Below are 55441 nucleotides of genomic sequence, written 5' to 3' on the forward strand. Positions count from 1 at the left end.
CCTTCGGTCGCGGCGGCGCGCACCTCGGTCGCCTGGTCGCTGTTTTTCATCGCCTTGCTGTACCTGAGCACGCCCGCGCTCGCGGCTTTGGTGAAGTTCGAGGTGATGCAAAACCTCGTGGGCAGTCACTTCGACGCCTTGCCGCACTGGATGGCGCAGTGGGCGCATGTCGATCCTGCCTTGCTCTCGGTCGAGGACATGAACGGCGACGGCATCGTGCAGTTCGGCGAGATCCATCTGGGCGCAGACCTGATCATGCTCGCCACGCCGGAAATCGGTGGCTTGCCGTATGTGGTCTCTGGGCTTGTCGCCGCGGGCGGTCTGGCGGCGGCCTTGTCCACGGCGGATGGCTTGCTGCTGACCATCAGCAATGCGCTGGTGCACGACTTGTATTTTCATGGCGACAAGGGGGCGCGGGCCTCGCCCGAGCAGCGCGTGATCCTGAGCAAATTCACCTTGCTGGCCGTGGCACTGGCGGCGGCCATGGTGGCCTCGTTCAAGCCCGCGGAAATTTTGCCCATGGTGTCTGCCTCGTTTTCGCTCGCAGCGTCGGCCTTCGTGCCGACCATGGTCTTGGGCCTGTTCTGGCGCGGCATGACGCGGCAAGGGGCTGTGGCCGGCATGCTCGCGGGGTTTGGCGTCACGACGTACTACATGCTTGCGCAAATGCCCGCACTGCGCGCAGGGGGCGTGTTGCCGCGCTGGCTGTTTACCGATGGCCTGTGGTGGGGGATAGAGCCGGTGGCGGCAGGGGTGTTCGGCGTGCCGGTCGGCTTCGTCGTGGCCGTGGGGGGGAGCGGGTGGCACCGGGTTGCCGGACGGTAGCCGGGGCCGTCCTTCCCGTCGCATGGTGCACGGGTCATGGAAAGCCCCGATTTACGGGGGGCGGCGCTAGGAGCCTGTCGGACTTTGGAATCGTCGGCTGCGAATGCGCCGCAGCGACCCATTTTTTACCGTCTTCTTGCCCCATAGGCCCGCTATGGGGCGGCGAATCCGGCAAAAACTGGTCACGCTGGGGCACCTTCTCGCTTTCGACGCCCAAAGTCCGACAGGCTCCTGGCACCCAAAATTCGTGACGCCGTGGGCGATGCCAAATACGCTGCATTGGCGCGCGCCTTGTTCGATTGAGGTAGCGGCACTTGCCGCTCGGCGCTGCGCGGCACGTGAGGGGTGGCTGCGGAGTGGCTCTTGGCGCCTTTCTCGAGGGCGCTGCCCTTATTTTTTCGCCCGTGCCGCCACCCAGCGCGTGGCGAAGGCTTGCACATCGCTCAGGCGCTTGACCAGGTCTGCGCCCGAAGCGGTGAGGAAGTAGCCGCCGCTGCCGTGGTCCAGCAAGCCGGCTTCGCGCAGGTCTTTGATGCGGGTGTTGAGCGTATTCGGGGTGATGCCGCCCACGCTGTCCTGCAAAAGGCGGAAGGTCTGCGGATGGCCATCACGCAAGGCCCAGAGTACGCGCAAAGCGTAGCGGGATTCGAGCAGGTCAAACAACTGGCTGATGGCGGGTTTTTCTTTGGCGCTCATGGATGCATCTCCTCGCAGGTATCGGGCGGAATGGACTCGAGTGCAAGAACTATAGCGCGAATTCCATTTCGCTACACGTTTGGTAGCTCAGAAAGGGGTTGCACTGCGCTCTTATGGGGCGGTGAAGGAACAAGTTGCGTGATGGAACTACCTTCTGCCTCCACGGTCGTGGGCGCTGAGCCGGGCGTGCCCGGCTGTGTGCCGGTAGCCGAGCGCGCAGCTTTTCTTGCCAAGCTGCGCGCTCGGGCAAGATGTGGTGCGGGCGTCAGAACCGGTGCACCATTCCCAGCACGAACGCATTGACCGAATGGTTCGGCACGCTGACGTTGGTTTGCGGATTGCCATAGATCGGCAGAATCGGCGCATTCCCGTTGCTCGTGTGGGTCATGGTGAAGTACGCATTGGTGCGCTTGGAGAATGCGTAGTGCGCGCTCAGCACCGTTTGCTTGCTCTTGGTGTCGGTCCAGGTTTCCTTGACCTCGCCGTACTGGGCGCCGAGTCGGAATTGCGGCGTGATGGCGTAGTTGCCGCCCACGGTCCACATCTTGGAGTCGATCCAGACGTTGTTGGCGGCGCCCCCTTTGAGGGTGGCGGTGCGGCCATCGTCGTTCTTGACTTGGTCGTAGGCGGCGCTCAGGCGGAATTGGCCCACGTCGTACGAGCCCGAAACCATCCACCAGTCAATGCTTTTGCCCACGTCGGCGCGTGGGTTGGCGCTGTTGGCGGCGTTGGCCGCGCCCTTGTCCTTGTTGTAGGTGCCCACGACCTTGAATGGCCCGCTGGTGTAGCTCAGAAGTCCACCGTAGCCGGAGCCGGCGCTGTTGTTTTGCGGGTCTTCGCCAAACACGTACTGCAGCGCAAAGTTGAAACCGCTGAACACGGGGCTGTCGTAGCGCACCATGTTGCTGTTCCAGTAGTCGTTGTTGATGCCCTGCGCGGCGGTCAGCGTCACGAGGCCGGTGTTGACGGCATTGTTGGGCAGGCCGTTGGCATTCACCAGTTGGGGCATGGCGGTGGCGGTGTAGTTGCGGCCCAACATCACGCTGCCATAGCTTTCGCTCTTCATACCCACATAGGCCGCGCGGCGAAACGTCACGTTCGAGACGGCCGGATTGCCGGACACGGTGGCGCCCGAGCTGTTGGGGGTCGAGCTGTCGCCGGTTTTCAGGCTGACCATGGACTCGAGGCCAAAGAGGGCTGCCATGCCGCCCCAAGGTCTTCGCTACCGCGCAGGCCCCACACCGAGGAGTTGCTGGCATCGCTGTTGACTTTGGTCAGGCGGCTGTCCACGTTGGCGCTGCGTGAAAAGCTGGCGATGCCAGCGTCCATGACGCCGTAAAAAGTGACGCCAGGGGCTGTCTGGGCCTGTGCGGACAGGGTGCCAGCAGCAAGTATTCCTGCAAGCTTGGCGCCCTGGGAGATGAAGCGGGTGTATTTCATTGTTGCTATTGCGATCGAGCCATAAAAAAGCCGCACATTGCGGCGCGGACGTGCGGGCTCGTGGCTGGTAGCGTTTCATGGCAGATCCGCTTTCCATGTGCTGACGCAGACCGGTATTGGTAAATACCCTTATAAACCACGCACGGGGCGCAATTATCGTTCAAGTAAAAGCGGGTTTTCTTCCGGTAAAAGACGCAGGCGAAAAAAGCCACTAATGCAAGCGTGGCCTGCGCTTGGTGCTCGCAAAATGGGGGCTGCGAGTGGCCATGCCGGCCGTTTGCCGCGCGCGGCTAGCCTGCCTGCGACCACTCTTGCGCAAGCTCCTCGACCAGCTCCTGCACCGACTGCACCGCGTGCACGCCCGAGACGCTGTGCCCGGCGCTCCAGATGTCGCGCCAGCGGCGCGGGCCGGCGCTGTGGTTGCCGTGGGCGCTGCCGCCGAACATCTGGTCTGCGGTGCTGGGCGTCACGGTTTCGTCGAGCCGGGCCGGGTCCAGCCCCATGCGCACGATGGAGTCGATCAGCATGTTCGTGGGCAGGCCGCTGAAGGCGCGCGTGAGCAGCACTTCGTCCAGGGTGGAAGTGACGAGCATCTGCCGGTAGGCTTCGTCGGCCATGCTCTCGTGCGTGGCGATGAAGCGTGTGCCCATCGAGGCCAGGTCGCAGCCCAGCACCTGCGCCGCGCGCAGCGCCACGCCGTCGCTGATGCCGCCGGCGAGCACCAGCGGGCCGTCGTATTCGGCACGCAGTGCGCGCACGAAGGCAAAGGGGTTGAGCCAGCCGGTCTGCCCGCCCGCGCCCGCCGTGAGCAGCACCAGCCCGTCGGCGCCGGCCGCGATGGCTTTGCGCGCGTGCGCGAGCGTGGCCACGTCGGCCAGTACCAGGCAGCCGATGCCGTGCAGCGCATCGACCACGGGTGCGGGCGAGCCCACGCTGGTGATGACGACTTCCACGCCATGTCGCAGCACGCAGGCGAGGTCTTGGGCGAGCCGCGGCGAGCGCATGATCAGGTTCGGGCAGGGCGGCGCGGCGTCTGGGTGTGCGGCGAGGCGCGCGCGGATTTCAGCCAGCCAGGCGTCGAGCTCTGCGGGGCTGCGCGCGTTCACCGTCGGAAAGGCGCCGATCACGCCGCTGCGGCACGCCGCGACGACGAGCTCTATGCCCGACACCTGCAGCATGGGCGCGGCAATCACGGGCAGGCGCAGACGGCGCGCGATGTGTGCGGGCAGGCGGGAAGAGGACATGCGGGCGTTCCTTTTTTGGCGCGTGTGGTCGGGGCTGGTGGCGATGGTGGATACGGGATGGCGAGAAGCTATCAAAAATGATAGCTAACGGCGGTCACCCAATAAGCACAAAAGCCAGTTTTTGCTGCAAATCATGGGGCGCGTGTGCAGCCCCGGGCTGCGTGCATTGTGCAATGCCCAGGATGCGCACTCGGATAGGCGATAACCCGCACACGCTTGCAAATGTTTGCACCTATCATGGCCCCGCGCTCCCCCCAAAAGGGAGCGTGTCTTTTTTCCTTTCCCCTCGTTCCTGCCATCCCATGGTTTCGATCGCCCTGCGCCGGCCCTACACCTTCATCGTCATGGCGATGCTGATCGTGCTGGCCACCCCCTTCGTGCTGCTGAAGATGGCGACCGACATCTTCCCGGAAATCAATATTCCGGTGATCAGCATCATCTGGAACTACACCGGCCTCGCCCCCGACGAAATGGGCCAGCGCATCACGGCCCAGAGCGAGCGCTCGCTCACGACCTTGGTCAGCGACATCGAGCACATCGATTCGACTTCGCTCTCGGGCGTGTCGGTGATCAAGATGTTTTTCCAGCCCACGGCGAACATCCAGGCCGGCCTCGCGCAGACCACGGCCGCCGTGCAGACGCTGCTCAAGCAGTTGCCGCCGGGCATCACGCCGCCGCTCGTGATCAAGTATTCGGCTTCGAGCATTCCGGTCATCCAGCTTGCGCTCTCCAGCCCCACGATGCCCGAGAACCGCCTGTTCGACGCCACCGTGAACCAGCTGCGCCCACAGCTCGTGACGATTCCGGGCACGGCGATTCCTTTTCCCTATGGCGGCAAGACGCGGCTGATTTCGGTCGATCTGGACATCCCGGCGCTGCAGGCGCGCGGCCTGGCGCCCAGCGACGTGGTCAACGCCGTGAATTCGCAGAACCTGATCCTGCCCTCGGGCACGGCCAAGATCGGTGCAACCGAATACAACGTGGCGATGAACAGTTCGCCCAGCGTGATCGAGGGGCTCAACGACCTGCCCGTGCGCACCATCAACGGCGCCACGACGTATTTGCGCGACGTGGCGCAGGTGCGCGACGGCTTCTCGCCGCAGACCAACATCGTGCGCCAGGACGGCGTGCGCGGCGTGCTGCTATCCATCCTCAAAAACGGTGGCGCCTCGACCATAGACATCGTGAACAACCTGCGCGCCATGCTGCCCCTGGCCGTGCAGAGCATGCCGACCGACATCAAGGTGACGCCGCTGTTCGACCAGTCGGTGTTCGTCAAGGCCGCCGTCAAGGGCGTGGTGTTCGAGGCGCTGCTCGCGGTGGCGCTCACCGCGGCCATGGTGCTGGTGTTTCTGGGCAACTGGCGCAGCACGCTGATCATTGCGCTCACGATTCCGCTGTCCATCCTCGCGTCGATTTTGCTGCTCTACGTGCTCGGTGAGACGCTCAACCTCATGACGCTGGGCGGGCTCGCGCTCTCGGTGGGGATTTTGGTGGACCAGGCCATCGTCACCATCGAAAACATCGAGCGCCACGTGGGCCTGGGCAAATCCCTGCACGACGCGATCATGGACGGCGCAGGCGAGATCGGCTCGGCCGCGCTCGTGTCCACGCTGTGCATCTGCATCGTGTTCGTGCCGCTGTTTTTCCTCTCGGGCGTGGCGCGCTACCTGTTCACGCCCATGGCCGAGGCCGTGGTGTTTGCCATGCTGGCTTCGTACCTGCTCTCGCGCACGCTGGTGCCCACGCTCGTCATGCTGATGATGCAGGGGCATGCCGGTCACGCGCCGCACGGTGACGAGGCGGCCGGCGCAGGCCAGCACGCGAGCCTGCTGCAGCGCGTGTACCGCGCGTTCGACAGCCGCTTCGAGCACGTGCGCCGCGCGTATGCGCTCGTGCTCTCGTCGCTGCTCGCGCACCGCGGGCGCTTCATCGTGCTGTTTCTGGGCTTTTGCGTGCTTTCGTGCGCGCTGTTTCCGTTTTTGGGGCGCGACTTTTTCCCTTCCGTGGATGCGGGGCAGATCCGCCTGCACATGCGTGCGCCCACGGGCACGCGCATCGAAGAAACCGCGCGCCTGGCCGACGCGGTCGAGGCCGAAATCCGCCGCATGATTCCGCCCGCCGAGCTCGAAACCATCCTCGACAACCTCGGCGTGCCCAACAGCGGCATCAACCTCTCGTACAGCAATTCGGGCGTGATCGGCACCATCGATGCCGAGCTGCTCATGGCGCTGAAGGAAGGCCACCGGCCCACGCAGGAATACGTCACGCGGCTGCGTGCCGAGCTGCCCAAGCGCTTTCCGGGCGTGGAGTTCTTTTTCCAGCCCGCGGACATCGTCACGCAGATTTTGAATTTCGGCCTGCCCGCAGCGATAGACATCCAGTTCAGCGGCAACGACATGGCAGGCAATGCGCAGCTGGCGGCCGGCCTGGTCAAGGAGATTCGCAAAATCCCCGGCGCGGTCGATGCCCACGTGCACCAGCGCCTGGATGCGCCCGCGCTCAGGCTGCAGATGGACCGCTCGCGCTTGCAGCAAGTGGGCTTCACGGCGGCGAACGTGGGGCAGAACGTGCTGATCGCGCTCTCGGGCAGCTCGCAGACCGCGCCCGCGTTCTGGCTCAACCCCAAAAACGGCGTGGTCTATAACCTCGCGGTGCAGGCGCCGCAGTACCAGATCGGCTCGCTCGACGCGCTGCTCAACGTGCCCGTGAACACCGGCGGCAACACGCCGCAGCTGCTCGGCAACCTCGTCGACGTGCGGCCCGCGCGCCAGCCCGCGGTGGTGTCGCACTACAACATCGCGCCCGTGATCGACGTGTTCGTGAGTGTGCAGGGCACCGACCTGGCCAGCGTGGCCGTGCAGGTGCAAAAACTCGTCGATGCCGCGCGGCCCAAGCTTGCGCGCGGCAACCAGGTGCAAACGCGCGGTCAGGTGCAGACCATGCAGTCCTCGTTCCTCGGCCTGGGCGTGGGGCTGGCAATGGCGATCGTGCTCGTGTATCTGCTCATCGTCGTGACCTTCCAGGCCTGGCTCGACGCGGCGATCATCATCACCGCGCTGCCCGCGGCGCTTGCGGGCATCGCCTGGATGCTGTTCATTACCGGCACCACGCTCAGCGTGCCGGCGCTCACGGGCGCCATCATGACCATGGGCGTGGCCACGGCCAACAGCATCTTGCTGGTGTCGTTCGCGCGCGACCGGCTGCTTGCGGGCATACCGCCGCTGTCGGCCGCCCTCGAAGCGGGCGCCACGCGCATCCGGCCGGTGCTCATGACGGCGCTGGCCATGATCATCGGCATGATCCCCATGGCGCTGGGCCTGGGCGAAGGCGCCGAGCAGAACGCGCCGCTCGGGCGCGCCGTGATCGGCGGCCTGCTGCTGGCCACCGTGTCCACCCTGTTTTTCGTGCCCGCGGTGTTCGCCGCCGTGCACGGCTGGCGCGCCAAGCGCGCCGGGCATGGCCAAGACCACGGCACGGGCCCCGCAGCGCCGCCGCCCACCACCGCACAAGAAAGCTGAAACATGACCGAACAACGCCACGCGGCAATGGCCATCCACCCGCTCGAAACCGATGGCACAGGCCACCACGATTTGCTCCAGCGCCAGCAGATGGTGCGGCGCACGCGCTCGATCATGGTGGTCGTCGCCGTGCTGCTGCTGATCGGCGCGGCGCGCACGCTGTACCAGCGCCACGCCAACGGCAGCGCGCTCGAAAAAGTCGCGGCCGAGCAGTCCACGCAGTACGTGCTGACCACCACGCCCACTTTGCCGCAAAAGGGCCAGACGCTGACGCTGCCGGGCACCTTGCAAGGCTACGTGCAGGCCTCGATCGCCGCGCGCGTGAGCGGCTACCTCAAGCGCTGGACGCACGACATCGGCAGCCGCGTCAAGCAGGGCGAGCTGCTCGCCGAAATCGAGACCCCTGAAATCGACCAGCAGCTCGCACAGGCCATCGCCGCGCGCGAGCAGGCCGCCGCGAGCCTCGCGCTTGCGCGCAGCACCGCGCAGCGCTGGGAGGCCCTGCGCCAGAAAGACGTGGTCGCGCAGCAAGACCTCGAGGAGCGTCGCAACGCCGTCGCCACGGCCACGGCCAACCTCGCAGCCGCCGAGGCCAACGTGCAGCGCCTGCGCCAGACCGAGGGCTTCAAGCGCGTGCTGGCGCCATTTGCGGGTGTGGTCACGCGGCGCAATGTCGATGTGGGCGACTTGATCGACGCCGGTGCCGGCCGCGTGCTCTTCACCATGGCGCAGACCGACCCGCTGCGCATCTACGTCAACGTGCCGCAGTCCTACGCCAACCGCATCCAGCCGGGCCAGCCCGTCAGCGTCACGCAGGCCGAGCTGCAGGGCAAAAAGTTCGAGGGCAAGGTCGCGCGCACCGCGGGCGCGATCGACACGGCCACGCGCCAGATGCAGGTTGAAATCGCCTTGCCCAATCCTGACGGCAGTCTGCTGCCGGGCGCCTACGTGCAGGTCGAAGTGCCGCTGCCGCCGAGCAAAATGCTCAGCGTGCCCGAAAACGCGTTGTTGTTTCGCGCCGAAGGCACGCGCGTAGCCAGCGTCGATGCGCACGGCAAGGTGCACCTGCAGCCCGTCACGCTGGGGCGCAACTATGGCGGCAGCATCGAGGTGCTGAGCGGCTTGCAAGGCAACGAGCAGCTTGTGCTCAACCCCTCGGACGCGCTCGCCGAGGGCGACACCGTGACCATCGCGCCACCCAAGGCGGATGCCTCGCAAGGCGCCAAACCGAGCCAAAAGGAGCCGGCATGAGGGGCGCGCAAACGCTGCCCGGGACGCGCTCGGGGCGTCTGCGCAGCCTGCGCCTGGGCGTGCTCGCTTGCACCTGCGCCGCACTCGCGGCCTGCGCCGTGGGGCCCGACTACCGCAAACCCGACGTCACCGTGCCCGTGCGCTGGAAAGTCGAGGCGCCCTGGCGCGAGGCGCAGCCCGGCGACGCGCTCGACAAAGGCCCGTGGTGGAAACATTTTGGCGACGCGGAGCTCGACGCGCTCGAAGACCAGGCGCTCGCGAGCAACCCCACGCTCGCGCTGGCCGCAGCGCGGCTCGCGCAGGCGCGCGCGCTCGTGGGGGTGAATTCGGCCGCGCTGTATCCGCAGGTGGGCCTGACGGCACGCGACGCGCGCCAGCGCATCTCGGCCAACCGGCCTTTGACCAATTACAACAGCCCCAACTACGCGACCACACAAAACGACTACCTGCTGCAGTTCAACGCGAGCTACGAGGCCGACCTGTTCGGCCGCGTGCAGCGCGCCGTCGAAGGCGCGCAGGCGGCGGCGCAGCAGTCCGAGGCCGACTTGCGCAACACGCGCCTGCTGCTCACGGCCGACCTCGCGAGCAACTATTTCAACCTGCGCGCGACCGACATCGAGCTCGACGTGGTGCGGCGCTCGATCGACTGGCAGCGCCGCGCGCTCGACTTCGTCAGCGCACGCCACGACCTCGGCGCCGTTCCCGGCATTGACGTGGCGCAGCAGCGCGCGCTGCTCGAGAGCACGCTCACCCAGGTCGATTTGCTGCAAAAGCAGCGCGCGCAGTACGAGCACGCCGTTGCCGCGCTGATCGGCCAGCCCGCGCCCAATTTCTCCATCGCCCCGGCGGTGCAGCCCATCGCCCCGCCCGCCGTGCCGCTGGGCCTGCCTTCGGACGTGCTCGAGCGCCGCCCTGACGTCGCCGCGGCCGAGCGCGCCATGGCCGCGGCGAATGCGCAGATCGGCGTCGCCAAGGCGGCGTTCTTCCCCAGCGTCACGCTGGGCGCGGCATTTGGCGTGGACAGCCGGCGCAGCGCCGCGCTGTTCGACGCGCCCAGCATGCTGTGGTCGCTGGGCGTGACGGCCGTACAGACCGTGTTCGACGGCGGGCGCACGCGCGCCAACGTCGATTTCGCGCAGGCCGGCTACGAGGCCACGGTGGCGAGCTACCGCCGCGTGGTGCTCGCGGCGATGCAAGAGGTCGAAGACGGCATCACCGGCCTGTCGGCGCTCGAGCGCGCGAGCACCCAGGCGCAAAGCGCCGTCGATGCGGCACGCCAGGTGCGCACCATGGCCGCCTACCGCTACGAGGGCGGCGCCAGCACCTTCCTCGACGTGATCACGGCCCAGCAATCCCTGCTTGGCGCCGAGCGCCAGCTTGCCCAGGTGCAAGGCCAGCGCCTGCAGACGGCGGTGTTCCTGGTCAAGGCGCTGGGCGGCGACTGGTGCGCGCCGCAGGCGCAGGATTCGTCGGTGCAGGGTTTGCAGGCGGCTTGCGTGTTCACTGCCGTGGCTGCCGAAGCGGGCAAAGAAAACACCGCTCCATGATGATAAAAATAATAGCTTCTTACGCAGACTGGTAGGGCTTTAATCGCCTTTTTCGCTTATAAAACGAATTGCTCGATCAACCGCGCCACGGCCTCGGGCTGGTCGTGGTGCAGCATGTGGCCCGCGTCCGGCACCACCATGCGGCGGCAGTCGCGCACATGGCGCAGGCGCGCGTGGAATTCTTCCAGCGTGTAGGTGTCGCCCGACCACTTGCGCAAGCCGTTGTCGCTTGCCTCGACCACCAAAGTGGGCGCGCTGATCGCGGCGTAAAGCGCCAGCACCTCCTCCAGGCGCGAGCGGTAGGCGCCCACCACCTTGTGCGCCGGGTCGCCCAGAATGCGCCAGCGCCCGTCTTCACCCGGCTGCGCCCAGTGGCGCGCGAGCCACTCGGCCTTGTCGGGGGCCAGGCGCGGGTTGGTCTTGGCCAGGCGCTGCGCCACGCCCTCGGGCCCGTCATAGCTTTGCAGCGCCATCTTGCCCTGGTGCAGCAGCTTGAGCTCGTCCATCCACTGCGCACAGTGGGCCGGCGCCGTGCGCGGGTCGGTCGCGGGCATGCCGAAGCCTTCGAGGTCGATCAGGCGCCGAATGCGCGCCGGGCGCGCGCCCGCGTAGTGCATGGCCACGTTGCCACCCATGCTGTGCCCCACCAGGTCCACGGGCCTATCCCCCGCAAAATGCTCGAGCAGAAAGTCCAGGTCGGCCAGGTAATCGACGAACAGATAGTGGTCGCACGGCGCAGGCGGCTTGCTCAGGCCAAAGCCGCGCCAGTCGGGCGCGATGATGGTGCGCGCGCGCAAAAAATCGGGCCCAAACGCATCGACCACGAACTGGTACGAAGCCGCCACGTCCATCCAGCCGTGCAGCAGCACCAGCGGCGGCGCTTGCGCATCGGCGCCGTCGCCCCAGAGGCGCACGTGGTAGTCGAGGGTACGAATGCGCACGAAGGCGCTGCGGGAGGGACGGGCGACTTGGTACATGGGGGGATTATTTCGAGTTCATGCGCCGGCGGGTGTCAAACAGGCAACAGCGCGGGGCGCCCATGGCATGGGCCATTCCTTACACTTGGCGTCCTTTTCGTTTGCTGAATTTTTCCCCATGAACACCATCCCCCTCGGCCAAAGCGATCTGCGCGTCACCCCCATTTGCCTGGGCACCATGACTTTCGGCGAGCAGGTGAATGAGGCCGATGCGCATGTCATCCTCGACCGGGCGCTCGAGCGCGGCGTGAACTTCATCGATACGGCCGAGATGTACGCCGTGCCCGCGCGTGCCGAGACCTACGGCGCGACCGAGTCCATCATCGGGCGCTGGTTCGCCCGACAGCAGGGCTTGCGCCAGAAGGTGGTGCTTGCGACCAAGGTGGCCGGCCCTTCGCGCGGCATGCCCTGGATTCGGGAAGGCAAGGGGCTGACGGCGGCGGACATCGTGGCCTCGTGCGAGGGCAGTCTGCGGCGCCTGCGCACCGACGTGATCGACCTCTACCAGATTCACTGGCCCGAGCGCCACGTGCCCGCGTTCGGCACCATGTATTACGACCCGGCGAAGGAAACTTCGCAGACGCCGATCCGCGTGCAGCTCGAAGCGCTCGCGGGCCTGGTGCGCGCGGGCAAGGTGCGCCACATCGGCTTGTCGAACGAGACGCCCTACGGCGTGCACGAGTTCGTGCGCTTGGCCGAGGAGCACGGCTTGCCGCGCGTGGCCACGGTGCAGAACCCGTATTGCCTGCTCAACCGCACCTGGGAAAACGGGCTCGACGAAACCTGCCACCGCCTGGGCGTGTCGCTGCTTGCGTATTCGCCGCTCGCCTTCGGTTTGCTCACGGGAAAGTACGACGCCGGCGGCACCACGGGGCCGCAGGCGCCGCAGGGTGCGCGCATTGCCAGCTACGAGTCGGTGCGCAAGCAGCGCTGGGGGCGCCCCGAGGCGCTGCAGGCCGCGCGCCGCTACAACGCGCTGGCGCGTGCGCATGGCCTCACGCCCACGCGCATGGCGCTGGCGTTTTGCTACACCAAGTGGCAGGTGGCAAGCACCATCATCGGCGTGACCTCGCGTGCGCAGCTTGACGAAGACCTGGACGCCTGGGGCACCACGCTGGCACCCGAGCTGCTGCAGGAGATCGACGCGATCCGCTGGGAACTGCGCGATCCGGCGCTTTGACTTTGACACGACTTACGCAAATCGGGGTGAGGCAAGGCGCTCGCCCCCTGGCAAAACACTCTGCAGCATCCTTGTTTGCGTAAGTCCAGTTTGAATATGAGAGCGTCTCCCGCCCGCGCATAGCCCCATGGCCAAGAAAGCCGCACATATTTCGGAAACGCCGGCCACCGCGTTCTTGCGCACGCATGGGGTGCCGTTCAGCGAGCATGCGTACGACTATGCCCCGCACGGCGGGGCCCTGCACAGTGCGCAGGTGTTGGGGCTCGATCCGTTCATGGTGGTCAAGACGCTGGTGATGCAGGACCAGGACGCGCGGCCGCTGGTCGTGCTCATGCACGGCAACCGCACGGTCAGCACCAAGCAGCTCGCGCGCCAGATCGGCGCCAAGGCGGTCGAGCCTTGTGATCCACAGGTCGCGCAACGCCACAGCGGCTACCTCGTGGGCGGCACTTCGCCGTTTGGCACGCGCCGGCAGATGCCGGTGTATGTCGAGCAAAGCATTCTCGATTTGCCGCGCATCGTGCTCAACGGCGGGCGGCGCGGCTACCTCGTGGGCATCGAACCGCAGGTGTGCGTGCGCCTGCTCGGGGCCACGCCGGTGCATTGCGCTTTGGCTGAATAGCTCGCCGGCTGGCGGCGAGCGTGCGGGCCAAAGCAGCCCAAGGCGGAGGACTCAAGTTCGCAGGCCGCAAGTGCACGAGCCAAGGTGCCGCCTTGGCTGCATCAGTTCAGGGCTGGGCCCGTCTTGGCAGCTGTAGGCACCGGGGTTTCCGACATTGCGCCTTCGCGCGGTTTGCGTGCGACCTTGGCCTCGCCCCAGCCGCCACCCAGAGCGCGGTACAGGTCCACATACGACGTGAGCAGCGTGGTGCGCGTCTGCACCACGGCCTGCTGCGCTGCGTAATTGGTGCGCTGGGCGTCGAGCTCTTCGAGGTAGCTCGCATAGCCGTTGCGGTAGCGGTTGCGCACCACGCGCAGGGCTTCGGTCGAGGCCTGTTCACGCGCTTCGGTCTGCACCAGCTGGCGCTGCAGGGCGTCGATGGAGGCGAGCGCGTTTTCGACTTCGGCCAAGGCGTTGCGCACTGATTGTTCGTAGGCGAACACCGCCTGGTCGCGCTGCGCCGCGGCGACTTCGGTGCCGGCGCGCAGGCGGTTGCCTTGCAACACGGGCGTGAGGATGCTGCCGCCTATGCTCCAAAGCCGATAGGGCGCGTTGAACAGCTGGTCCCAGCTGAGGCCCTGCAAGGTGCCCGCAGCCGTGAGCTGCAGCGACGGCAGCAGCTGGTCGCGCGCGGCGGCGAGGTTGGCGTCGGCGGACACCACGCGCTGCTCGGCCTGGGCGATGTCGGGGCGGCGGCGCAGCAGTTCGGACGGCACACCGCTGTCGACGGCGGGCAGGTGCAGCGCGGTCAGCTCGGCGCCGCGCGCCACATCGCCGGGGTTTTCGCCGAGCAGCAGGTGCAGCGCGTTTTCCTGCAAGGCAACCGAGCGCTCGAGCGCGGGCACGGCGGCGGCAGCGGCAAGGTAGTCCGACTGGAACTGGATCCATTCGGCGCGCGAGTTGTAGCCCATGTCGAGCAGGTGCTTGGCGCGGTCGAGAGACTCCTTGCGTGTGGCCAGGGTCACTTTGGCGATGTGCAGCTGCGCATCGAGGCTGCGCAGGTTCAGGTAGCCGCTCGCGGCCAGCGCGGCCACCGACAGCGCGGCGGCGTCCAGCGCGTCCTGCTGGCCTTGCAGGTCGGCGAGCGCGGCGTCGCTCAGGCTTTGCAGCCGGCCCCAGAGATCGACTTCGTAGCTGGCCTGGATGCCGACCTGGTGCACGGTGGTGTCGGCAAAGCTGCCGCTGGGCGTGCGCGCGCGGCTGCGCAGCACGGGCTGGGCGCTGCCGCTCACGGCGGGCGCCTGGGCCGAGCGCGCGATGTCCAGCCGCGCCTGGTATTCGGCCACACGCGCACGCGCCACGCGCAGGTCGGTGTTTTGCGCCAAGGCGCGCGCCACCACGTCGTTGAGCACCGGGTCGCCAAACGCTTGCCACCACTGCGCAGACACTTGTGCCGTGGCCGCGCCTGCCGCCGCAGGGCTTGCTGCGCCCGTGGTGTTGGGCGCGCGCCAGCCGCCGGGCATGTGCAGCGTCGATGGCGGCGCCGGCTGCGGCGGCAGGGTGCAACCGGCGAGCAGCAGGGCGCACAGCAGACCCGAAGCAAGATGCTGTGCCGATGCGAAAGGCTGCCCCGCTGCGGTCCAGGCGGGGCGACTCATGGCTTTTGCTCCACCGGCGTCGCGGATGGCGCTGTGGGTTGCGTTGTGGGTTGCGTTGTGGGTTGCGCTGCGCTGCCGGCCGGCTTTTGGGGCTGGGCTGCCGTGTCGATGCTCACCACCACGGACATGCCGGGGCGCAGGCGCTCGGCCAGCGGCTGGTCGGGGGCTATGGCGATGCGCACGGGAATGCGCTGCGCGATCTTCACGAAATTGCCCGTGGCGTTGTCGGGCGGCAATACGCTGAACTCCGAGCCCGCTGCGGGCGAGATGCGCTCGACGTGCCCGTTGATGCGCGTATGGTTGAGCGCATCGACGGTGAACCACGCCGGCTGGCCCACGGCGACGTTGGCCATCTGCGTTTCCTTCATATTGGCGATGACCCACAAGGTGTGCGGCACGAGCGCGGTGAGCTGCGTGCCCGCCGTGACATAGGCTCCCACGCGCACCGTCACCTGGCCCAGACGGCCGTCGCGCGGGGCGCGGATTTCGGTGTTGGCAAGGTCTATGCGTGCGAGCTGCAGCGCCGCCTGTGCGTTCGCGACGGCCGCTTCGAGTGCGGCGCGGTTGACTTCCACGGTGCGCAAATTTTCCTGCGCGATGCGCTGCGCGGCGTCGGCCTGCGTCACGCCCGCCATGGCCTGGGCGTGCGCGGCGAAGGTCTGGTCGCGCTCGCGTTCCGAAAGCGATCCGTCGGCCACCAGGGTCTTGATGCGGCGCCAGTCGGCGTCGGCCTTGAGTGCCTGGGCATGCGCGCTTTGCACCCCGGCCTTGGCTTGGGCGATGGCGGCCTCGGCGCTGCGGCGCTGCTGCTGGGCGTTGGCAAGCGCCGCCTTGGCCGTGGCGACTTGCGCCTCACCCTGCGCGACGCGCTGGCGGTAGATGCGGTCGTCGATCTTCACGAGCAGCTCGCCATGGTGCACGGTCTGAAAGTCCTGCACTGGCACATCCACCACGTAGCCGCTCACCTGCGGGCTGATCAGGGTGACCTGGCCGCGCACCTGGGCGTTTTCAGTGCTTTCGATGGGGGTGGTGAAGGGCGGCAGGCTCCAGGCGTAGAGCACCACCAGCACGCCCGCGAGGGCGATGAGTGCAAACACAAAGGCCATGATCAGGCGCTTGCGGTTTTCTGCAGGCGTGACCGGCGTGGATGGGCTGGGTGGGACGGCCGGTGGTGGTGCGGCAGGGGCGGCCGGAGCGGCTGCCGTGGGCGCAGTGGCTGCAGTGGGGGGAGAGGAGGGCGAATTGCTCATGGTTGTTGTGTGCAAGTGATTTTGGAGCCGAGCAGGAAAAATGTGGGAATCAGCGGGCCGCAGCAGCAGCCGGCACGGCCTTGGGCTTGTTCAGGCGCAGCCACAGCGCTTGCGCCAATACGAAGAACAGCACGAGTGCGGCAATGGCTGCGACGAGCAGGAAGAGGTCGTTGTAGGCGCGCACGTGGGCCTCGCGCGTGGCCGCTGCGGCCAGGCTGGCCATGCCCTGCACATTGTTCAGCACCGGATCGGTGGTGGTGTGGCTGTAGAGGCTGCTGCCCTGGTGGATGCGTGCGACGACTTGCGGCTCCAGCAGGCTCAGGTGCTCGACGATGTGGCTCGAATGGAATTTTTCGCGCCAGGTCTGGAAGGTGCCGAGCATGGCCGAGCCGAGCAGGCCGCCGACGTTCTGGCTGATGCCGAACAGCACGATGAAGCTGATCAGGTTGCGCGGCTGGGCAAGGATGCTGCCGATCTCGAGAAACATCACGGGCGCCAGAAACCAGGTGCCGCCAAAGGCCAGCAGGAACTGGCTCAGCACCATTTGCGCGGGCCGTGTGAGGTTGGTTGCCTGGGAGTCCATCCAGGCACCCACAATGATCATGAGCAGCGACAGCACCACGGGCAGCATCAGGCGTTGTGGATTGAGCGTCAGGGTGCATACCACGATGCCTGCCACCGTGCCGGCGAACATCGCATAAAACATGGGCTGCATGTGCTCCACGCCCAGCCCCATGGCCTGCATCAGCCCGACGGCGCCCGTGGTCGATTGCTCGGCGAGCACGAAGCGCACGAGGGCCATCAGCAAACCCATGCGCAGCATGCCGGGGCTGACCCACCAGCGCAGGTTGATGAGCGGGTTGGCGCGGTGGTGCTCGTAGTAGATGGCCGTGGCCACGAGGGCAATGCCGCCCGCCAGGGCCCAGCCTATCCAGGGCGTGTCAAACCACCACAGTGTGCGGCCCAGCGATAGCACCGCGCACAGCAGCGCCATGCCGGGGGCAAACAGCACGAAGGTGATGAAGTCGGCCTTTTCAAAGGTTTTGACGCGGTCGCCGGGCGGCAGCTTGAGCAGCAGCACACAGCCCAGCGAGATCAGCGACAAGCCGAGCTCGAACAAATACAGCCCGCGCCACTCCGAAAACTCCAGCATTTCCACAGGCAGGATGCGCGCGAGCGGCAGCGCCAGCGCCGTCAGGCTCACGCCGTAGGCCATGCCGCGCATGCGCCAGGCCGGCGGAAAACCCTGCAAGGTGTAGTAGATGCCCAGCGAACTGAGCGCCGCACCCGTCATGCCGTGGGCCGCACGCACGGCCAGGGCCGAGCCCAGATCGTTGGCAAACAGGTGGCCGAAGGTGATCAGGGCATAAAGTACGAGAAAAACCTCGGTGAACAGGCGCAGGCCGAATTCCTGGCGGAATTTGACGAGCAGCAGGTTCATGGACACGTTGGTCATCACGTAGGCGGCGGGCAACCAGGCGATTTCCGCCGTGAAAACGCCCAAGGCGCCTTGCAGATTCTGCTGGTTGGCCGTGACGAGCGCATTGCTCAGGCCGCCCGTGAGCGTGATGATGAAGCCGACGACGGCGTAGGCCAGGCGTTTTGGGGGCGAATGCAGCGGCGTCGAGGGCGAGCCGGGCATCATGGGCCGTTCGTGCGGCAGCCATTGGCGGGGGGCGAAAGGATTTTTCATGGAGACGCGAAAGCCAGGTGCGGCCATGCCTCCTCGACATCCCTCCCGGAGCATGGGGCCACAGAATCAAACGATAAAAATGCGCAAACCAAAGATTGTTGCACAGACAATCTTTGTCATGTGCGCAAATGCGAGGACTTGCATGGCGAAAGCGACAAGCCCGCCCAGTCTGCCGGCGGGCGACGGCGCTACTGCGATGTCTGCGTCAGGCGCTTGTGGAGGGCCTGGGCAAGCAAAAATGCCAGCGTGGCTGCGGCAATGGCCGCCACGAGCATGAACACGTCGTTGTAGGCCAGCACGTTGGCTTCGCGCGTGGCGGCAGCGGCGAGCGCATTGGCACCTTGGGCGTTGTCCAGTGCGGGGTCGGTGATGACGCGCTTGTAAGCCGCCGCGCCTTGCTGCAGGCGGGCCGCGACTTGCGGCTCCAGCGCGCTCAGGTGCTCGACGATGTGGCTAGAGTGGAATTTTTCGCGCCAGGTCTGGAAGGTGCCCAGCAGGGCCGAGCCGAAAAGCCCCCCCATGTTCTGGCTGATGCTGAACAGCACGGAAAAGCTCACCAGGTTGCGCGGTTCGGTGCGCACCGCGCCAAGCTCCTGCAGCATGGCCGGCGCCAGAAACAGTGCGCCGCCGAACGCGAGCAAAAACTGGCTGGTTTCCATTTCATAGGGGCGGGTGAGGTTGCTGGCATGCGCGTCCATCAGCGCGCCCACCATGATCATGGTCAGCGCGATGATGATGGGCGCGCTCAGGTGCTCGCGCTGGAGCGTGAGCGCGCTGGTGACGACGCCCGCGAGCGTGCCCAGCAGCATCGCCATGAACATGGGGTGCATCTGCTCCAGGCTCAGGCCCATGGCCTGCATCAGGCCCACGGCGCCCGTGGTCGATTGCTCCGAGAGCCCGAAGCGCACCATGACCACGAGCATGGCCAGCCGGATCATGTTGCTGCTGCCCCACCAGCCCACATTGATCAAGGGGTTGCGGCGCAAGTGCTCGATGATCAAGGCCGCCGTCAGCAAGACGATGGCGCCCGCGAGCGCCCAGCCCAGCCACGGCGTCTCGAACCACCACAGGGTGCGCCCAAGAGACAGCACGCCGCACAGCAGCGCCATGCCCGACGCGAACAGGACGAAGGTGAGAAAGTCGAGCTTCTCATACACCTTGTACTGGTCGCCGGGCGGCAGCTTGAGCAGCAGCACGCAGCCCAGGCAGATCAGCGACAGCCCCATCTCGAACAGGTACAGGCCGCGCCATTCGGCAAACGACAGCAGCTCGAACGGCAGAATGCGCGCCAGCGGCAGCGCTAGCGAGGACATGCCCAAGGCCAGTGCCAGGCCACGTATGCGATGCGCACCAGGAAAGGCCTGCATGGTGTAGTACATGCCCAGCGAGCTGAGCGCTGCACCCGTCATGCCATGGGCGGCGCGCACGGCCAGGGCCGAGCTCAGATCGTTGACGAACAAGTGTCCGAAAGCCACCAGGGCGTAGAGCACGAGAAATATCTCGGTGAAAAGCCGCAGGCCGAATTCCTGGCGAAACTTGACCAGCAGCAGGTTCATCGACACGTTGGTCATGACGTAGGCCGCGGGCAACCAGGCAATTTCTGTGGTGTAGGCGCCAAGCGCGCCTTGCAGGTAGGGTTGGTAGGCCGTGACGAGCGCGTTGCTCATGCCTGCCGTGACGGCGATCAGGCAGCCCACGATGCCGTAGGCCAGTCGCAGATGCGGCGGATGCGCCGGCGTGGAGGGCGAGCCGGGCATCGCCGGCCGCTCTTCGGGCCGCCATTCGTGCGGAGCGTAAGGGATCATGGGTGGAGAACCGAGGCGCGGCAATCGGGTGCTGCGTGCGGGTCTGTGCGCCTGTCGGACGACAAGCTTCTTGCCACCGCGCCTGTGCAAAAGCAGTGCAAAAAATTCTAGCCCTTTCGGGAGAATGCTGCTTGTGCGCTGCGCTTTTGTCCTGCCGAGCTGCGGGCCACCACTGCGCGGCCGCCGTTGCGTCAGAACTCGAGGTTGTCGATCAGCCGCGTGCCGCCCAGGCGTGCGGCACCGAGCGCGACGAGCGTGCCTGGTGCGTCCTCGGCCGTGGCCGCTTGCAGGTCCAAGCGGCGGCGCACCGTCAGGTAGTCGGGCTGCCAGTCGCATACGCGCAGCGCGTCCATGGCCTGTTGTTCGAGCGCAGCGGCGTCGAGCGCATCCGCCGCGCGGGCCGCGCACCAGCGTTCGGCGAGCTCGTGCAGTGCTGCAGCAAGTGCCTTGGCCTCCGTGCGCTCGGCAGGGCCCAGGTAGTTGTTGCGCGAGCTCAGCGCGAGGCCATCCTCGGCCCGGCAGGTCTGGCCTGCATGCACTTCGATGGGTAGCGCGAACTGCCGCACCATCTGGCGGATCACCATGAGCTGCTGGTAGTCCTTCTGACCGAACACGGCCACCCCTGCGCGCTGGCCGAAGAACACCGCGAGGAACAGCTTCATCACCACGGTGCACACGCCCGTGAAAAAGCCCGGGCGAAACTGGCCTTCGAGGATGTCGGCCAGGCGCGGGTCGGGGTGCACCTTGAAGGTCTGCGGCTCGGGGTACATGTCGCTCTCGCGCGGCGCAAAGACGATGTCGCAGCCCGTGGCGCGCAGCTTGTCACAGTCGGCTTCCCAGGTGCGCGGGTAGCTGTCGAAGTCTTCGTGCGGCAAAAACTGCAGGCGGTTCACGAAGATGCTCACCACCGTCACGTCGCCCAGCGGCTTGGCCTGGCGCACGAGCGAAAGATGCCCTTCGTGCAAATTGCCCATGGTGGGCACGAAGGCCGGGCGGCGGTAGGCGGACAGGGCTTGGCGCAGTTCGGGGATGGTGCGGGCGATCAGCATACGAAAAGTGAAAGAGAAGACGGTAGGCGGCGGGCGGACGCAGGAGCAGGTGGCGACAGGATCGGGTGGGGCAGGCGAGAAAACGCAAGCCGCCTTACCACGCGTGCAAGGCATCGTCGGGAAAGCGCCCTTCCTTGACGGCATGCACGTAGGCTTCGATCGCGCCGCGCACGCTGCCCGCGTCCTGCATGAAGTTGTGCACGAACTTGGGCATCTTGCCCAGGTTCATGCCCAGCATGTCGTGCAGCACCAGCACCTGGCCGGCCGTGCCCTTGCCCGCGCCTATGCCTATGGTGTGGCAGTGCTGCAGCTCTTGGGTGATGTCAGCCGCGAGTGCGGCGGGCACCATTTCGAGCACGAGCATGGCCGCGCCGGCTTGTTCGAGCTCGTGCGCGTGCTGGCGCAGCGTGCGCGCGGCGCTGTCGGACTTGCCCTGCACGCGGTAGCCGCCGAGCGCATGCACGGTTTGCGGCGTCAGGCCCAGGTGGCCGCAGACGGGGATGCCGCGCTGCACGAGGAATTCCACCGTCGGCGTGATCCAGCCGCCACCTTCGATTTTGACCATGTGCGCCCCCGCCTGCATCAGCGCGCAGGCGCTGCGCAGCGCCTGTTCGCGGCTTTCGGCGTAGGTGCCGTAGGGCAGGTCGGCCACCAGCCACGAGGTGCCCTGCACGCGGTGCAGCCCGCGCGCCACGCTTTCGGTGTGATAGACCATGGTGTCCAGCGTCACGCCCACGGTGCTCGGCAGCCCCTGGCAGACCATGCCGAGCGAGTCGCCCACGAGGATGCATTCCACGCCCGCAGCGTCGGCCACGGCCGCGAAGGTGGCGTCGTAGGCCGTGAGCATGGTGATTTTTTCGCCCGCGGCGCGCATCTGCGCAAGGCGCGGCAGGCTCACGGGGCGGCGCTGCGGCAGCGGCGAGGCGGGCGGAATGGTGCCGTAGGGCGTGGCGCCGGAAGCGTTGGGCGAGGGTTCGGGTGCGGTCATGGCGGCTCCGAAAGGTGGGGGGAGAAAATTTGGGCGAGAGTCTATGCCAAGCCGAAGCGGCTATGCTTGCCCCCATGACCGGTTCCAACATTTATTCCGACATTGATTTTTCTTCCGCTGCCGCCATGCAGGCACTCGCGCAGGCCGATGTGGCGCGCGCGCTGGCCGAGGACCTGGGGTCGGGCGATCTGACCGCGGCCCTGGTTCCCGCCGAGCGCCGGGCGCATGCGCGCATCCTCGCGCGCGAGGCCGCGGTGGTCTGCGGCGCGCCCTGGGTCGAGGCGGCGTTGCGTGCGCTCGACCCCAGCGTGCAGATCACCTGGCACGTGGCCGAGGGCCAGCGCTGCGCGCCCGATCAGGTCGTGCTCGAGCTGCAGGGCCAGGCGCGCGCGCTGCTCAGCGCCGAGCGCACGGCGCTCAACTTTTTGCAGCTGCTCTCGGCCGTGGCCACCAAGACCGCGCGCTACGTCGAGGCGGTGCAGGGCACGCGCGCGCGCATCGTCGATACGCGCAAGACCTTGCCCGGGCTGCGCCTGGCGCAGAAGTACGCCGTGCGCATGGGCGGCGGCACCAACCACCGCATCGGTTTGTACGACGCCGTGCTCATCAAGGAAAACCACATCGCTGCGGCAGGTGGCGTGCGCGCAGTGCTACAAACAGCGCAGCAATTCGCGGCGCGCGCCAAGTTCATCCAGATCGAGGTCGAAACGCTCGCGCAGTTGCACGAGGCGTTGGAAGTCGGCGCCACCATGGTGCTGCTCGACAATATGGACTTGCCCACGCTGCGCGAGGCCGTGCGCATCAACGCGGGCCGCGCCGTGCTCGAAATCTCGGGCGGCGTCACGCTCGCGAACCTGCGCGAGTTGGCCGAAACCGGCGTGGATCGCATCTCCATAGGCACCTTGACCAAGGACATCGAGGCGATCGACTATTCGATGCGCCTGCAGGAGCTCTCATGACCACCGCATCCGTGATTCCCGTTTCGGCTCCGCTCAAAGAGGTTGAATACGAGCAACCCGTCGATCGCCTCGAAGGCGGGCCGGCGTGCTCGACCCGGCACGCCTGGGCGCGCGTGCCGCCCGAGCCTGGCCCCGCCGAGCGTGCTGCGCTCAAAGACAAAATCCGCCGCCTGCTCCAGGAGCGCAACGCCGTCATGGTGTCGCACTACTACGTGCATCCCGACTTGCAAGACCTGGCCGAGGAGACCGGCGGCATCGTGAGCGACTCGCTCGAAATGGCGCGCTTCGGGCGCGACCACCCGGCGCAGACGCTGGTGGTCTCGGGCGTGCGCTTCATGGGCGAGACGGCCAAAATCCTCTCGCCCGAAAAAACCGTGCTCATGCCCGACCTCGACGCGACCTGCTCGCTAGACCTCGGCTGCCCGATCGACGCATTCAACGCCTTTTGCGACGCGCACCCCGAGCGCACCGTGGTCGTCTATGCCAACACCAGCGCCGCCGTGAAGGCGCGCGCCGACTGGCTCGTCACCTCGAGCTGCGCGCTCGACATCGTGCGTGCGCTCAAGGACCAGGGCCACAAGATCCTCTGGGCGCCCGACCGGCACCTGGGCGACTACATCCGCGCCGAAACCGGCGCCGACATGGTGTTTTGGAACGGCGCCTGCATCGTGCACGACGAGTTCAAGGCCTTCGAGCTCACCGCGCTCAAGAAGGAGCACCCCGGCGCCATGGTGCTCGTGCACCCCGAAAGCCCGGCCGAGGTCATCGCGCTCGCAGACTTCGTGGGCTCGACCTCGGGCATCCTGCGCGCTGCGCGCGAATCCGAAGCGCGCGAATTCATCGTCGCCACCGACAACGGCATGCTGCACAAGCTGCGCACGCTCAACCCCGGCAAGGTGTTTTACGAAGCGCCCACGGCCGGCCGCAGCGCCACCTGCAAGAGCTGTGCGCATTGCCCCTGGATGGCGATGAACAGCCTGGCCGGCGTTGCGCAGGTGCTCGAGACGGGCGCAAACGCGGTGCACGTCGATCCCGCGCTGATCCCGCGTGCACGTGTGCCCATAGACCGCATGCTGGCATTCACCGCAGCGCTGCGCCAGGGCGAGCCCGTGATGCGCCTCGTGCCGAGCATAGGCGCGGCTTAAGCGAGCTACTATTTCAGTAGCTTCTTGCGCTTGATGGTACTCGGTTTATGGCCAATTTGACCTGTATTTCAGCGGCCGCGCACGTCAGGGTAATCCTCCGTTCCTGCGGCGGCATGGGTTCCCTAAAATCGGTTGCAAAGCGAGAATCCAAGGAGGACCTTCGTGCCTGACGCCAAAGACGCCCGCGCCGCCAAGCCGGCGGCGCGGGTGATCAAAAAATACCCCAACCGTCGTTTGTACGACACGTGCACCTCGACCTACATCACGCTCGACCAGGTGCGCCAGCTCGTCATGGCGCATGAGGACTTCGTCGTGCGCGACGCCAAGACGGGCGAAGACCTCACGCGCAGCATCCTGCTGCAGATCATCCTCGAAGAAGAAGCCGCCGGCGCGCCCATACTCACCGAAGCCGTGCTCGCGAACATCATCCGCTTTTACGGCCACGCGATGCAGGGCTTCATGGGTGCCTACCTCGAAAAGAACATCCAGGCCTTCACCGAAATGCAGGCCAAGCTCACTGAGCAGGCGAAAAACTTCACGCCCGAGATGTGGACGCAGTTCATGAGTTTGCAGTCGCCCATGCTCACGGGCGTGATGGGCAACTACGTCGAGCAGTCGCAAAAAGCGCTCGCGCAAATACAAAAACAGACCGAGCAGATGCTCGGCGCGTTTGGCCTCAAGCGCTGAAGCGACAGTCCCATCAGGGACAATACGGGGATGAATGCAGCTTCCCCGTCTTCCTCCCTTCCATCTTTTGGTGCGACGTCCACTGGTGCCCCAGCGCCGCGCATCGGCTTCGTGAGCCTCGGGTGCCCCAAGGCACTCACGGATTCCGAATTGATCCTCACGCAGCTGAGCGCAGAGGGTTACGAAACCTCCAAAACCTTCGCGGGCGCAGACCTCGTGATCGTCAACACCTGCGGCTTCATCGACGAAGCCGTGCAGGAAAGCCTGGACACCATTGGCGAGGCGCTCGCTGAAAACGGCAAGGTCATCGTCACCGGTTGCCTGGGCGCGCGCACGGACAGCGCGGGCGGCAACCTGGTGCGCGAGATGCACCCGCGCGTGCTCGCCGTCACGGGCCCGCACGCCACGCAGGAGGTCATGGACGCCGTGCACCAGCACTTGCCCAAGCCGCACGACCCGTTCACCGACCTCGTGCCCGGCGGTTTCGGCGTCGCGGGGCTCAAGCTCACGCCGCGCCACTACGCCTACCTCAAAATCAGCGAGGGCTGCAACCACCGCTGCACCTTTTGCATCATTCCCTCGATGCGCGGTGATCTGGTCTCGCGCCCGATCGGCGAAGTGCTGAACGAGGCGCGCGCGCTGTTCGAAGGCGGCGTCAAGGAGCTGCTCGTGATCAGCCAGGACACCTCGGCCTACGGCGTCGATGTGCACTACCGCACGGGCTTTTGGGACGGCAAGCCGATCAAGATGCGCACGCTCGACCTCGTGCAGGCGCTCGGCGAGCTGGCTGCGGCGCACGGCGCCTGGGTGCGACTGCATTACGTGTATCCGTACCCGAGCGTCGATGCGCTGATTCCGCTCATGGCCGAAGGGTTGGTGCTGCCTTACCTCGACGTGCCGTTTCAGCACAGCCACCCTGCGGTGCTGCAGCGCATGAAGCGGCCCGCGAGCGGCGAGAAAAACCTCGAGCGCATCGCGCGCTGGCGCGAACTGTGCCCTGATCTCGTGATCCGCAGCACCTTCATCGCGGGCTTTCCGGGCGAGACCGAAGAAGAGTTTGCGCACCTGCTCGATTTCGTGCGCGCCGCGCAGATCGACCGCGCGGGCTGCTTTGCCTACAGCGATGTCGCGGGCGCCGCGGCCAACGAATTACCGGGCATGCTGCCGCCCGAGCTGCGCGAGGAACGCCGCGCGCGCTTCATGGCCGTGGCCGAGCAGGTTTCCGTGGCCAAGCTGCAGCGCCGCGTGGGCACGACCCTGCAGGTGCTCGTCGATACGGCACCCAACCAAGGCAAAAAAGGCGGCACGGGCCGCAGCTGGGCCGACGCGCCCGAGATCGACGGCGTGGTGCACCTGCTGCCGCCGGAAAAAATCAGCAAGACGCTCAAGGTGGGCGAATTCACGCGCGCGCGCATCGTCGGCACGCAGGGACACGACCTCGTGGCGCAGCCGGTGTGAGGAGGTGCGGCGGCGCGCATTTTGATGATGTTCGCTGCGCACCCAACAAAAAGGCTTCCCGAAGGAAGCCTTTTTTCTGGTCATTGGCGTTTGTTCAAACGCGCTTGCGGTATTCGGCCGTGCGCGTGTCGATTTCGATCCTGTCGCCTTGTTCGACGAAGATCGGCACTGGCACGTCGAAGCCTGTGGCGATTTTTGCGGGCTTGAGCACCTTGCCCGAAGTGTCGCCCTTGACGGCGGGCTCGGTCCAGGTCACTTCGCGCACCACCGAAGTCGGCAGTTCGACCGAAATGGCCTTGCCTTCGTAGAACACCACTTCGGCGGGCATGCCTTCTTCGAGGTAGCTGAGCGCGTCGCCCATGTTTTCGGCTTCGACCTCGTACTGGTTGAAGTCGGTGTCCATCCAGACGTACATCGGGTCGGCAAAGTAGGAGTAGGTGCACTCTTTCTTTTCCAGGACGATGTTGTCGATTTTGTCGTCGGCCTTGAACACGACTTCAGTGTTGAAGTTGGCGATCAGGCTCTTGAGCTTCATGCGCACGGTGGCCGAGTTGCGGCCGCCGCGCGAGTATTCGGTCTTGAGCACGACCATGGGGTCTTTGCCGTGCATGATGACATTGCCGGCACGGATTTCTTGAGCGATTTTCATGGCTGCTAGCTTGGGGATGTGCTGCTCGATTCAAGAGCAGTGGTGCATGGCCAGCGCTTTTTGGGGTGCGACCGGGCAACGCAGCATGCGTTGCCTTGGTGCACGCGCGCGTCTGGCGACGCGATTTTTGATTGCGGAATGTGGTAGGCGCGATTGGACTCGAACCAACGACCCCCACCATGTCAAGGTGGTGCTCTAACCAGCTGAGCTACGCGCCTGGGTCTTTTCGGGAAACCGCGATTCTAGCAGCAAAAAACACCAAGTCAGAATTTTCAGCCCTGCTGCTCCAAAAAACGCTGCGCGTCGAGCGCCGCCATGCAGCCGGTGCCGGCACTCGTGATGGCCTGGCGATAGACGTGGTCCTGCACGTCGCCGGCGGCAAAAATGCCGGGTACGCTGGTTTGCGTGGCAAAGCCCTTTTGCCCGCCCTGCGTGAGGATGTAGCCGTTTTCCATTGCGAGCTGGCCCTCGAAAATCCCCGTGTTGGGGGCGTGGCCGATCGCGATGAAGCAGCCTTGCAGCGCGATGTCGGAGGTAGAGCCGTTTTGCACGTTCTTGATGCGAATGCCCGTCACGCCGCTGGCGTCGCCCAGCACCTCATCGAGCGTGTGAAAGAGCTTGAGCTCGATCTTGCCCGCGGCGACTTTTTCCATCAGCTTGTCCACCATGATGGGCTCGGCGCGGAATTTGTCGCGCCGGTGCACCACGGTGACCTTGCGCGCGATGTTCGAGAGGTACAGCGCTTCTTCCACGGCGGTGTTGCCGCCGCCGACCACGCACACCTCCTGGTCACGGTAGAAGAAGCCGTCGCAGGTCGCGCAGCCCGACACGCCCTTGCCCATGAAGGCCTGCTCCGAGGGCAGGCCCAGGTACTTGGCCGAGGCGCCCGTGGCGATGACCAGTGCGTCGCAGGTGTAGGTGCCGCTGTCGCCCGTGAGCGTGAACGGGCGTCGGCTGAAGTCGACCTTGTGAATGTGGTCGAACACGATCTGCGTGCCAAAGCGCTCGGCGTGCGCCTGAAAGCGCTGCATCAGCTCGGGCCCCTGCACGCCATCCACGTCGGCGGGCCAGTTGTCCACCTCGGTCGTGGTCATGAGCTGGCCACCCTGGGCGATGCCCGTGATCAGCATGGGGCGCAGATTGGCGCGCGCGGCGTAGATCGCCGCCGTGTAGCCCGCCGGGCCCGAGCCGAGGATCAGAACTTGTGCGTGTGAGGTGCTGGACATGGTGTGTGGTTCGGTGGAATGGGGTGGATGGTATGCGCGCCAGTATCGGCCAAAAAAAGGGCGCGTGGCGCGCCGTGGGGGGCAAGATTTGCCTATCGCGGCGATTGTAAAAACCGCTGGACTACGAATTTACAGAATCAATGTTGCGCTGACTCAGCCAGGAAAGTGAGGTGGGCTGCGCGCACTTGCGGTGAAGTGACTGGTGCAGGAATCTTGCCCTCGCGATGAATCATGATTTTGTTGGTGTTACCCGGTGGCTTCTGGCGACTCATATGGTGGTATAGGCGGCGATTCTTGTACTTTGGCAGGTCTGTCCAAGGTGGGCTCCTGGCTCAGGCGTTTGGTTATGAAGTTAATGAATGCGCTCAACTTTGGCGCCAAATGTCGGGTTGGTGGATAAAGCACCCAGGCTTCGCCGCAGTAGTTGGTTGTGAATGTCCAGTCCGGCAGCACCTGCACCATCTGGCCCTGCTCCAGCGCATGCCTGGCGGTGAAATACGGTAGGCTGCCGATGCCAACATGGTGCAGCACCGCATCGAGCCTGGCGCCAGTGTGATTGACTGCATAGCGACCATGCACGTTGACGCTCGCGCTCTTGCCACCCCGCTGGAACTTCCAGCGGGAATCACCAGGCTCCTCGCCCAAGAAGATGCAATTGTGTGTTTTCAGGTCCTGCGGATGAACTGGGGTGCCGTTGCGCTCCAGGTACCTGGGTGTCGCACACAGCATATGGTGGATCTCGATGAGTTTACGTCCCATCAACCCCGGTGATGGACGATTGGTGATACGGATCGCCAAGTCCACCTGGTCGTCGATCAGGTCCACATAGCGGTCGTTCAGTTGCAACTGGACGTCAATTTTGGGGTAGTGAGCCAGGAATTCCGGGATGTGCGGATGGATGATGAAACGGCCCACAGCCTTCGGAACACTGACGCGCACTACACCCTGTGGCTCAGGGCCGAACTGCCCGGAAACTGCCATGACGGCCTGGGCGGCACTGACCATGTCCACACAGCGCGCATGAACCTCATGCCCACTTTCGCTCAGGCGCAGTTTGCGTGTTGTTCGCTGCAGTAGCCGCGTGCCGAGCGCCTTCTCCAAGCGTGCCACCGATCGGCTGACGGCCGATGGTGCAGCCCCCAACTGACGTGCCGCCTCGGAAAAGCTTCCCGTCTCGACCACCTTGACGAAAACGGCCATCTCAGCCATGAGGGCAATCATGTGATTTGTGCGCATGGAGCAAAAAATATTTGAAATTTCGATGCATTATCACAAAGGCTTGCGCTCAATACAATGGGGGAACATGAACAAAAAGATCATTTTCATGACGAGAAAGTTGTATTGGGAAACGCGTGCCACGGAAGCTGAGGTTGAAGTTTTCCGTTGTGAGAGTCTGGTTGCTGGTGGTTATGGAGTGTGGCTGAACGAGACGGTATTCCATCCCAAAGGAGGGGGGCAGCCCAGTGATATTGGTTGGATTGGCGCTGCGGAAATCGTGGCTGTGGAAATGAATAATGACGGCATCATTCACTGTGCTAACTGTGCGGTTCCGCTTGGAAACGCCATTGCCAGGGTGAATGTCGAAATACGGCAACTGCATTCAAGGCTGCATTCGGCGGGGCACGTAATTGGTCATGTCCTGGAGTCATTTGGTTGGCAGCCTTTCAAGGCGCATCACTGGCCGGGAGAGGCTCGGGTGGTCTTCAAGCCTGGTAGCAACGCGCAGGAAATGGATGCGCAAAGCATTCAGCGTCTGTGCGATCAATTAATCGTGCGGGAGCTCCCATGCAAAGTCAGCAGCGGAAACCACATCCGTGAAGTGGGCTTTGGCGATTTGTCGCCATATCGTTGCGGTGGAACGCATGTCGCGAGCTCGGCAGAGTTGAAAGAGCTTCATGTGCAATCGGCAAAGATGAAAAAAGGTCAATTGATTGTTTGCTATGACATTCTATGATTTCAAATCAGTTTCATTGTGTGGGCGGATATTTATAAAGATGGATGGAGAAGGCGGGTGGAATATATGCTGATTGAGATGGATCGTTTGGATTGTGACGCGATCGAAAAAATCGTGCGCGAAGATGTTTTTGCGATTTGTGTGCGCAATTTCATTGATTATGAAACTGCTACGAGCCTTGCCAGGAAAATTCTCGGTCATGGATACCACAAATATCTGAACGCTCCCAGCATCGGGCGAATAGGAATGGCTTTTTATGAAGCGGAGAACCAACAGGATTTGATGGCAAATTATTTTGAGAGCGTCTTTGAAAATATCAACGAATTAAGAAAACGTTGCGCCCCTTACGCTTCGCCAATTGATCTGTTGAGATGCATGCTGGATGAGGTATGGCCGGCAGGCGCCGGCCTCGAAACTTTGTATGGCCGGAAGATGTACGTTGGACTGTCTCGGGTGGTCACGCCCGGCGTGACTTTTCTGGCGCACCACGACATTTTTTTCAAGGATGCTCCAGATAGTTTTCAGGCGCGTAGCCTGCAGGCACAAATGGCAGCAAATGTTTATCTTTCCATGCCGAGTAAGGGGGGAGAACTACAGATCTGGGGTCAGGAGTTGTCTCCGGGTGAATTTGATGAGATGCGCGGTGAAAGCTATGGCATTGACCCTGCGGTTTTGGGGGAGCCTATGGTGGAGGTGTGTCCGAATGTAGGAGACCTGATCCTGTTCAATTCTCGCCGCATGCATGCTGTGACACCAGGCATGGACGGCATTCGCTTGAGCCTGTCGTGCTTTGTGGGATACCGTGGCCCTGCAATGCCGCTTTCTTTCTGGAGTTGACGTGGCATCTGATTACATGCGGGAGTTCCTTGCACTCGCCATAATTCACTTTCTTGCAGTCGTGGCACCAGGGCCGGATTTTGCTGTAACGATTCGTCAAAGCGTGCGCCATGGGCGAAGAGCCGGGATTGGCACGGCGGTTGGCATTGGCGCGGGTATTTCGGTACATGTGGTTTACACATTGCTCGGCGTTGGCGCACTGATGCATGCCACGCCTTGGTTACTGCGATTGGCAGAGATTCTGGGTGGGGCCTACCTGCTCTACGTTGGTTTCGTATTCATCTGGAAGGCCGGCGCCCATACATCAGGTATCCCCATGGATGCGGACAACAAGGACGGCGCCATGAGTTTTCGCCAATCGTTTGCACTGGGTTTCCTGACCAATGCAACCAATCCCAAAGCAACGCTCTTCTTCTTGGCCGTATTCACGACAGTGGTGAGCGCGGCGACACCGCTGCGCATTCAGATTCTCTATGGCGGCTGGATGTGCTTTGTGAATGCAGCATGGTTCGTATTAGTCAGTTTTGTATTTACAAGCCCGCCTGTTCGTGAGCGGTTCCTGCGCATTGGGCCCTGGTTTGAACGGCTGATGGGCATTTTATTGATAGCGTTTTCTATGCGTTTGCTATGGGAAACGGTCAATGCGGCCGGATCATAAATCCTAAAATAAAAAGATTATTGGCGTCCTGATGCTGGAATTTTGGTGATCTTGATCTGCATGGTATTCTTCTTCAGCCCCCGGTAGCGCACCTTCGTGAAGCCGAACTGGCGCTTGATCACGCGAAACGGATGCTCCACCTTGGCCCGGATGCTGGCCTTGATCCGCTCGACCTTGTCGATCAGCGCATCCACCGGGTTGTTGTCTTTGTCCAGTTTCTTGCGTTTGCCCGGGCGCATGGCCACGTGCCGCTTGTGGCAGGGCTTGGCATCGGCACGTTTGTCGGCACCCTGGTAGCCCGAATCTGCAAACACATCCGTTTCCTGCCCGTGCAGCAGGCTGTTGCCTTCGCTGACGTCGGCCAGGTTGCCTGATGTGCAGCGGCACATTGATCGGCAAAGATGCCGGCCAAGCGTGGTTTCACGTCGCGGCAGCCATCGATGGCGCACGCCAACGCCTGAATTTTCTCTATAGATTGCGTCTCTCATTGAGGATACGGCCAAGCTCCACTATGGAACTTACCTTATGGCGTCGGCGGCGCCTGCGCATCGGGTAAGCTCATTGCCTGCTGATTACCTGCCTATGACGTACTCGCTCAACACCTTGAATGCCTCATCCCGCTCCGGCCCGGCCCCGCGCTCGGGGGCTGCGCGCTTTGGTTACGAATTCGGCCTTTTCGTGGGCTTTGTGCTGCTGGTGTTCTGGTTGCTGGCGCTGTTGAGCTATGCGCACCAGGACGCCGCCTGGTCCACTTCGGGCTCTGGCAGCAATGGCGTGGTGGCGAATTGGGGCGGGCGCGTGGGGGCGTGGCTGGCCGATGGCAGTTATTTTTTGCTGGGTTTTTCCGTCTGGTGGTGCGCGCTCGCTGCGCTGCGCGCCTGGATGGCGGCGCTGGCGCGCTGGATGCGCGGCGGCGCGCAGACGTCTGGCGAGGCTCCGGCGTGGCAGCGGCGTGCGTTGTTTTGGGGCGGGCTGGTGCTGCTGCTGGCTGCGAGCACGGCGCTCGAGTGGTCGCGCCTGTACCGGCTGGAGCACTGGCTGCCGGGGAGCGCGGGCGGCGTGCTCGGGGCCGTGGCAGGTCCGCTGGCGATAAAGTGGTTCGGCGCCACGGGCTCGGCGCTGCTGGGCATCGTGGGCATGGTGCTCGGTGCGGCGCTGGTGCTGGATTTTTCCTGGGGCTCGGTGGCCGAGGCATTGGGGGCGCGCATCGACGCGCTGGTGCAGTCGCGCCGCAGCTCGCGTGAGGCCGCGCAGGACATGGCCGAGGGCCGACGCGCCGCGCGCGAGCGCGAGGAGGTGGTGCGCGAAGAGCGCAGCGAAGTCGAGGTGGCGCATCCGCAGCCCGTGCAGATCATCGAGCCCCAGCAGGAACAGGCGCCGCCCAGCGCCCGTGTGGTGAAAGAGCGGCAAAAGCCCTTGTTCAACGAGTTGCCCGACAGCCCGCTGCCGCAGGTCGATCTGCTCGATGCGCCCCTGCAGCGCCAGGAAACCGTCGCGCCCGAGACGCTGGAGATGACCAGCCGCCTGATCGAGAAAAAGCTGCGCGACTTTGGCGTCGAGGTGCAGGTGGTGGCGGCCATGCCCGGGCCCGTGATCACGCGCTACGAGATCGAGCCGGCCACGGGGGTGAAGGGCGCGCAGATCGTCGGCCTGGCCAAGGACCTGGCGCGCTCGCTGAGCCTGGTGTCCGTCCGCGTGATCGAGACCATTCCGGGCAAGAACTACATGGCGCTGGAGCTGCCCAATGCCAAGCGCCAGTCGATCCGGCTCGCGGAAATTCTGGGCTCGCAGGTCTATCACGAGGCCAAGTCGCTGCTCACCATGGGCCTGGGCAAGGACATCGTGGGCAAGCCCGTGGTGGCCGACCTGGCCAAGATGCCGCATGCGCTCGTGGCGGGCACCACGGGCTCGGGCAAGTCGGTCGGGCTCAACGCCATGATTCTGTCGCTGCTCTACAAGGCCGAGGCGCGCGACGTGCGTCTGCTGCTGATCGACCCGAAGATGCTCGAAATGTCGGTGTACGAGGGCATCCCGCACCTGCTCGCGCCCGTGGTCACCGACATGAAGCAGGCCGCGCACGGCCTCAACTGGTGCGTGGGCGAGATGGAACGGCGCTACAAGCTCATGAGCAAGCTGGGCGTGCGCAACCTCGCGGGCTACAACGCCAAGATCGACGAGGCCAAGGCGCGCGGCGAGTCCATCGCCAACCCCTTCAGCCTCACGCCCGAGGAGCCCGAGCCGCTGCAGCGCCTGCCCTACCTGGTGGTGGTGATCGACGAGCTCGCCGATTTGATGATGGTGGTGGGCAAAAAGATCGAGGAGCTGATCGCGCGCCTCGCGCAAAAGGCGCGCGCCGCGGGCATCCACCTGATTCTGGCCACGCAGCGCCCCAGCGTCGATGTGATCACGGGACTGATCAAGGCCAACATCCCCACGCGCATCGCCTTCCAGGTGAGCAGCAAGATCGACAGCCGCACCATCCTCGACCAGATGGGCGCCGAAGCGCTGCTGGGCATGGGTGACATGCTCTACATGGCCAGCGGCACGGGCCTGCCGATCCGCGTGCACGGCGCCTTCGTGAGCGACGAGGAGGTGCACCGCGTGGTCAGCTACCTCAAGAGCCAGGGCGAGCCCGACTACATCGACGGCGTGCTCGAAGGCGGCAGCGTCGAGGGCGAGGTGGATGCCTTTGGCGAAGGGGGTGAAAGCGGCGAAAAAGACCCCATGTACGACCAGGCCGTGGCCATTGTGCTCAAGGACCGCAAGGCCAGCATCTCGTACGTGCAGCGCAAGCTGCGCATAGGCTACAACCGCGCGGCGCGCTTGCTCGAGGACATGGAAAAAGCCGGCCTGGTGAGCAGCCTGACCACGAGTGGCCAGCGCGACGTGCTTGTGCCCGCCGGGCGCGAGGAGTGATGTGTTGAAGAGATCGATAGTTACTGTTTTGATAGCTGCTTGTGCACAACTGGCAAGCGCTAGCGGCCTGAAAAGCCTGGAAAATTTTCTGCAGAACACGCAGGCCGGCCAGGCCGAATTCACGCAGGTCGTGACCATGCCCGCGAAAGACGGGCAGGCCGCGCGCAGCAAGACCTCGAGCGGCAGCTTCGCCTTCCAGCGCCCGGGGCGCTTCAAGTTCGTTTATCAAAAGCCATTCGCGCAAACCATCGTGGCCGACGGGCAGACGCTGTGGCTCTATGACGTGGACTTGAACCAGGTCACGCAGCGCAAGCAGGCCGATGCGCTGGGCAGCACGCCCGCGGCCTTGCTCGCGTCCGCGGCCGACCTGGCTGCGCTGCGCGCGCAGTTCACGCTCGAAGACGCGCCCGCGCAGGACGGCCTCGAATGGGTGCAGGCCACGCCCAAAACCAAGGACGGGCAGCTGCAGCGCGTGCGCGTGGGTTTTGCGGGCGAACAGCTCGCGGCGCTGGACATTCTCGACAGCTTCGGCCAGCGCTCGCTGATCCGCTTCAGCCACGTGCAGAGCCTGCCCGCGCTGCCGCCAGGCACCTTCGCCTTCAAGCCGCCTGCGGGGGCGGACGTGCTGCAGCAGTGAGGGTGCGCAAAGCCGTGTCATTGCCCGCCTGGATGAGGCCATGAGCGCCCCTTCTTCCAACCCTTCTGCCAACCCTTCCGCCAGCCCTGTCGCTGCCCCCCGCATGCACCAGCCGCTGGCCGAGCGCCTGCGTCCGCGCCGGCTCGCCGACGTGATCGGGCAGCAGCATGTGCTCGGGCCGGGCATGCCGCTGCGCCTGGCGTTCGAGTCGGGGCGGCCGCACAGCTGCATCTTCTGGGGGCCGCCGGGCGTGGGCAAGACCACCATCGCGCGGCTCATGGCCGAGGCATTCGACGCGCAGTTCATCAGCATCAGCGCCGTGCTCGGTGGCGTGAAGGACATCCGCGACGCCGTGCAGCAGGCCGAAGCGGCGCGCGCGGGCCTGCTGCCGCGCGCCACCATCGTGTTCGTCGATGAAGTGCACCGTTTCAACAAAAGCCAGCAGGACGCTTTTTTGCCGCACGTCGAAAGCGGACTCTTCACCTTCATCGGCGCGACCACGGAAAACCCCTCGTTCGAGGTCAACTCGGCGCTGCTGTCGCGCGCCGCGGTCTATGTGCTGCAGCCGCTCACGCCCGCCGATTTGAAGCAAATTCTGGCCTTGGCCCAGGCGCAGCAAGCGCTACCAGCTATCGAAGAAGAAGCAATCGAGCGCCTCGTCGCCTATGCCGACGGCGATGCGCGCCGCCTGCTCAACACGGTCGAAACGCTCGCCATCGCAGCCGCGCAGGAGCAGCGCGCGCAGATCACCGACGCCTGGCTCTTGCAGGTGCTGGGTCAGCAGCTGCGCCGCTACGACAAGGGCGGCGAGCAGTTCTACGACACCATCAGTGCGCTGCACAAGGCGGTGCGCGGCTCCGACCCCGACGCGGCGCTGTACTGGCTCGTGCGCATGCTCGACGGCGGCGTCGATCCGCGCTACATCGCACGGCGCATGGTGCGCATGGCGAGCGAGGACGTGGGCCTGGCCGATCCGCGCGCGCTGCGCCTCGCGCTCGACGCCACCGAGGTTTACGAGCGCCTGGGCAGCCCCGAGGGCGAGCTGGCGCTGGCCGAATGCGTGCTCTATCTGGCCGTGGCGCCCAAGTCCAACGCGGTGTACCGCGCCTACAACGCGGCGCGCGCCTGGGTGCAAAAAGACGGCACGCGCCCCGTGCCGCTGCATTTGCGCAACGCGCCCACCAAGCTCATGAAGCAGCTCGACTACGGCAAGGACTACCGCTACGCGCACGACGAGGAGGGCGCCTTCGCCGCGGGCGAGCGCTACCTGCCCGAAGGCATGGCCGAACCGCATTTCTACGCCCCTGTGGAGCGCGGCCTCGAGATCAAGATTGCGCAAAAGCTGCGCGATTTGCGGGCGCAAAATGCCGCTGCGCGCAATGCAGCCGCGCAGGCGCAAGGCACTGCGCAGACCGGCGAAGAAGGGTGAGCGCCCCTGTGTGGGGCTGCCGGCCACGGGGAAAACCCCGTGTCATGCGGCTGTAACAGCCCCCGATGCGCTGACTACAATCGCACCCACCCGAAACCCGCACAGCATCGTACCTGGCGGGTTTTTTGCTACGTTTTGCAGGCCCAGGCGCCTATCCCGCGCCTGGTGCACGACCACCCCACGTTACCAACGAAGGACTCTTTATGGACATCTTGCTGCAGCAGATCATCAACGGTCTGGTTCTGGGCAGCATGTACGCCTTGATAGCCCTGGGCTACACCATGGTGTACGGCATCATCCAGCTCATCAACTTCGCCCACGGCGAGGTGCTCATGGTGGGCGCGCTCACCAGTTGGAGCTGCATCGGCTGGATGCAGCAGGCCATGCCCGGCGCGCCCGGCTGGCTCATTCTGCTGCTTGCGACGCTGATCGCCTGCACTGTGGCGGCGGCGCTCAATTTCGTGATCGAAAAAGTGGCCTACCGCCCCCTTCGCAACAGCCCGCGGCTGGCGCCGCTGATCACGGCCATAGGCATGTCCATCCTGCTGCAGACGCTGGCCATGATCCTCTGGAAGCCCAACTACAAGCCTTATCCCATGCTGCTGCCCGCGCAACCGGTGGAATTCGGCGGCGCCGTGATCACCTCCATGCAAATACTGATTCTGGGCGTGACGGTGGTGGCGCTTGCGGCCATGGTCTATCTCGTGAACTACACCAAGCTGGGCCGCGCCATGCGCGCGACGGCCGAAAATCCGCGCGTGGCGGCGCTCATGGGCGTGAAGCCCGACATGGTGATTTCGGCCACCTTCATCATCGGCGCGGTGCTCGCGGCCATTGCGGGCATCATGTACGCCTCCAACTACGGCACGGCGCAGCACACCATGGGCTTTTTGCCGGGGCTCAAGGCCTTCACGGCGGCGGTGTTCGGCGGCATAGGCAACCTTGCCGGTGCGGTGGTCGGCGGCATCCTGCTCGGCCTGATCGAGGCCATTGGCTCGGGCTACATAGGCACGCTCACGGGCGGCATCCTGGGCAGCAACTACGCCGACATCTTTGCCTTCATCGTGCTCATCATCATCCTCACGCTGCGCCCCTCGGGCCTGCTGGGCGAGCGCGTGGCCGATCGCGCTTGAGAGGCATGTCATGAAAAACAACAAAACCGCGCAATGGATCATCGGCGCCATCGCCGTGCTGGTGCTGCCCTTCGTGCTGCAGTATTTCGGCAATGCCTGGGTGCGCATTGCCGACCTGGCGCTGCTCTACGTCATGCTCGCGCTGGGGCTGAACATCGTGGTCGGCTACGCCGGCCTGCTCGATCTGGGCTACGTGGCTTTTTATGCTGTGGGCGCCTATCTGTTCGGCTTCATCGCCTCGCCGCAGCTCAGCGACAACTTCGCCACTTTCGCGGCGCTGTTCCCCAACGGCCTGCATTTTTCGATCTGGATCGCGGTGCCGCTCGCGGCGCTGGTCGCGGCGCTGTTTGGCGTGCTGCTGGGTGCGCCCACGCTGAAATTGCGCGGTGACTACCTGGCCATCGTGACGCTGGGCTTTGGCGAGATCATCCGCATCTTCCTGAACAACCTCGATCACCCCATCAACCTGACCAACGGCCCCAAGGGCATGGGCCAGATCGATTCGATCCAGCTTTTTGGCCTGAACCTGGGCAAGCGCCTGGAGCTGTTCGGCTTCGATATTTCCTCGGTCACGCTCTACTACTACCTGTTCCTCGTGCTCGTGGTGTTCAGCGTGTTCGTGAGCTACCGCCTGCAGGATTCGCGCATAGGCCGCGCCTGGATGGCCATCCGCGAGGACGAGATCGCCGCCAAGGCCATGGGCATCAACACGCGCAACATGAAGCTGCTGGCCTTCGGCATGGGCGCCTCGTTCGGCGGCGTGGCGGGCGTGATGTTCGCGGGCTTTCAGGGCTTCGTGTCGCCCGAGTCGTTCAGCCTGATGGAGTCGGTGATGATCGTCGCCATGGTGGTGCTCGGCGGCATAGGGCACATTCCGGGCGTGGTGCTGGGCGCCGTGCTGCTTGCGGCCCTGCCCGAAGTGCTGCGCTACGTGGCGGGGCCGCTGCAAGGCATGACCGACGGGCGCCTGGACTCGGCGATCTTGCGCCAGCTGCTCATCGCGCTGGCCATGATCATCGTGATGCTGCTGCGCCCGCGCGGCCTGTGGCCCGCGCCCGAGCATGGCAAGAGCCAGTTGCACAAAACCTGATTTCAGCATCCCGACCGAACGAAAGAATTCCCCCTATGACGGAACCAACATCGAACGACGTGGTGCTGAAAGTCGCGGGCGTGTCCAAGCGCTTCGGCGGCCTGCAAGCGCTTATGGACGTAGGCATCACCATCCGCCGCGGCCAGGTGTATGGTCTGATCGGCCCCAACGGCGCCGGCAAGACCACATTCTTCAACGTGATCACCGGGCTTTACACGCCCGACAGTGGCAGCTTCGAGCTCGCCGGCAAGCCCTACGAACCCACGGCGGTGCACGAGGTCGCCAAGGCCGGCATCGCGCGCACCTTTCAAAACATCCGCCTTTTTGCCGACATGACCGCGCTCGAAAACGTCATGGTCGGGCGCCACGTGCGCACGCGCTCGGGGCTGCTCGGCGCAGTGCTGCGCACCAGGGGCTTCAAGGACGAAGAGGCTGCGATCGCGCGGCGCGCGCAGGAACTGCTCGACTACGTGGGCATTGGGCAGCTTGCCGACTTCAAGGCGCGCACGCTGAGCTACGGCGACCAGCGGCGCCTGGAGATCGCGCGTGCGCTTGCCACCGATCCGCAGCTGATCGCGCTTGACGAGCCCGCCGCGGGGATGAATGCAACCGAAAAGGTGCAGCTGCGCGCGCTCATAGATCGCATCCGCAAGGACAACCGCACGATCTTGCTGATCGAGCACGACGTGAAGCTGGTGATGGGCCTGTGCGACCGCGTCACGGTGCTCGACTATGGCAAGCAGATCGCCGAAGGCACGCCCGACACGGTGCAAAAGAACGAAAAAGTGATAGCAGCCTATCTGGGCACCGGAGGACATTGAGCATGGCTGAACCATCGAACGAAATCCTGCTGCAGGTGCAAGGGCTCAAGGTGGCCTACGGCGGCATCGAAGCCGTCAAGGGTGTGGACCTGGAAGTGCGCGCGGGCGAGCTGGTGTCGCTGATCGGCTCCAACGGCGCGGGCAAGACCACCACCATGAAGGCCGTCACGGGCACGCTGCCCTTCGACGGCGAAATCCGCTATCTTGGTGAGAGCATCCGCGGCAAGGGCGCCTGGGACTTGGTGCACAAAGGCCTGGTGATGGTGCCCGAAGGGCGCGGCGTGTTCGCGCGCATGACCATCGTCGAAAACCTGCAGATGGGCGCCTACACGCGCAAGGACAAGGCCGGCATCAAGGCCGACATCGAGCGCATGTTCGGCATCTTCCCGCGCCTGCGCGAGCGCAAGGACCAGCTCGCGGGCACCATGTCGGGCGGCGAGCAGCAGATGCTTGCCATGGCGCGCGCGCTCATGAGCCAGCCCAAACTGCTGCTGCTCGACGAGCCATCGATGGGCCTGTCGCCCATCATGGTGGACAAGATTTTCGAAGTGGTGCGCGACGTGTATGCGCTCGGCGTGACGATCTTGCTCGTCGAACAAAACGCGAGCCGCGCGCTCGCCCTGGCCGACCGCGGCTACGTCATGGACTCTGGCCTGATCACCATGAGCGGGCCGGGGCAGGCACTGCTCGACGACCCGCGTGTGCGCGCCGCGTACCTGGGCGAGTGAAGCCGCAGGCGCATCACATCGCTGCCACCGCACCGGTGGAGCGAAAGAAATTCACCGGCAGCCCCGGCACCTGCACGCGCAGGCGCAGCAGCGCGCCCGCGGGCACGGCGGCGGTGCATTCTTCGGGCGGGCGCCCGCGCCGCGCCGAGGTTACGTACAGCGTGCGCAGGTCTTCGTCGCCAAAGCACACCATGGTGGGGCACTGCACGGGCGTCGCCAGGCGCTGCAGCACCGCGCCTGTGGGTGAGAGCTGCAGCACGCAGGCGCCTTCAAACATCGCGACCCAGTAGTTGCCCTGCGCATCCACACTCGCGCCGTCGGGCCGCCCGCCGTAGGGCACGCCGTCTTGCGGCGGCGCAAACTGCACCCAGGGCGTGCGCGCGCCCAGGCTGCCGCTTGCGGCGTCGAAGGCAAAGCGGTCTATGCGGTGCGCGGGCGTGTTGGCCCAGTAGAGCCAGCGCTCGTCGGGGCTGAAGGCCAGGCCGTTCGCGGTGTAGTTGTCGCCTGCCATGCGCTGCAGGCTGCACGGCGCGCTGCGGCAGTCCAGACGCCACAGCGCCGCGTCGGGCTGCGTGCGCGGGCTGACCACCGAGCCGGCCCAAAACCGCCCCGCGCGGTCGCAACGCCCGTCGTTGAGGCGCAGCCGCTGCGGGTCGTGCGACTCGGGTGGCAGCCTGGCGATGCAGGTGAGGGCGCCGGTCTGCACATCGAGCGCGTAAAAGCCGTCACGCAAGCCCAACGCCACGCCCCCACCCTGCATGGGCGCGCAACAGCCGGGCTCGGACGGCGTGTTCCAGCGCCAGTGCCGCCCCGTCTGCGGCTCCCAGGCATGCACGGCAAACCCATGGATGTCGCACCAGTAAAGGCGCTTTTCCAGCGGGTGCCAAAAAGGGGACTCGCCAAGTTCGCAAGGAGGCAGTGGCAGCGCGGTGAAGGGCATGAACGGGTTCCAGGAGGATGGAGACAAGGGATTGCCATTGTGGTGCCGGGCGGAGAAATAAGCTTATCCACATAAGCGCAAGAAAAAACTGTAGTTTGTTTTCATAAAAAGCCCGCCTACATTCACCGCACATGCCAAGTGCGGCGCAGGTAGGCGGGCTTTGTCGTGGGCTATGGGCCCACGAGTCTGCCGCAGCGTGCCCGCGCAGCCCGTGCTTTCGTGCAGACGTCTCATGTACCCATACACCGCTTTCGACCAAGAATTCATTCGCCTGCGCGCCGCGCAGTTTCGCGACCAGTTGCAGCGCTGGCAGACCGGGCAGCTCAGCGATGAGCAGTTTTTGCCGCTGCGCCTGCAAAACGGCTGGTACGTGCAGCGCCATGCGCCCATGCTGCGCGTGGCCGTGCCGTATGGCGAGGTCAGCAGCGCGCAGCTGCGCGTGCTCGCGCGCATCGCCCGCGAGTTCGACCAGCCCGATGCCGAACTGTTCGCGCAGGCGCAGGCCACGCAGGATGCGCTGCAGGCCTCGCAGCCGGGGCTCACGCTCGCGGCGCCGCCCTTGAAGTGGGGCTACGCGCACTTCACCACGCGCACCAACGTGCAGTTCAACTGGATTCCCCTGGCGCGCGCGGCCGACGTGATGGACTTGCTTGCGAGCGTGCAGATGCACGGCATACAGACCAGCGGCAACGCCATTCGCAACATCACCTGCGAGGCGCTCGCGGGCATCGCGCCCGACGAGATCCTGGACACGCGGCCATTTGCGGAAATTTTGCGCCAGTGGAGCACGCTGCACCCCGAGTTCGCCTTTTTGCCGCGCAAGTTCAAGATCGCCTTCAGCGGCGCCGCCGAAGACCGCGCCGCCACGGGCTGGTACGACATCGGCCTGCGTGCGGTGCGCAGCGACTCGGGTGGCGTGGGCTTTGCCGTGAGCGTGGGCGGCGGCATGGGGCGCACGCCGGTCATCGGTACCGTGGTGCGCGAATTTTTGCCCTGGCGCGAGCTGCTCAACTACACCGAGGCTGTGGTGCGCGTCTATAACCAGTATGGGCGGCGCGACAACAAGTGGAAGGCGCGCATCAAGATGCTGGTCAAGGCCGAGGGGCAGCGCTTCATCGACGCGGTGGAGGCCGAATACCAGGCCATCGTCACGCACGACGGTGCGCCGCACACCATCAGCGATGCCGAGCTCGCGCGCGTGCAGGCGGGCTTTGCCGTGCCGCCGCTCGCGCCCGCCAATCTGCCCAGCAGCACCGACACGGCCGGCGCTGCGTACCAGCGGTGGCGCAAGCAAAACGTGCACACGCACCGGCTGCCGCAGCTCGCCGCGGTGTCGCTGTCGTTCAAGCGCGCGGGCTGGGCGCCGGGTGACGCAGGTGCGGACTCGCTGCAGGCGCTCGCCGACCTGGCCGAGCGCTTCAGCGCGGGCGAGGCGCGCGTGACGCACGCGCAAAACCTGCTGCTGCCCTGGGTGCACCAAAGTGATTTGCCCGCGCTGTACGAAGAGGCGCGCGCGCTGGGCCTCGCGCAGCCCAACATCGGGCTGCTCACCGACATGATCGCGTGCCCCGGCGGGGATTTTTGTTCGCTCGCGAACGCGCGCGCGATCCCGATCGCCGCGGCGCTCGCCGAACTGTTTGCCGACATCGACGAGGTCAGCGACCTCGGGCCCATAGACCTGCACATCAGCGGCTGCATCAACAGCTGCGGGCACCACCACAGCGGGCACATCGGCATTCTGGGCGTCGACAAAGACGGCAAGGAGTGGTACCAGGTGACGCTGGGTGGCTCGGACGGCTCGGCGCTCTCGGGGCCGGCGACGCCGGGCAAGGTGGTCGGGCCCTCGTTCAGCGCGGCCGAAGTGCCGGGCGTGGTCGAGGCGATTTTGGACAGCTACCGTGCGCTGCGCCTGCATGCGGCCGAGCCCTTCATCGCCACGCTGCGCCGCGTCGGCCACGAGCCCTTCAAGACCGCGGCGAACGGCGCACGCCTGGGCGAACACCGCGCCGCGCACACTGCACACGCCGCCGAAACCAGCGCCGCATGAACCCCGGTTTGAACCCGACCCCAGCCCCAAAATGATCAAATTGATAGCTGCCAGCGCCCACCAGACGGGCGCAAACGGCCCAAAAACCTTGCAAATCGCGAACGACGCCGAGCTCGCCGATTTGGCCGCGGCGGGTGCGTTCGAAGGCGTGGAGCGCATCGAATTGCACTTTCCCAAGTTCACCGACGGTCGCGCCTTCAGCCAGGCCATGCTGCTGCGCCGGCGCTACCACTTCGCGGGCGACTTGTGCGTCACGGGCGAGGTGCTGATCGACCAGTTGCTGCAAATGGCGCGCTGCGGCTTCAGCAGCGCCGTGCTGCCAGACGACACCGACTGGGCCGCCGCCGAGCGCCAATTGCGCCGCTTTGCCGAGTTTTACCAGGGCGACGCGCGCACGCCCGCGCCGCGCTTTGCGCGCGTCAGCACGCCGGAGGCCGTATGAACAATGCTTTTTCTTCCATAGCGTCGGCACCGCTTGCCTCCATGCACGCGCAGGGAACGCAGGAAACGCAAGCCGAGGGCAGCGCCATCGCACTCTACGCGCGCCCCTCGCCCGACTTTGCCGCCAAGCTCGACGAAGCCGTGCGCACGCTGCAGCGCGCCGCGGCGCAGGGCCCTGTGGTGCAGGCCAACAGCCTGGGCGCCGAGGACATGGTGATCACCGACCTGATCAACCGCCACGCGCTGGCCGTGGGCATTTTCGTGCTCGACACGGGTGCGCTGCACGCCGAAACGCTTGCATTGCTCGCGCAGCTCAAGGCGCAGCAGGCCAGTCATCCGCACGCGCCGCTCACGGTCTATCGCCCCGACGCCGAGGCCGTCGCCGCCTTCGTGCAGCGCGAAGGAGCTGAGGCCATGTACCGCAGCATCGCGCTGCGCAAAGCCTGCTGCGCCGTGCGCAAGCTCGAGCCGCTGGCGCGCGCGCTTGCGGGGCAAAAGGGCTGGATCACCGGCCTGCGGCGCGAGCAGTCGGGCGCGCGTGCCGACGTTGCCCTGATCGACGAGACCGAAGTGCCGAGCAAGGGCCTGCGCAAATTCAACCCGCTCGCAGCCTGGAGCTGGGGCGACGTGTGGCACTACATCGCCACCCACGACGTGCCCACGAACGCGCTGCACGACCGTTTTTACCCCAGCATAGGTTGCGCCCCGTGCACGCGCGCCGTCACCCTGGGCGAGGACTTTCGCGCGGGACGCTGGTGGTGGGAGGATGAACAGGCCAAGGAATGCGGCCTGCACGTGAAACAAGGGGAAGCAACAGCATGAATGCCCGCACCGACACCCAATTGCTGCAAACGGCGGCCCAGCCCGCGCCGCACCAGTTGAGCAACGCGCACCTCGACGCGCTCGAAGAAGAAACCATCTTCATCCTGCGCGAAGCCGCGGCCGCGTTCGAGCGCCCGGCGCTGTTGTTTTCGGGCGGCAAGGATTCGCTCGTGATGCTGCGCTGCGCCGAAAAAGCTTTTGGCGCAAGCCGCATCCCGTTTCCGCTGTTGATGATAGACACGGGGCACAACTTCCCTGAAGTCACCGATTTCCGCGACCAGCGTGCCGCCGAGCTGCAGGCCGAGCTGATCGTGCGCAGCGTCGAAGACAGCATGGCACGCGGCACCGTGCGCCTGGCGCACCCGGGCGAGAGCCGCAACGCGCACCAGTCGGTCACGCTGCTCGAAGCCATCGAGGAATTTCGCTTCGACGCGCTGCTCGGCGGTGCGCGGCGCGACGAAGAAAAGGCGCGCGCCAAGGAGCGCATCTTCAGCCACCGCGACAGCTTCGGCCAATGGCAGCCCAAGGCGCAGCGGCCCGAGCTGTGGACGCTGTTCAACACGCGGCTGCAGCCGGGCGAGCACTTTCGCGTGTTTCCGATCAGCAACTGGACCGAGCTCGACGTGTGGCAATACATCGCGCGCGAGCACATCGCGCTGCCCAGCCTCTACTACGCCCACCGCCGTGAGGTGGTCGAGCGCCGCGGTCTGCTCGTGCCCGTCACGCCGCTGACGCCGCCGCGCCCGGGCGAGCAGGTGCAAACGCGCAGCGTGCGCTTTCGCACCGTGGGCGACATCACCTGCACCTGCCCGGTGGAAAGCAGCGCCGCCACGCCCGCCGACATCGTGCGCGAAACCCTGGCCGCCGAAGTCAGCGAACGCGGCGCCACGCGCATGGACGACCAGACCAGCGAGGCGAGCATGGAAAAGCGCAAGCGCGATGGGTATTTTTGACGGGGGGATGCGCCAGCACCCAGGCCCATTTACGCACCGTTGATGCAAACAAGCAAACGACCATGGAAACTACCGAATCAATAGCTGCCAGCGCACGTCTTACCTTGACTAGTGGCCAAAATGATGCCAAATCTTCGGACGCCGACACGCGCGCGGCGGCGCTGCGCTTCATCACCTGCGGCTCGGTCGATGACGGCAAAAGCACGCTGATCGGGCGCCTGCTGCTCGACAGCCGCGCCGTGCTGCAAGACCACCTGGCCGGCGTCACTCGCGGCGGCACGGCCGACCTGGCACTGCTCACCGACGGCCTGCAGGCCGAGCGCGAGCAGGGCATTACCATCGACGTGGCCTGGCGCTACTTTGCCACCGAGGCACGCAAATTCATCATCGGCGACGCGCCGGGGCACGAGCAATACACGCGCAACATGGTCACCGCCGCCTCGCAGGCCGACGCCGCCGTGGTGCTCGTCGATGCCACCAAGCTCGACTGGCGCAACGCTGCGCTCGCGCTGCTGCCGCAAACGCGCCGCCACACGCTGCTGCTCGACCTGCTGCGCGTGCCCTCCATCGTGTTTGCGATCAACAAGCTCGACGCCGTGGACGACCCGGCGCTGGCGTATGCGCATATCCGCACCGCCTTGCAGGACTTTGCGCGCGCGCGCGGCATCACGCCCACGGCCATCGTGCCGATCTCGGCGCTCGAGGGCTGGAACGTGGTGGACTTTGAACATGCGCACGCCGGCTGGTGCGGCTACCAGGGCGCCAGCCTGCTGCAAGTGCTCGAGCAGTTGCCCACCACGCCTGCCGACGCGGTGCTGCCGCTGGCCCTGCCCGTGCAGTGGGTGGAAAAATTCTCCGCCTCGGCCGACACTTCGCGCGGGCGGCGCGTGTTCTGGGGCCGCGTGGCCGCGGGCCAGGTGCATGAAGGCCTGGAGGTGCAGGTGTTCCCCAGCGGCCGCATTGCGCGCGTGGCGCAGGTGCTGGACACCGTGCGCACGCCCGGTGCCGTGACCGCGGGCCACAGCGCCGGCGTGGTGCTGGACCGCGAAGTCGATGTCTCGCGCGGTGACTGGATCATGGCCGAGCCCGCCGCTGCGGCCACACCGCAAGCGCCACAGGACGACGACTTCGACACCCCCGCAGCACCCGCCGCTGCGTCCGTCTGGCCTGCGCGGCGCGACTTCACGGCCACGCTCGCCTGGATGGACGACGAGCCGCTGCAGCCGGGCCGCGTCTATTGGGCGCTGCACGGCCACCGCTGGGTCAAGGCCAAGGTGCAGCGCATCCTGCACCGGCTCGACATCCACACCCTGGCCGCGCAAGAGGCCACGCAGCTCGAGCCCAACGCGATCGGCCAGGTGCAGCTGCTGCTGCAAGAGCCCATCCCCGCCGCGCCGTTTGTGCAGGCGCGCGTGCTGGGTTCGCTCATCCTCGTCGACACCGCAAGCCACCGCACCGCCGCCGCTGTGCTGGTATCAGACATCGCCCTGACATAGATCAGCCCCTACTGCGCTCAACAGCATAAGTCGCCCGCATAAAATCGCGGGCTTTCACCCACCGGCAACCATCCGTCATGACCCACGTCGTTACCGAAAACTGCATCAACTGCAAATACACCGATTGCGTGGACGTGTGCCCCGTCGATTGCTTCAAAGAAGGGCCGAACTTCCTGACCATCGACCCCGACGAGTGCATAGACTGCGCGGTCTGCATCCCCGAATGCCCGGCCAACGCCATCTTTGCCGAAGAAGACGTGCCCTCAGACCAACTCGCGTTCATCAAGATCAACGCCGAACTCGCGCGCGCCGCCGGCTGGAAAACCATCACCAAGCGCAAGGCCGCGCTGCCCGACGCCGACGAGTGGAACGGCAAGCCGGGCAAAATCCAGCACCTGATCCGCTGAAATTGACGCGCCGCAGGGCATAAGGCCGCGCGTCGCGTCGCTCCTCGACGCTGATCCGCGCACCCGCTGCCCCGCGTCTCTCCCGTTGCCCAAGCCGCCGCCGTGTCCGCCCCCACCGAGCACCCCACTGCCGACGCCGTGGTCATAGGCGCGGGCCCGGTTGGCCTGTTTCAGGTGTTTCAGCTCGGCCTGCAAGGCATACGCGCACATGTTGTCGATGCACTCGCGCACGCCGGCGGCCAGTGCGCCGAGCTGTACGCCGACAAGCCCATTTACGACCTCCCCGGTGTGCCGCGCTGCACGGGCCGCGAACTCGTCGCGCTGCTGCTGCGCCAGACCGCACCGTTTGCGCCGCGCTGGCAGTTCGGCAGCCTGGTGCAGACCTTGCAGCCGCTGCCCGACGGGCAGTTTGTGCTGGGCTGCAGCGACGGCGCGCAACTGCACGCGCGCCAGGTCTTCATCGCCGCGGGGCTGGGCGCTTTCGTGCCAAAGCGTTTGCCGGTGCCGGGCCTCGAACGCTTCGAAGGGCACCAGGTTTTTTACGCCAACGCGATTCCCGCGCTCGCTGCCAGCGCGGGCCTGCGCGTGGTGGTGCACGGCGGCGAAGAAAGCGCCGTGGCCCAGGCCGTGGCCCTGGCCGAGCAGCGCCAATCTGCCGGCGGCGGCGATGGCGCCGGCGCGCCCGCCAGCGTCACCCTGCTGCACCGCCGCGACGTGTTTCAAGCGCCGCCCGAGCAACTTGCGCGCCTGCAGCAGTTGCGCGACGCGGGCTTGCTGCAGGTGGTGGCGGGGCAGATCACGGGCTTTCAGACCTCAGGCGGGCTGCGAAGCGTGGAAAGAGGCGACGGGCAAAGCGTTGAACAGAACAGCCAAGTCGCCGAGGCACGCCTGTGCGCGCTCGAACTCCTCACCCCCGCGGGCCACACCGAACGCCTGCCGCTAGACCAGTTGCAAGCGCTGCTGGGCATCTCGCCGCGCCTCGGGCCCATCGTTGACTGGGGCCTGGCGCTCGAGCGCAAGCAGCTGCGCGTCGATCCGGCCACCATGGTCACCAGCGTGCCCGGCATCTACGCCGTGGGCGACATCAACAGCTACCCCGGCAAGCGCAAGCTGCTGGTCTGCGGCTTCCACGAAGCCACCCTGGCCGCCTGGGCCGCCGCCGAAGCCCGCGCCGGCCAGCCCCTGCCGCTGCAATACACGACCACCAGCCCGCGGCTGCAGGAGCGGCTGGGGGTGCGGGAATAATTGGGGTCAAAGAATAATTGGGGTCAGATTCCAATTATTTCAGAGAGATGAGGGGTGTGGGGCGGATGCTAGTGTAGTGTTCGACGCTATCTGCGACATAAAACCGCGTCTTTTCGGCCCGGGCCGCGTTGCAAATCCTCGCGATACCACCCGGTATCGCTGCGGTTTGCGCCTTGCCCAGACCAAAAATCCATCGGTTTTATTAGTCGCATCAAGCATCGAACACTACACTAGGACACCTGCATGGCGGCGCACTTTCTTTTCAGGTTGGACTGAATCGCCATTTTTAACTATCATGGGTGCCATATGGCAATATCACTGCAGAAAGATCGTATGGCAAGCTCCAGCCTGAATGCCACTTTTGTTTCGGCCGTGGCTTTGCTCGGTGGCGAGGCTATATTGCGCGCCAAGCCGCGGGGGGTGATGGATTGGATACCGCTGGTGCGTCAGGGTCTGCCCTCGGCCTCTGTCGATGCTGCCGTGCGGCTGACGCGCATCACGCAGACCGAGTTGGCGCATGCCCTGGCCATTCCTGAGCGCACTCTGGCCAGGCGCAAGCGCGAGGGCGTGCTTTCCCCCGAGGAGTCTGCCAAGCTCGTGCGCTTTGCCCGCGTGGTGGAACGTGCGGAGACAGTGTTCGAAAATGCCGACAGCGCCCTGAACTGGCTGCAAAGCCCGAATGCGTCGCTCGGTGGCGTTAAACCGCTATCGTTGCTGGACACCGACATCGGCGCCGACAGCGTACTCGATACCCTGGGACGCATCGAGCACGGTGTGTTTGCCTGATGCGAACCGTTTGGCGCATCACCACAGCACGCTTTGCCCAAACGGCCTTCAGTGGTGAGGGTGCGCGGCGCTACGGAGGACGCTGGAATCCGAAAGGCTGGGAGGTGGTTTACACGGCCGAATCGCAGTCTCTGGCCTTGCTGGAATTGATGGTGCAGGATGATCCTTTGCGCGCCCACTATGTGCTGATTCCAGCACATCTGCCGGCAGATATTGCCCAAAAACGCATCGACGCCGAGCAATTACCAGGAAATTGGCGCTCCATAGGCGCACGAGATGCCTTGTCGGCGCTAGGGCTGGGCTGGCTGCAAAGTGCGCAAACGGCAGTACTCGACGTGCCCAGCGCCGTGGTGCCTGCAGAGCGCAACATCCTGCTCAACCCCCGCCATCCGGACTTCGCCCGTATCGCGCTTGGTCAGCCGCAGTCGTTGCAGACCGACATCCGCCTGCTGCGCAATTTCGGCGGGTCAGGGTGAACCCAGAGTGCTGCACACTAGTGTGGTGTTTGATGCTTGATGCGACAAATAAAACCGATGGATTTTTGGTCTGGGCAAGGCGCAAACCGCAGCGATACCGGGTGGTATCGCGAGGATTTGCAACGCGGCCCGGGCCGAAAAGACGCGGTTTTATGTCGCAGATAGCGTCGAACACTACACTAGGAGCCTGTCGGACTTTGGAATCGTCGGCTGCGAATGCGCCGCAGCGGCCCATTTTTTACCGTCTTCTTGCCCCATAGCACCACTATGGGGCTGCGAATCCGGCAAAAACTGGTCTCGCCGGGGCGCATTCTCGCTATCGACGCCCAAAGTCCGACAGGCTCCTAGATTGCCCATGACCTGTGCGCCGCCGCACCCACATCCCGGCACCTATCCTCTGCCCCAGGACCTGCGCCAATTATTCAAATCTGACCCCAATCACTCCCCGCGCCCGGCAGCGCTGCCCACGGGCACGCCGATGCGCACGCGCAGGCCGCCGAGGTCGGGGCTGCGGTCCACTTGCACCTGCAGGCGATACAGGCGCGCCAGGCGCTGCACGATGGACCAGCCCAGGCCGCTGCCGGAGCCGCTGTGGCTGGCGCTGCTTGCACGGAAAAATCGCTCGCCCAGGCGGGCCCTCTCGGCCGCGTCGAGGCCGGGGCCGCTGTCTTCGACGCAAAGCAGAACTTCGTGCGCCGGTGATGCACCTCGCCCGGTAGGGCGCGGGGGCTCCACCCGCACGCGGACCTGCGCGCCCGGCGGGCTGTAGCGCAGGGCGTTGTCGAGCAGGTTGCGCACCAGCACCTGCGCCAATGCCTCTGGCAGAACGGTTGCGGCGTGCGTGGGCGGCAGCTCCAGGCGCAGCGTCTGCTGGCGTGCCTGTGCGCGCGGCTGCAGGTCGGCCGCGGTGGTGCGCACGGCGTCGGCCAGGTCGGACTGCGCTGGCGGGTGCGCGGGTGCCGCTTCGGCGTCCAGCCGCGCCAGTTGCAGCAATTGCTCGACCAGCCGCGTGGCGCGGTCGCAGCCCTGCACGGTGGCGGCCAGCGCGGCGGCGCGTTCGGCCGCGTCGCGGGCTCCCTGCGCCACCTGGGCCTGCATGCGGATACCGGCGATCGGGGTGCGCAATTCGTGCGCGGCGTCGGCGGTGAATTGCTGCTCGGCGGCGAGCAGGTGCGCGATGCGCTCGAACAGGCCGTTGAGCGCCTCGACCAGCGGCAGCACGTCGGGCGGCACGCCCTGCGTGGGCAGCGGTGCGAGCGACTGCGGCTGGCGCGCGCGCAGCGCCTGCCCCAGCGTGCGCAGCGGCCGCAGCGAGGCGCGCACGGCCCACCAGATTGCGAGCGCGAGCAGCGGCAGGGTCAATGCCAGCGGCCGGGCCATGCTGCGCAGGCTGGCGAGCACGATTTCCGCGCGCGCGGCCTGCAGTTCGCCCACCTGCAGCAGCAGGTCGGCATCTTTGCCGGGGGTGACGAACACGCGCCAGCGTTGGCCGTCGGCGTGGCTGTCGTAAAAGCCCGGCGTGTGCTGCCCGGACAGGGGCTGCTGCGGCGCATTGGCCGAGTGCGCGAGCAGCCGGCCTTCGTGCCAGACCTGGAAGACCACGCGCGGCTGGTAGCGGTGCAGTTCGGGGGCCGGGTGGATGCCGTCTTCGTCCAGCTCGTCGAGCGGCTGCATGCGCAGCAGGGCCGCGGCCTGCGCCAAATGCGCGTCCAGCAGTTCACCGACTTCGTGCTCGGCGTCGCGCCAGGTGAGGATGGCGCCTGCCGCCCATGCGAGCACCACCAGGGTTAGTACGGTGTAGAGCAGGCGACGCTGCAGCGACAGCGGTGTGGCGGCGCCCGTCATGTGTCGGCCCGCGGCAGCAGATAACCCACGCCGCGCACGGTTTCTATGAGGTCGGGGCGCAGCTTGCGGCGCAGGTGCGAGATGTGCACCTCGACGGCGTTGCTTTGCACCTCATGCCCCCAGCGGTACAGGTGCTGCTCCAGCTGCTCGCGGCTGAGCACGCGGCCGGCGTTGAGCAGCAGCGCGTGCAGCAGGTCGTATTCGCGCTGCGAGAGCTCGACGGGCTGCCCGTCCAGCCAGACCTGGTGCGCCGCGGGGTCGAGCTCCACGTTGCCGCTGCGCAGCCTGCTGTGCGGCTGGCCGTGGGCGCGGCGCACCAGGGCGCGCAGGCGCGCCGCGAGCTCGTGCAGGTCTATGGGTTTGACGAGGTAGTCGTCGGCTCCCGCGTCCAGCCCGGCCACGCGCGCGGCAATGGCGTCGCGCGCGGTGAGCACCAGCAGCGGCGTGGTGATGCGCTGGCGGCGCAGATGCTGCAGCACGTCCATGCCGTCCTGGCGCGGCAGGCCCAGGTCGAGCACCCCGGCCTGGTAGGCGCCGCTGGCCAGCTCGCGCTCGGCTGCGATGCCGTCACGCACCCAGTCCACCTGAAAACCGTGCTGCATCAGCCCCGCGCGCAGGCCGGAGCCGAGGATGTCGTCGTCTTCTGCGAGCAGGATGCGCATGGAAAGGGAGGGCAGGGTGGGAGGATGCCCGCAGTATCGCAGGCGCGGCGGTGCAGAAGGGTGGTGGGTTCAGTCGTCATCGCCGTGTCGTTGCCCGTGCCAATCCGCGCCCGCAGCCCCCGGCGCTGGCTGCGGCGCCGTGTGCCACTGCCAGCCCCAGAAGGCCAGCACGCAGGCGAGCACGGCGGCCGCGAGCAGGCCGTGGTTCTTCGGAGCCAGATCGGGCCCGGAGCCTGCCACGCGGCCGGTGAGCATGGGCAGGGCCTGGTTTTTGCGGCGCAGCAGGCTCAGCCCGGCGATCAGGCCGACGTGGCCCAGCACCACGGCCAGCATGGTGTTGCCGAAGAATTCATGCAATTCCTCCAGCCATTCGCCTCCCCAGCCGCCGCCCCATTCGGCGTAGCTGGCATAGCCGCTGAGCGTGAGGGGCAGGATCAGCGCCAGGATCAAGGCCACGGCCAGTGCCATGAGCAGATGCTGTCCCTGCCGCCAGGCCGGGGCGGCCGTGCGCAGCGACTGCAGCCAGGCGGGCAGCCCCTGCAGCCGGCTCCACAGATACCTCAGCCGTGCGTGGCGCGGGCCCAGCAGGCCCCAGAGCACGCGCGCCACCAGCAGACCACCGAGCGTGTAGCCCAGCGTGACGTGCACCAGCCGCCAATGCTCGCCTTCGGCCGTGAGGTAGGCGCCGGTAAAGCTCAGCGCCATCAGCCAGTGCAGCATGCGCGTGGTGGCGTCGGTCACGCGGCGCGTGGGGCTGCGGGCGGGGGTGCGGGCGGGGTTGTGTGATGGGCTGGGAGCGGCAGGGCCGGGCGCGCTGCCGGGAGTGCCGGGACCGGCGGATGCGGGGATATGGGTGTTCATGGTGGGCTCCAGGGGAGGATGGGGAGGTTGCGCGGGTGTCAGCGCGGAATGCGGATGCGGTCCTCGTCGAAGTCACCTGCTTCGGCGCGGCTGTGGCATGCGGCGCATTGGGCGCGGCTGCCGACGGCGGGGCGGCGCCAGACTTCGGCGGGCACTTCGCGGTGCTCGCGCTCGAACCAGGCGGAGCGGGTGATGCGGTCCTGCGGCGGCTCTTCGCGCCCGCGCCGCGATGTGCCGGCGTTGGCTTGCAGCCAGGTGCTGATCTGCTGCACGCTGGCCGCGTCGAGCGAGGCATCGCTGCCGTAGTGCTTGTCCAGCCCGTTCATGATGCGCTGCCAGGAGCGGGCGGGCAGCAGGCCGGGCGGGTACGCCATGTGGCAGGCGGCGCATTCCTGCTGGTAGGCCGGCAGCCGTGTTGCAGGCTGCAGGCGGTGCGAGTCGGCGCGCGCGAGGCCGGCCGCAAGGCTCAGGGCCAGTGCCGCGCACAGGGCAATGCTGGGGCGCATGGGGTGCTTCCTTTCTGGGGCTGGTTCAGGGTGAAGGTCAGGGACAGCGTCAGGGCTGCAGCGAGAGCAGCCAGGCCAGCACGTCGGCTTTTTCCTGCGCCGTGCATTCGCGCTCGAGCACGTCCTTGCAGTTGCGGCGAAACCATTTGTCAGCCTTGGCGCTGTCGGTAAAGCGCTCGGGGTTGAAGGCCGGAGCGAGCGCGGCGATGGGCTTGCCCGTGCCGGCGTGGCGCCCCTGCGTCGTGGGTGTGGCGCCGTGGCAGCTGGCGCAAGACCACTCACCGCCGTGCCGGCTGCGGAAAAATTCGCGCCCGCGCGCCGCGTCCGGCGGAGCCTTGGCGGCGCTCGTCCAGCGCTGCGATTGCGCCGCGGCCGTGGTGTCTGCGGCCACGGCCGCAGCGCTGAACCAGAACGAAGCAAGGCACAGCAGCGTCGTCAGCAAGCAGGTGGCGCTGGAGCCGGCGCACGGTGGAAAAGGGCGGATGTTTTGCATGCCGCCATGGTGCGGGGCGCGGCTGAACGTTCTCTGAAGAGCGCTGTGGCATCCATGCGGCGTCTGTGCGGCGTCCGTCCGTGCGGCGTTTTCACGTCAGATGCTGCGTGCGCGGTGCTGCCGACGCATCACAAAGACGCAACGACATGCGCAGAGCATGCCGGGCATGGCCTTTGCCCAAACAAGCGCACCCACATCAGACAGGCGGCAGGCAGTGGCACACTTTGCATGCCGCTTTGAACCCAGATTGTCCATTAGGCGGTGCTTCGCACCTACGCGGGCGTTGGCGGACGTCTGCCGGTCATTTTGGCCGCGGCTTCGGCGTCCATGGCACCGGCCATGGACTTCTCACCCGCGACCAAACTGCCACGCCAGCCGCCTCGCCACCATCCCGCGTCCTAATGAACAATCTGGGTTGAAGCCAGATTGAAATCACCAGCAAAAAAATGAACCGCCCCACCGCCGCCCCGCGCCCGCCCGTGCCCTCGCTTGCCACCTCGTCCTACGGGGGCGATGAGGTCGGCCTGATTTGCGGCTACCTGTTCGACCCCGACGCGGCGCAGCAGATACGTGCACTGGGCTCGGCCGAGGCCGCGGCCTGGCTCGCCGAGGTGGCCCAGTCCGAGGCCGGCAGCGAAGCCGCGGCGCAGGGTGGCAGCTATCTGTGGCTGCATTTCAATTTGAGCAATGTGCAGGCCGAGCGCTGGCTGGTGCGGCACGCGCAGCTTGCGGATGCGTTTTTCGAGGCGCTGCACGACGGCGTGCACTCGACCCGCATCGAGCGCTCCGGCGATGCGCTGGTGGCCGTGCTCAGCGACCTGCAGTTCGACTTCGACCTCGAATCGTCCGACGTGTCCACGCTGTGGATCAGCGTGGGGCCGCGCCTGGTCGTCACGGCGCGCACCAGCCCGCTGCGCTCGGTGGACGTGCTGCGCACGGCGGTGCGCGCGGGCGAGGTGCCGCCTTCGAGCACGGGCCTGCTCGAACACCTGCTGCGCACGCAGGCCGACGTGCTGGTGGGCATAGTGCGCAGCGTGACGACGCGCATCGACGCCATCGAGGACGAGTTGCTGGCCGGGCGCCTGGACCACAAGCGCGTCCGCCTGGGCGCCCTGCGCCGTCTGCTGGTGCGGCTGCAGCGCCTGCTGGCGCCGGAGCCGGCGGCGCTGTTTCGCCTGCTGCAGCGCCCGCCAGGGTGGATGGCGGGTGCCGACGTGGACGGCCTGCGCGGGGCCACCGAGGAGTTTTCGTTGGTGCTGCGCGACATGCAGGCGCTGGAGGAGCGCATCAAGCTGCTGCAGGAAGAAGTCGCCGCCGGCGTGAACGAGGAGAACAACCGCAGCCTGTTCGTGCTGACCATGGTGACGGTGCTGGCGCTGCCCATCAACATCCTGGCCGGCCTGTTTGGC

General features: G+C 65.9%; 52 protein-coding genes, 1 tRNA gene and 1 pseudogene (2 of these 54 only partly in view). 30 read left to right on the forward strand and 24 right to left on the reverse strand.

Annotated features, from left to right (window positions below; translation table 11 throughout):
* A protein-coding gene (locus tag PYV55_RS10450; protein WP_275850809.1) for a VC_2705 family sodium/solute symporter crosses the window boundary here: on the forward strand, positions 1-825 show its 3' portion. 1404 nt of this gene lie to the left of the window's left edge; the window shows 825 of its 2229 coding nt (coding positions 1405-2229); its start codon lies beyond the left edge, outside the window; its stop codon occupies positions 823-825.
* Between the two features lie 34 nt (positions 826-859).
* Here the strand turns inward: PYV55_RS10450 and PYV55_RS10455 are convergent, their stop codons facing one another.
* From PYV55_RS10455 to PYV55_RS10475, 5 genes are all read right to left on the reverse strand, one after another.
* On the reverse strand, positions 860-1042 hold the full coding sequence (locus tag PYV55_RS10455; RefSeq protein WP_275850811.1) for a hypothetical protein: 183 nt from the start codon (positions 1040-1042) through the stop codon (positions 860-862).
* Positions 1043-1215: 173 nt separating this feature from the next.
* On the reverse strand, positions 1216-1521 hold the full coding sequence (locus PYV55_RS10460) for a winged helix-turn-helix transcriptional regulator (RefSeq protein ID WP_144733548.1): 306 nt from the start codon (positions 1519-1521) through the stop codon (positions 1216-1218).
* A 265-nt stretch (positions 1522-1786) separates the two neighbouring features.
* Positions 1787-2725, reverse strand: coding sequence for a porin (locus PYV55_RS10465; RefSeq protein WP_275850816.1), 939 nt, complete (start codon positions 2723-2725; stop codon positions 1787-1789).
* A complete protein-coding gene (locus PYV55_RS10470) occupies positions 2686-2961 on the reverse strand; it encodes a porin (protein WP_275850818.1) in 276 nt (91 codons plus the stop codon). The genes PYV55_RS10465 and PYV55_RS10470 overlap by 40 nt, the downstream gene beginning before the upstream one ends.
* 290 nt (positions 2962-3251) lie before the next feature.
* Positions 3252-4205 (reverse strand): NAD(P)H-dependent flavin oxidoreductase, encoded by a 954-nt coding sequence (locus tag PYV55_RS10475; RefSeq protein WP_275850820.1) that lies wholly within the window; start codon positions 4203-4205, stop codon positions 3252-3254.
* Positions 4206-4507: 302 nt separating this feature from the next.
* Between PYV55_RS10475 and PYV55_RS10480 the strand changes: the two genes are divergently transcribed.
* From PYV55_RS10480 to PYV55_RS10490, 3 genes are read left to right on the forward strand one after another with little or no spacing between them, the layout of a single operon-like run.
* Entirely contained in the window at positions 4508-7726 is a 3219-nt protein-coding gene (locus PYV55_RS10480) for an efflux RND transporter permease subunit (RefSeq protein WP_275850822.1), read from the forward strand.
* A 3-nt stretch (positions 7727-7729) separates the two neighbouring features.
* Entirely contained in the window at positions 7730-8977 is a 1248-nt protein-coding gene (locus PYV55_RS10485) for an efflux RND transporter periplasmic adaptor subunit (RefSeq protein WP_275850824.1), read from the forward strand.
* A complete protein-coding gene (locus tag PYV55_RS10490) occupies positions 8974-10524 on the forward strand; it encodes an efflux transporter outer membrane subunit (protein WP_275850826.1) in 1551 nt (516 codons plus the stop codon). The genes PYV55_RS10485 and PYV55_RS10490 overlap by 4 nt, the downstream gene beginning before the upstream one ends.
* A 56-nt stretch (positions 10525-10580) precedes the next feature.
* Here PYV55_RS10490 and PYV55_RS10495 read toward each other — a convergent pair whose 3' ends face one another.
* A complete protein-coding gene (locus tag PYV55_RS10495) occupies positions 10581-11501 on the reverse strand; it encodes an alpha/beta fold hydrolase (protein WP_275850828.1) in 921 nt (306 codons plus the stop codon).
* 118 nt (positions 11502-11619) lie between these two features.
* On the opposite strand from PYV55_RS10495, the gene PYV55_RS10500 reads away from it, so the two are divergent.
* Both PYV55_RS10500 and PYV55_RS10505 read left to right on the forward strand, forming a co-directional pair.
* Entirely contained in the window at positions 11620-12681 is a 1062-nt protein-coding gene (locus PYV55_RS10500; protein ID WP_275850830.1) for an aldo/keto reductase, read from the forward strand.
* A gap of 127 nt (positions 12682-12808) precedes the next feature.
* Complete coding sequence (locus PYV55_RS10505) at positions 12809-13303, forward strand: aminoacyl-tRNA deacylase (protein ID WP_275850832.1); 495 nt, start codon at positions 12809-12811, stop codon at positions 13301-13303.
* Between the two features lie 101 nt (positions 13304-13404).
* Here PYV55_RS10505 and PYV55_RS10510 read toward each other — a convergent pair whose 3' ends face one another.
* The 6 genes from PYV55_RS10510 to panB form a co-directional block, all read right to left on the reverse strand.
* Positions 13405-14940, reverse strand: coding sequence for an efflux transporter outer membrane subunit (locus tag PYV55_RS10510; protein ID WP_275850834.1), 1536 nt, complete (start codon positions 14938-14940; stop codon positions 13405-13407).
* On the reverse strand, positions 14937-16190 hold the full coding sequence (locus PYV55_RS10515; RefSeq protein ID WP_275850836.1) for an HlyD family secretion protein: 1254 nt from the start codon (positions 16188-16190) through the stop codon (positions 14937-14939). Before PYV55_RS10515 ends, PYV55_RS10510 begins: the two co-directional genes overlap by 4 nt.
* A 49-nt stretch (positions 16191-16239) precedes the next feature.
* A complete protein-coding gene (locus PYV55_RS10520) occupies positions 16240-17883 on the reverse strand; it encodes an MFS transporter (RefSeq protein ID WP_275850838.1) in 1644 nt (547 codons plus the stop codon).
* Between the two features lie 188 nt (positions 17884-18071).
* On the reverse strand, positions 18072-19688 hold the full coding sequence (locus PYV55_RS10525) for an MFS transporter (protein ID WP_275850840.1): 1617 nt from the start codon (positions 19686-19688) through the stop codon (positions 18072-18074).
* 191 nt (positions 19689-19879) lie between these two features.
* Positions 19880-20737, reverse strand: coding sequence for a pantoate--beta-alanine ligase (gene panC / locus PYV55_RS10530; protein ID WP_275850843.1), 858 nt, complete (start codon positions 20735-20737; stop codon positions 19880-19882).
* 94 nt (positions 20738-20831) lie between these two features.
* Positions 20832-21725, reverse strand: a complete 894-nt coding sequence (gene panB, locus PYV55_RS10535; protein ID WP_275850846.1) for a 3-methyl-2-oxobutanoate hydroxymethyltransferase — start codon at positions 21723-21725, stop codon at positions 20832-20834.
* Positions 21726-21799: 74 nt separating this feature from the next.
* Between panB and nadC the strand changes: the two genes are divergently transcribed.
* From nadC to rimO, 4 genes are all read left to right on the forward strand, one after another.
* The gene (gene nadC / locus PYV55_RS10540) at positions 21800-22684 is read left to right on the forward strand and encodes a carboxylating nicotinate-nucleotide diphosphorylase (protein WP_275850850.1); all 885 of its coding nucleotides are present in this window, start codon (positions 21800-21802) and stop codon (positions 22682-22684) included.
* Positions 22681-23829: a quinolinate synthase NadA gene (nadA, locus tag PYV55_RS10545; RefSeq protein ID WP_275850853.1), complete on the forward strand. Its 1149-nt coding sequence runs from the start codon at positions 22681-22683 to the stop codon at positions 23827-23829. Before nadC ends, nadA begins: the two co-directional genes overlap by 4 nt.
* Positions 23830-23991: 162 nt before the next feature.
* On the forward strand, positions 23992-24516 hold the full coding sequence (gene phaR / locus PYV55_RS10550; RefSeq protein WP_275850855.1) for a polyhydroxyalkanoate synthesis repressor PhaR: 525 nt from the start codon (positions 23992-23994) through the stop codon (positions 24514-24516).
* A 30-nt stretch (positions 24517-24546) separates the two neighbouring features.
* Entirely contained in the window at positions 24547-25974 is a 1428-nt protein-coding gene (rimO, locus tag PYV55_RS10555) for a 30S ribosomal protein S12 methylthiotransferase RimO (RefSeq protein ID WP_275850859.1), read from the forward strand.
* Between the two features lie 94 nt (positions 25975-26068).
* Here the strand turns inward: rimO and efp are convergent, their stop codons facing one another.
* The 4 genes from efp to PYV55_RS10575 all read right to left on the reverse strand — a co-directional run bounded on the left by efp (position 26069) and on the right by PYV55_RS10575 (position 29085).
* Entirely contained in the window at positions 26069-26623 is a 555-nt protein-coding gene (efp, locus tag PYV55_RS10560) for an elongation factor P (RefSeq protein WP_275850862.1), read from the reverse strand.
* 141 nt (positions 26624-26764) lie between these two features.
* Positions 26765-26841, reverse strand: a tRNA-Val gene (locus PYV55_RS10565).
* A 54-nt stretch (positions 26842-26895) separates the two neighbouring features.
* Positions 26896-27849 (reverse strand): thioredoxin-disulfide reductase, encoded by a 954-nt coding sequence (trxB, locus tag PYV55_RS10570; protein ID WP_275850865.1) that lies wholly within the window; start codon positions 27847-27849, stop codon positions 26896-26898.
* A gap of 246 nt (positions 27850-28095) precedes the next feature.
* Complete coding sequence (locus PYV55_RS10575; RefSeq protein WP_275850868.1) at positions 28096-29085, reverse strand: LysR family transcriptional regulator; 990 nt, start codon at positions 29083-29085, stop codon at positions 28096-28098.
* A gap of 67 nt (positions 29086-29152) precedes the next feature.
* Between PYV55_RS10575 and PYV55_RS10580 the strand changes: the two genes are divergently transcribed.
* From PYV55_RS10580 to PYV55_RS10590, 3 genes are all read left to right on the forward strand, one after another.
* Entirely contained in the window at positions 29153-29803 is a 651-nt protein-coding gene (locus PYV55_RS10580; RefSeq protein WP_275850871.1) for an alanyl-tRNA editing protein, read from the forward strand.
* Positions 29804-29869: 66 nt separating this feature from the next.
* Entirely contained in the window at positions 29870-30640 is a 771-nt protein-coding gene (locus tag PYV55_RS10585) for a 2OG-Fe(II) oxygenase (RefSeq protein WP_275850980.1), read from the forward strand.
* Position 30641: 1 nt separating this feature from the next.
* The gene (locus tag PYV55_RS10590; protein ID WP_275850874.1) at positions 30642-31298 is read left to right on the forward strand and encodes a LysE family translocator; all 657 of its coding nucleotides are present in this window, start codon (positions 30642-30644) and stop codon (positions 31296-31298) included.
* A 17-nt stretch (positions 31299-31315) separates the two neighbouring features.
* Here PYV55_RS10590 and PYV55_RS10595 read toward each other — a convergent pair.
* A pseudogene (locus PYV55_RS10595) lies at positions 31316-31681 on the reverse strand (transposase); the annotation flags it as partial.
* A 199-nt stretch (positions 31682-31880) separates the two neighbouring features.
* Here PYV55_RS10595 and PYV55_RS10600 point away from each other — a divergent pair.
* The 7 genes from PYV55_RS10600 (at position 31881) to PYV55_RS10630 (ending at position 40052) form a co-directional block, all read left to right on the forward strand.
* Positions 31881-34214: a DNA translocase FtsK gene (locus tag PYV55_RS10600; RefSeq protein ID WP_275850877.1), complete on the forward strand. Its 2334-nt coding sequence runs from the start codon at positions 31881-31883 to the stop codon at positions 34212-34214.
* A 4-nt stretch (positions 34215-34218) separates the two neighbouring features.
* Positions 34219-34851: an outer membrane lipoprotein periplasmic chaperone LolA gene (lolA, locus tag PYV55_RS10605; RefSeq protein ID WP_275850879.1), complete on the forward strand. Its 633-nt coding sequence runs from the start codon at positions 34219-34221 to the stop codon at positions 34849-34851.
* A 40-nt stretch (positions 34852-34891) separates the two neighbouring features.
* A complete protein-coding gene (locus PYV55_RS10610) occupies positions 34892-36280 on the forward strand; it encodes a replication-associated recombination protein A (protein ID WP_275850882.1) in 1389 nt (462 codons plus the stop codon).
* 203 nt (positions 36281-36483) lie between these two features.
* Positions 36484-37413 carry a branched-chain amino acid ABC transporter permease gene (locus PYV55_RS10615; protein WP_275850885.1) on the forward strand — a complete coding sequence of 310 codons (930 nt, stop codon included), beginning with the start codon at positions 36484-36486 and terminating at the stop codon, positions 37411-37413.
* A 10-nt stretch (positions 37414-37423) separates the two neighbouring features.
* Positions 37424-38503, forward strand: a complete 1080-nt coding sequence (locus PYV55_RS10620; RefSeq protein WP_275850887.1) for an ABC transporter permease subunit — start codon at positions 37424-37426, stop codon at positions 38501-38503.
* Between the two features lie 35 nt (positions 38504-38538).
* Positions 38539-39324: an ABC transporter ATP-binding protein gene (locus PYV55_RS10625; RefSeq protein WP_275850890.1), complete on the forward strand. Its 786-nt coding sequence runs from the start codon at positions 38539-38541 to the stop codon at positions 39322-39324.
* A 2-nt stretch (positions 39325-39326) separates the two neighbouring features.
* A complete protein-coding gene (locus PYV55_RS10630) occupies positions 39327-40052 on the forward strand; it encodes an ABC transporter ATP-binding protein (protein ID WP_275850892.1) in 726 nt (241 codons plus the stop codon).
* 13 nt (positions 40053-40065) lie between these two features.
* Here the strand turns inward: PYV55_RS10630 and PYV55_RS10635 are convergent, their stop codons facing one another.
* The gene (locus tag PYV55_RS10635; RefSeq protein ID WP_275850982.1) at positions 40066-40992 is read right to left on the reverse strand and encodes an SMP-30/gluconolactonase/LRE family protein; all 927 of its coding nucleotides are present in this window, start codon (positions 40990-40992) and stop codon (positions 40066-40068) included.
* A 232-nt stretch (positions 40993-41224) separates the two neighbouring features.
* Here PYV55_RS10635 and PYV55_RS10640 point away from each other — a divergent pair, with 232 nt between their 5' ends.
* From PYV55_RS10640 to PYV55_RS10680, 9 genes are all read left to right on the forward strand, one after another.
* Entirely contained in the window at positions 41225-43039 is a 1815-nt protein-coding gene (locus PYV55_RS10640) for a nitrite/sulfite reductase (RefSeq protein ID WP_275850894.1), read from the forward strand.
* A gap of 34 nt (positions 43040-43073) precedes the next feature.
* Complete coding sequence (locus PYV55_RS10645) at positions 43074-43481, forward strand: DUF934 domain-containing protein (RefSeq protein ID WP_407066793.1); 408 nt, start codon at positions 43074-43076, stop codon at positions 43479-43481.
* 41 nt (positions 43482-43522) lie between these two features.
* Positions 43523-44302 (forward strand): phosphoadenylyl-sulfate reductase, encoded by a 780-nt coding sequence (locus tag PYV55_RS10650; protein WP_275850984.1) that lies wholly within the window; start codon positions 43523-43525, stop codon positions 44300-44302.
* Positions 44299-45255, forward strand: a complete 957-nt coding sequence (gene cysD / locus PYV55_RS10655; protein WP_275850899.1) for a sulfate adenylyltransferase subunit CysD — start codon at positions 44299-44301, stop codon at positions 45253-45255. Before PYV55_RS10650 ends, cysD begins: the two co-directional genes overlap by 4 nt.
* 62 nt (positions 45256-45317) lie before the next feature.
* A complete protein-coding gene (locus PYV55_RS10660) occupies positions 45318-46751 on the forward strand; it encodes a sulfate adenylyltransferase subunit 1 (RefSeq protein ID WP_275850901.1) in 1434 nt (477 codons plus the stop codon).
* 77 nt (positions 46752-46828) lie between these two features.
* Entirely contained in the window at positions 46829-47158 is a 330-nt protein-coding gene (fdxA, locus tag PYV55_RS10665; protein ID WP_275850903.1) for a ferredoxin FdxA, read from the forward strand.
* A 102-nt stretch (positions 47159-47260) separates the two neighbouring features.
* The gene (locus PYV55_RS10670) at positions 47261-48403 is read left to right on the forward strand and encodes an NAD(P)/FAD-dependent oxidoreductase (RefSeq protein ID WP_275850905.1); all 1143 of its coding nucleotides are present in this window, start codon (positions 47261-47263) and stop codon (positions 48401-48403) included.
* Between the two features lie 333 nt (positions 48404-48736).
* The gene (gene parS / locus PYV55_RS10675) at positions 48737-49189 is read left to right on the forward strand and encodes a type II RES/Xre toxin-antitoxin system antitoxin (protein ID WP_275850907.1); all 453 of its coding nucleotides are present in this window, start codon (positions 48737-48739) and stop codon (positions 49187-49189) included.
* The gene (locus PYV55_RS10680) at positions 49189-49665 is read left to right on the forward strand and encodes an RES family NAD+ phosphorylase (protein ID WP_275850910.1); all 477 of its coding nucleotides are present in this window, start codon (positions 49189-49191) and stop codon (positions 49663-49665) included. The genes parS and PYV55_RS10680 overlap by 1 nt, the downstream gene beginning before the upstream one ends.
* A 174-nt stretch (positions 49666-49839) precedes the next feature.
* Here the strand turns inward: PYV55_RS10680 and PYV55_RS10685 are convergent, their stop codons facing one another.
* The 6 genes from PYV55_RS10685 to PYV55_RS10710 all read right to left on the reverse strand — a co-directional run bounded on the left by PYV55_RS10685 (position 49840) and on the right by PYV55_RS10710 (position 54032).
* Positions 49840-50022: a hypothetical protein gene (locus tag PYV55_RS10685; RefSeq protein WP_275850913.1), complete on the reverse strand. Its 183-nt coding sequence runs from the start codon at positions 50020-50022 to the stop codon at positions 49840-49842.
* Positions 50023-50103: 81 nt separating this feature from the next.
* A complete protein-coding gene (locus tag PYV55_RS10690) occupies positions 50104-51510 on the reverse strand; it encodes an ATP-binding protein (protein WP_275850915.1) in 1407 nt (468 codons plus the stop codon).
* Entirely contained in the window at positions 51507-52172 is a 666-nt protein-coding gene (locus PYV55_RS10695) for a winged helix-turn-helix domain-containing protein (RefSeq protein WP_275850917.1), read from the reverse strand. The genes PYV55_RS10690 and PYV55_RS10695 overlap by 4 nt, the downstream gene beginning before the upstream one ends.
* Before the next feature lie 69 nt (positions 52173-52241).
* A complete protein-coding gene (locus tag PYV55_RS10700) occupies positions 52242-53033 on the reverse strand; it encodes a cytochrome b/b6 domain-containing protein (RefSeq protein ID WP_275850920.1) in 792 nt (263 codons plus the stop codon).
* A gap of 38 nt (positions 53034-53071) precedes the next feature.
* Positions 53072-53539: a diheme cytochrome c gene (locus PYV55_RS10705; protein ID WP_275850922.1), complete on the reverse strand. Its 468-nt coding sequence runs from the start codon at positions 53537-53539 to the stop codon at positions 53072-53074.
* A gap of 49 nt (positions 53540-53588) precedes the next feature.
* Entirely contained in the window at positions 53589-54032 is a 444-nt protein-coding gene (locus PYV55_RS10710) for a DUF1924 domain-containing protein (RefSeq protein ID WP_275850924.1), read from the reverse strand.
* A 446-nt stretch (positions 54033-54478) separates the two neighbouring features.
* On the opposite strand from PYV55_RS10710, the gene PYV55_RS10715 reads away from it, so the two are divergent.
* Positions 54479-55441, forward strand: the 5' portion of a protein-coding gene (locus tag PYV55_RS10715; RefSeq protein ID WP_275850927.1) for a transporter. Its footprint extends 117 nt past the window's final position; the window shows 963 of its 1080 coding nt (coding positions 1-963); it begins with the start codon at positions 54479-54481; its stop codon lies beyond the right edge, outside the window.

This window comes from Extensimonas soli, from assembly GCF_029211265.1.
Taxonomy (GTDB): Bacteria; Pseudomonadota; Gammaproteobacteria; order Burkholderiales; family Burkholderiaceae_C; genus Extensimonas; species Extensimonas soli.

What these genes read in the sequence shown, in the direction of transcription:
- PYV55_RS10460 (WP_144733548.1), bottom strand. Translation starts at nt 1,521, where the DNA reads ATGAGCGCCAAAGAAAAACCCGCCATCAGCCAGTTGTTTGACCTGCTC.
- PYV55_RS10465 (WP_275850816.1), bottom strand. Translation starts at nt 2,725, where the DNA reads ATGGCAGCCCTCTTTGGCCTCGAGTCCATGGTCAGCCTGAAAACCGGC.
- PYV55_RS10470 (WP_275850818.1), bottom strand. Translation starts at nt 2,961, where the DNA reads ATGAAATACACCCGCTTCATCTCCCAGGGCGCCAAGCTTGCAGGAATA.
- PYV55_RS10475 (WP_275850820.1), bottom strand. Translation starts at nt 4,205, where the DNA reads ATGTCCTCTTCCCGCCTGCCCGCACACATCGCGCGCCGTCTGCGCCTG.
- PYV55_RS10480 (WP_275850822.1), top strand. Translation starts at nt 4,508, where the DNA reads ATGGTTTCGATCGCCCTGCGCCGGCCCTACACCTTCATCGTCATGGCG.
- PYV55_RS10485 (WP_275850824.1), top strand. Translation starts at nt 7,730, where the DNA reads ATGACCGAACAACGCCACGCGGCAATGGCCATCCACCCGCTCGAAACC.
- PYV55_RS10490 (WP_275850826.1), top strand. Translation starts at nt 8,974, where the DNA reads ATGAGGGGCGCGCAAACGCTGCCCGGGACGCGCTCGGGGCGTCTGCGC.
- PYV55_RS10495 (WP_275850828.1), bottom strand. Translation starts at nt 11,501, where the DNA reads ATGTACCAAGTCGCCCGTCCCTCCCGCAGCGCCTTCGTGCGCATTCGT.
- PYV55_RS10500 (WP_275850830.1), top strand. Translation starts at nt 11,620, where the DNA reads ATGAACACCATCCCCCTCGGCCAAAGCGATCTGCGCGTCACCCCCATT.
- PYV55_RS10505 (WP_275850832.1), top strand. Translation starts at nt 12,809, where the DNA reads ATGGCCAAGAAAGCCGCACATATTTCGGAAACGCCGGCCACCGCGTTC.
- PYV55_RS10510 (WP_275850834.1), bottom strand. Translation starts at nt 14,940, where the DNA reads ATGAGTCGCCCCGCCTGGACCGCAGCGGGGCAGCCTTTCGCATCGGCA.
- PYV55_RS10515 (WP_275850836.1), bottom strand. Translation starts at nt 16,190, where the DNA reads ATGAGCAATTCGCCCTCCTCTCCCCCCACTGCAGCCACTGCGCCCACG.
- PYV55_RS10520 (WP_275850838.1), bottom strand. Translation starts at nt 17,883, where the DNA reads ATGAAAAATCCTTTCGCCCCCCGCCAATGGCTGCCGCACGAACGGCCC.
- PYV55_RS10525 (WP_275850840.1), bottom strand. Translation starts at nt 19,688, where the DNA reads ATGATCCCTTACGCTCCGCACGAATGGCGGCCCGAAGAGCGGCCGGCG.
- panC (WP_275850843.1), bottom strand. Translation starts at nt 20,737, where the DNA reads ATGCTGATCGCCCGCACCATCCCCGAACTGCGCCAAGCCCTGTCCGCC.
- panB (WP_275850846.1), bottom strand. Translation starts at nt 21,725, where the DNA reads ATGACCGCACCCGAACCCTCGCCCAACGCTTCCGGCGCCACGCCCTAC.
- nadC (WP_275850850.1), top strand. Translation starts at nt 21,800, where the DNA reads ATGACCGGTTCCAACATTTATTCCGACATTGATTTTTCTTCCGCTGCC.
- nadA (WP_275850853.1), top strand. Translation starts at nt 22,681, where the DNA reads ATGACCACCGCATCCGTGATTCCCGTTTCGGCTCCGCTCAAAGAGGTT.
- rimO (WP_275850859.1), top strand. Translation starts at nt 24,547, where the DNA reads ATGAATGCAGCTTCCCCGTCTTCCTCCCTTCCATCTTTTGGTGCGACG.
- efp (WP_275850862.1), bottom strand. Translation starts at nt 26,623, where the DNA reads ATGAAAATCGCTCAAGAAATCCGTGCCGGCAATGTCATCATGCACGGC.
- trxB (WP_275850865.1), bottom strand. Translation starts at nt 27,849, where the DNA reads ATGTCCAGCACCTCACACGCACAAGTTCTGATCCTCGGCTCGGGCCCG.
- PYV55_RS10575 (WP_275850868.1), bottom strand. Translation starts at nt 29,085, where the DNA reads ATGCGCACAAATCACATGATTGCCCTCATGGCTGAGATGGCCGTTTTC.
- PYV55_RS10580 (WP_275850871.1), top strand. Translation starts at nt 29,153, where the DNA reads ATGAACAAAAAGATCATTTTCATGACGAGAAAGTTGTATTGGGAAACG.
- PYV55_RS10585 (WP_275850980.1), top strand. Translation starts at nt 29,870, where the DNA reads ATGCTGATTGAGATGGATCGTTTGGATTGTGACGCGATCGAAAAAATC.
- PYV55_RS10600 (WP_275850877.1), top strand. Translation starts at nt 31,881, where the DNA reads ATGACGTACTCGCTCAACACCTTGAATGCCTCATCCCGCTCCGGCCCG.
- PYV55_RS10610 (WP_275850882.1), top strand. Translation starts at nt 34,892, where the DNA reads ATGAGCGCCCCTTCTTCCAACCCTTCTGCCAACCCTTCCGCCAGCCCT.
- PYV55_RS10615 (WP_275850885.1), top strand. Translation starts at nt 36,484, where the DNA reads ATGGACATCTTGCTGCAGCAGATCATCAACGGTCTGGTTCTGGGCAGC.
- PYV55_RS10620 (WP_275850887.1), top strand. Translation starts at nt 37,424, where the DNA reads ATGAAAAACAACAAAACCGCGCAATGGATCATCGGCGCCATCGCCGTG.
- PYV55_RS10625 (WP_275850890.1), top strand. Translation starts at nt 38,539, where the DNA reads ATGACGGAACCAACATCGAACGACGTGGTGCTGAAAGTCGCGGGCGTG.
- PYV55_RS10630 (WP_275850892.1), top strand. Translation starts at nt 39,327, where the DNA reads ATGGCTGAACCATCGAACGAAATCCTGCTGCAGGTGCAAGGGCTCAAG.
- PYV55_RS10635 (WP_275850982.1), bottom strand. Translation starts at nt 40,992, where the DNA reads ATGCCCTTCACCGCGCTGCCACTGCCTCCTTGCGAACTTGGCGAGTCC.
- PYV55_RS10640 (WP_275850894.1), top strand. Translation starts at nt 41,225, where the DNA reads ATGTACCCATACACCGCTTTCGACCAAGAATTCATTCGCCTGCGCGCC.
- PYV55_RS10650 (WP_275850984.1), top strand. Translation starts at nt 43,523, where the DNA reads ATGCACGCGCAGGGAACGCAGGAAACGCAAGCCGAGGGCAGCGCCATC.
- cysD (WP_275850899.1), top strand. Translation starts at nt 44,299, where the DNA reads ATGAATGCCCGCACCGACACCCAATTGCTGCAAACGGCGGCCCAGCCC.
- PYV55_RS10660 (WP_275850901.1), top strand. Translation starts at nt 45,318, where the DNA reads ATGGAAACTACCGAATCAATAGCTGCCAGCGCACGTCTTACCTTGACT.
- fdxA (WP_275850903.1), top strand. Translation starts at nt 46,829, where the DNA reads ATGACCCACGTCGTTACCGAAAACTGCATCAACTGCAAATACACCGAT.
- parS (WP_275850907.1), top strand. Translation starts at nt 48,737, where the DNA reads ATGGCAAGCTCCAGCCTGAATGCCACTTTTGTTTCGGCCGTGGCTTTG.
- PYV55_RS10680 (WP_275850910.1), top strand. Translation starts at nt 49,189, where the DNA reads ATGCGAACCGTTTGGCGCATCACCACAGCACGCTTTGCCCAAACGGCC.
- PYV55_RS10685 (WP_275850913.1), bottom strand. Translation starts at nt 50,022, where the DNA reads ATGGGCAATCTAGGAGCCTGTCGGACTTTGGGCGTCGATAGCGAGAAT.
- PYV55_RS10690 (WP_275850915.1), bottom strand. Translation starts at nt 51,510, where the DNA reads ATGACGGGCGCCGCCACACCGCTGTCGCTGCAGCGTCGCCTGCTCTAC.
- PYV55_RS10695 (WP_275850917.1), bottom strand. Translation starts at nt 52,172, where the DNA reads ATGCGCATCCTGCTCGCAGAAGACGACGACATCCTCGGCTCCGGCCTG.
- PYV55_RS10700 (WP_275850920.1), bottom strand. Translation starts at nt 53,033, where the DNA reads ATGAACACCCATATCCCCGCATCCGCCGGTCCCGGCACTCCCGGCAGC.
- PYV55_RS10705 (WP_275850922.1), bottom strand. Translation starts at nt 53,539, where the DNA reads ATGCGCCCCAGCATTGCCCTGTGCGCGGCACTGGCCCTGAGCCTTGCG.
- PYV55_RS10710 (WP_275850924.1), bottom strand. Translation starts at nt 54,032, where the DNA reads ATGCAAAACATCCGCCCTTTTCCACCGTGCGCCGGCTCCAGCGCCACC.